Source organism: Bradyrhizobium sp. AC87j1, assembly GCF_002936975.1.
GTDB classification, from domain to species: Bacteria; Pseudomonadota; Alphaproteobacteria; order Rhizobiales; family Xanthobacteraceae; genus Bradyrhizobium; species Bradyrhizobium shewense.
In genome coordinates, this window is record NZ_PTFE01000061.1 from 1 (window position 1) to 50,287 (window position 50,287).

The 50,287-nt window shown below is 59.6% G+C and carries 61 protein-coding genes; 29 read left to right on the forward strand and 32 right to left on the reverse strand.

The annotated features are described in order from the left end of the window. Nucleotides 1–249: hypothetical protein (locus CV770_RS43050; protein WP_210203162.1), on the forward strand; the 249-nt coding region annotated here is incomplete at its 5' end. A gap of 144 nt (nt 250–393) precedes the next feature. Here CV770_RS43050 and CV770_RS41755 read toward each other — a convergent pair. Both CV770_RS41755 and CV770_RS26605 read right to left on the reverse strand, forming a co-directional pair. Continuing rightward, on the reverse strand, nt 394–705 hold the full coding sequence (locus tag CV770_RS41755; RefSeq protein WP_146101354.1) for a hypothetical protein: 312 nt from the start codon (nt 703–705) through the stop codon (nt 394–396). A 50-nt stretch (nt 706–755) separates the two neighbouring features. Continuing rightward, a complete protein-coding gene (locus CV770_RS26605; protein ID WP_104464472.1) occupies nt 756–1,004 on the reverse strand; it encodes a helix-turn-helix domain-containing protein in 249 nt (82 codons plus the stop codon). Between the two features lie 90 nt (nt 1,005–1,094). Between CV770_RS26605 and CV770_RS26610 the strand changes: the two genes are divergently transcribed. Beyond that, complete coding sequence (locus CV770_RS26610; RefSeq protein WP_104464473.1) at nt 1,095–1,424, forward strand: hypothetical protein; 330 nt, start codon at nt 1,095–1,097, stop codon at nt 1,422–1,424. Between the two features lie 541 nt (nt 1,425–1,965). Further along, on the forward strand, nt 1,966–2,814 hold the full coding sequence (locus tag CV770_RS26615) for a hypothetical protein (protein ID WP_104464474.1): 849 nt from the start codon (nt 1,966–1,968) through the stop codon (nt 2,812–2,814). A 65-nt stretch (nt 2,815–2,879) separates the two neighbouring features. On the opposite strand, the gene CV770_RS41760 is transcribed toward CV770_RS26615, so the two are convergent. Together CV770_RS41760 and CV770_RS26620 are read right to left on the reverse strand one after the other, a co-directional pair. Then, the gene (locus CV770_RS41760; RefSeq protein WP_146101355.1) at nt 2,880–3,071 is read right to left on the reverse strand and encodes a hypothetical protein; all 192 of its coding nucleotides are present in this window, start codon (nt 3,069–3,071) and stop codon (nt 2,880–2,882) included. Nucleotides 3,072–3,307: 236 nt separating this feature from the next. Then, nucleotides 3,308–3,592: a hypothetical protein gene (locus tag CV770_RS26620; RefSeq protein ID WP_104464475.1), complete on the reverse strand. Its 285-nt coding sequence runs from the start codon at nt 3,590–3,592 to the stop codon at nt 3,308–3,310. Between the two features lie 537 nt (nt 3,593–4,129). On the opposite strand from CV770_RS26620, the gene CV770_RS42210 reads away from it, so the two are divergent. The 7 genes from CV770_RS42210 to CV770_RS44270 all read left to right on the forward strand — a co-directional run bounded on the left by CV770_RS42210 (nt 4,130) and on the right by CV770_RS44270 (nt 7,587). Continuing rightward, on the forward strand, nt 4,130–4,297 hold the full coding sequence (locus tag CV770_RS42210; RefSeq protein WP_161500033.1) for a hypothetical protein: 168 nt from the start codon (nt 4,130–4,132) through the stop codon (nt 4,295–4,297). Nucleotides 4,298–4,377: 80 nt separating this feature from the next. After that, entirely contained in the window at nt 4,378–4,938 is a 561-nt protein-coding gene (locus CV770_RS26625) for a hypothetical protein (protein WP_104464476.1), read from the forward strand. Nucleotides 4,939–5,527: 589 nt separating this feature from the next. After that, a complete protein-coding gene (locus CV770_RS26630) occupies nt 5,528–6,037 on the forward strand; it encodes a hypothetical protein (RefSeq protein ID WP_104464477.1) in 510 nt (169 codons plus the stop codon). Nucleotides 6,038–6,059: 22 nt separating this feature from the next. Further along, nucleotides 6,060–6,392, forward strand: a complete 333-nt coding sequence (locus tag CV770_RS26635; protein ID WP_104464478.1) for a hypothetical protein — start codon at nt 6,060–6,062, stop codon at nt 6,390–6,392. A 14-nt stretch (nt 6,393–6,406) separates the two neighbouring features. Beyond that, a complete protein-coding gene (locus CV770_RS26640) occupies nt 6,407–6,829 on the forward strand; it encodes a hypothetical protein (protein WP_146101356.1) in 423 nt (140 codons plus the stop codon). A gap of 310 nt (nt 6,830–7,139) precedes the next feature. Continuing rightward, nucleotides 7,140–7,469 carry a hypothetical protein gene (locus CV770_RS44265; protein ID WP_502693615.1) on the forward strand — a complete coding sequence of 110 codons (330 nt, stop codon included), beginning with the start codon at nt 7,140–7,142 and terminating at the stop codon, nt 7,467–7,469. Next, nucleotides 7,447–7,587, forward strand: coding sequence for a hypothetical protein (locus tag CV770_RS44270; protein WP_502693616.1), 141 nt, complete (start codon nt 7,447–7,449; stop codon nt 7,585–7,587). Before CV770_RS44265 ends, CV770_RS44270 begins: the two co-directional genes overlap by 23 nt. A gap of 225 nt (nt 7,588–7,812) precedes the next feature. Here CV770_RS44270 and CV770_RS26650 read toward each other — a convergent pair whose 3' ends face one another. The 15 genes from CV770_RS26650 to CV770_RS44090 form a co-directional block, all read right to left on the reverse strand. Next, nucleotides 7,813–8,031 carry a hypothetical protein gene (locus CV770_RS26650; protein WP_104464480.1) on the reverse strand — a complete coding sequence of 73 codons (219 nt, stop codon included), beginning with the start codon at nt 8,029–8,031 and terminating at the stop codon, nt 7,813–7,815. 626 nt (nt 8,032–8,657) lie between these two features. Next, nucleotides 8,658–9,659, reverse strand: a complete 1,002-nt coding sequence (locus CV770_RS26655) for a hypothetical protein (RefSeq protein WP_104464481.1) — start codon at nt 9,657–9,659, stop codon at nt 8,658–8,660. Continuing rightward, nucleotides 9,660–9,881, reverse strand: coding sequence for an HGGxSTG domain-containing protein (locus CV770_RS44275; protein WP_104464482.1), 222 nt, complete (start codon nt 9,879–9,881; stop codon nt 9,660–9,662). Then, nucleotides 9,850–10,380, reverse strand: coding sequence for a hypothetical protein (locus CV770_RS26665; RefSeq protein ID WP_146101357.1), 531 nt, complete (start codon nt 10,378–10,380; stop codon nt 9,850–9,852). The genes CV770_RS44275 and CV770_RS26665 overlap by 32 nt, the downstream gene beginning before the upstream one ends. A gap of 163 nt (nt 10,381–10,543) precedes the next feature. Further along, nucleotides 10,544–11,065, reverse strand: a complete 522-nt coding sequence (locus CV770_RS26670) for a hypothetical protein (protein ID WP_104464484.1) — start codon at nt 11,063–11,065, stop codon at nt 10,544–10,546. A 311-nt stretch (nt 11,066–11,376) separates the two neighbouring features. Further along, nucleotides 11,377–13,470 (reverse strand): hypothetical protein, encoded by a 2,094-nt coding sequence (locus CV770_RS26675; protein WP_104464485.1) that lies wholly within the window; start codon nt 13,468–13,470, stop codon nt 11,377–11,379. Further along, nucleotides 13,470–13,958 (reverse strand): hypothetical protein, encoded by a 489-nt coding sequence (locus CV770_RS26680; protein WP_104464486.1) that lies wholly within the window; start codon nt 13,956–13,958, stop codon nt 13,470–13,472. The genes CV770_RS26675 and CV770_RS26680 overlap by 1 nt, the downstream gene beginning before the upstream one ends. A gap of 63 nt (nt 13,959–14,021) precedes the next feature. Next, nucleotides 14,022–16,019: a glycosyl hydrolase family 28-related protein gene (locus CV770_RS26685; protein ID WP_161500034.1), complete on the reverse strand. Its 1,998-nt coding sequence runs from the start codon at nt 16,017–16,019 to the stop codon at nt 14,022–14,024. Between the two features lie 196 nt (nt 16,020–16,215). Beyond that, nucleotides 16,216–16,401, reverse strand: coding sequence for a hypothetical protein (locus CV770_RS26690; protein ID WP_104464488.1), 186 nt, complete (start codon nt 16,399–16,401; stop codon nt 16,216–16,218). 374 nt (nt 16,402–16,775) lie between these two features. Then, a complete protein-coding gene (locus CV770_RS26695) occupies nt 16,776–16,976 on the reverse strand; it encodes a hypothetical protein (RefSeq protein ID WP_104464489.1) in 201 nt (66 codons plus the stop codon). After that, nucleotides 16,973–17,683, reverse strand: coding sequence for a ribonuclease H family protein (locus CV770_RS26700; protein ID WP_104464490.1), 711 nt, complete (start codon nt 17,681–17,683; stop codon nt 16,973–16,975). Before CV770_RS26700 ends, CV770_RS26695 begins: the two co-directional genes overlap by 4 nt. Nucleotides 17,684–18,624: 941 nt before the next feature. Further along, on the reverse strand, nt 18,625–18,861 hold the full coding sequence (locus CV770_RS26710) for a hypothetical protein (RefSeq protein ID WP_104464492.1): 237 nt from the start codon (nt 18,859–18,861) through the stop codon (nt 18,625–18,627). A gap of 83 nt (nt 18,862–18,944) precedes the next feature. After that, nucleotides 18,945–19,424 carry a hypothetical protein gene (locus CV770_RS26715; protein ID WP_146101358.1) on the reverse strand — a complete coding sequence of 160 codons (480 nt, stop codon included), beginning with the start codon at nt 19,422–19,424 and terminating at the stop codon, nt 18,945–18,947. 117 nt (nt 19,425–19,541) lie between these two features. Next, complete coding sequence (locus CV770_RS26720; protein ID WP_104464494.1) at nt 19,542–19,970, reverse strand: hypothetical protein; 429 nt, start codon at nt 19,968–19,970, stop codon at nt 19,542–19,544. Nucleotides 19,971–20,083: 113 nt separating this feature from the next. After that, entirely contained in the window at nt 20,084–20,467 is a 384-nt protein-coding gene (locus tag CV770_RS44090; RefSeq protein ID WP_104464521.1) for a transcriptional regulator, read from the reverse strand. Nucleotides 20,468–20,553: 86 nt separating this feature from the next. Here CV770_RS44090 and CV770_RS26730 point away from each other — a divergent pair, with 86 nt between their 5' ends. The 6 genes from CV770_RS26730 to CV770_RS41765 all read left to right on the forward strand — a co-directional run bounded on the left by CV770_RS26730 (nt 20,554) and on the right by CV770_RS41765 (nt 25,405). Further along, complete coding sequence (locus CV770_RS26730; RefSeq protein WP_104464495.1) at nt 20,554–21,336, forward strand: helix-turn-helix domain-containing protein; 783 nt, start codon at nt 20,554–20,556, stop codon at nt 21,334–21,336. A 66-nt stretch (nt 21,337–21,402) separates the two neighbouring features. Further along, nucleotides 21,403–22,062 (forward strand): hypothetical protein, encoded by a 660-nt coding sequence (locus CV770_RS26735; protein WP_146101359.1) that lies wholly within the window; start codon nt 21,403–21,405, stop codon nt 22,060–22,062. Nucleotides 22,063–22,387: 325 nt separating this feature from the next. Next, nucleotides 22,388–22,567 (forward strand): hypothetical protein, encoded by a 180-nt coding sequence (locus CV770_RS26740; RefSeq protein WP_146101360.1) that lies wholly within the window; start codon nt 22,388–22,390, stop codon nt 22,565–22,567. An 89-nt stretch (nt 22,568–22,656) separates the two neighbouring features. Continuing rightward, on the forward strand, nt 22,657–22,944 hold the full coding sequence (locus CV770_RS26745) for a hypothetical protein (protein ID WP_146101361.1): 288 nt from the start codon (nt 22,657–22,659) through the stop codon (nt 22,942–22,944). Between the two features lie 191 nt (nt 22,945–23,135). Next, nucleotides 23,136–24,275, forward strand: coding sequence for a site-specific integrase (locus tag CV770_RS26750; RefSeq protein ID WP_104464499.1), 1,140 nt, complete (start codon nt 23,136–23,138; stop codon nt 24,273–24,275). A 122-nt stretch (nt 24,276–24,397) separates the two neighbouring features. After that, complete coding sequence (locus CV770_RS41765) at nt 24,398–25,405, forward strand: COG3904 family protein (RefSeq protein WP_146101362.1); 1,008 nt, start codon at nt 24,398–24,400, stop codon at nt 25,403–25,405. A 74-nt stretch (nt 25,406–25,479) separates the two neighbouring features. On the opposite strand, the gene CV770_RS26760 is transcribed toward CV770_RS41765, so the two are convergent. Then, nucleotides 25,480–25,899 (reverse strand): hypothetical protein, encoded by a 420-nt coding sequence (locus tag CV770_RS26760; protein ID WP_104464501.1) that lies wholly within the window; start codon nt 25,897–25,899, stop codon nt 25,480–25,482. A gap of 59 nt (nt 25,900–25,958) precedes the next feature. Between CV770_RS26760 and CV770_RS26765 the strand changes: the two genes are divergently transcribed. Continuing rightward, complete coding sequence (locus CV770_RS26765; RefSeq protein WP_104464502.1) at nt 25,959–26,441, forward strand: hypothetical protein; 483 nt, start codon at nt 25,959–25,961, stop codon at nt 26,439–26,441. Nucleotides 26,442–26,447: 6 nt separating this feature from the next. On the opposite strand, the gene CV770_RS26770 is transcribed toward CV770_RS26765, so the two are convergent. Further along, nucleotides 26,448–27,434 carry a DUF2806 domain-containing protein gene (locus CV770_RS26770; protein ID WP_104464503.1) on the reverse strand — a complete coding sequence of 329 codons (987 nt, stop codon included), beginning with the start codon at nt 27,432–27,434 and terminating at the stop codon, nt 26,448–26,450. A gap of 136 nt (nt 27,435–27,570) precedes the next feature. Here CV770_RS26770 and CV770_RS26775 point away from each other — a divergent pair, with 136 nt between their 5' ends. The 3 genes from CV770_RS26775 to CV770_RS26785 all read left to right on the forward strand — a co-directional run bounded on the left by CV770_RS26775 (nt 27,571) and on the right by CV770_RS26785 (nt 28,971). Further along, nucleotides 27,571–27,870, forward strand: coding sequence for a hypothetical protein (locus CV770_RS26775; protein ID WP_146101364.1), 300 nt, complete (start codon nt 27,571–27,573; stop codon nt 27,868–27,870). 214 nt (nt 27,871–28,084) lie between these two features. Further along, nucleotides 28,085–28,492 carry a hypothetical protein gene (locus tag CV770_RS26780; protein WP_104464505.1) on the forward strand — a complete coding sequence of 136 codons (408 nt, stop codon included), beginning with the start codon at nt 28,085–28,087 and terminating at the stop codon, nt 28,490–28,492. Nucleotides 28,493–28,644: 152 nt separating this feature from the next. After that, nucleotides 28,645–28,971, forward strand: a complete 327-nt coding sequence (locus CV770_RS26785; protein ID WP_146101365.1) for a hypothetical protein — start codon at nt 28,645–28,647, stop codon at nt 28,969–28,971. Between the two features lie 230 nt (nt 28,972–29,201). Here CV770_RS26785 and CV770_RS26790 read toward each other — a convergent pair whose 3' ends face one another. The 4 genes from CV770_RS26790 to CV770_RS26810 all read right to left on the reverse strand — a co-directional run bounded on the left by CV770_RS26790 (nt 29,202) and on the right by CV770_RS26810 (nt 35,108). Next, entirely contained in the window at nt 29,202–29,474 is a 273-nt protein-coding gene (locus CV770_RS26790; protein ID WP_104464507.1) for a type II toxin-antitoxin system YafQ family toxin, read from the reverse strand. A gap of 12 nt (nt 29,475–29,486) precedes the next feature. Beyond that, on the reverse strand, nt 29,487–29,753 hold the full coding sequence (locus CV770_RS26795) for a type II toxin-antitoxin system RelB/DinJ family antitoxin (protein WP_104464508.1): 267 nt from the start codon (nt 29,751–29,753) through the stop codon (nt 29,487–29,489). 870 nt (nt 29,754–30,623) lie between these two features. Continuing rightward, nucleotides 30,624–31,460, reverse strand: a complete 837-nt coding sequence (locus tag CV770_RS26805) for a universal stress protein (RefSeq protein WP_104464509.1) — start codon at nt 31,458–31,460, stop codon at nt 30,624–30,626. A gap of 75 nt (nt 31,461–31,535) precedes the next feature. Beyond that, the gene (locus tag CV770_RS26810) at nt 31,536–35,108 is read right to left on the reverse strand and encodes a GAF domain-containing protein (protein WP_245453870.1); all 3,573 of its coding nucleotides are present in this window, start codon (nt 35,106–35,108) and stop codon (nt 31,536–31,538) included. A gap of 358 nt (nt 35,109–35,466) precedes the next feature. Here CV770_RS26810 and CV770_RS26815 point away from each other — a divergent pair, with 358 nt between their 5' ends. After that, complete coding sequence (locus tag CV770_RS26815) at nt 35,467–35,787, forward strand: hypothetical protein (RefSeq protein ID WP_091957879.1); 321 nt, start codon at nt 35,467–35,469, stop codon at nt 35,785–35,787. 157 nt (nt 35,788–35,944) lie between these two features. Continuing rightward, complete coding sequence (locus CV770_RS44280) at nt 35,945–36,313, forward strand: DUF7662 domain-containing protein (RefSeq protein ID WP_430649266.1); 369 nt, start codon at nt 35,945–35,947, stop codon at nt 36,311–36,313. A 2,113-nt stretch (nt 36,314–38,426) separates the two neighbouring features. Here the strand turns inward: CV770_RS44280 and CV770_RS26825 are convergent. After that, nucleotides 38,427–39,104, reverse strand: coding sequence for a hypothetical protein (locus tag CV770_RS26825; RefSeq protein ID WP_104464512.1), 678 nt, complete (start codon nt 39,102–39,104; stop codon nt 38,427–38,429). Nucleotides 39,105–39,321: 217 nt separating this feature from the next. After that, nucleotides 39,322–40,221: a LysR family transcriptional regulator gene (locus CV770_RS26830; protein WP_104464513.1), complete on the reverse strand. Its 900-nt coding sequence runs from the start codon at nt 40,219–40,221 to the stop codon at nt 39,322–39,324. A 99-nt stretch (nt 40,222–40,320) separates the two neighbouring features. Here CV770_RS26830 and CV770_RS26835 point away from each other — a divergent pair, with 99 nt between their 5' ends. The 4 genes from CV770_RS26835 to CV770_RS26850 all read left to right on the forward strand — a co-directional run bounded on the left by CV770_RS26835 (nt 40,321) and on the right by CV770_RS26850 (nt 43,644). Next, the gene (locus tag CV770_RS26835) at nt 40,321–41,526 is read left to right on the forward strand and encodes an arabinose transporter (protein WP_245453871.1); all 1,206 of its coding nucleotides are present in this window, start codon (nt 40,321–40,323) and stop codon (nt 41,524–41,526) included. Next, the gene (locus tag CV770_RS26840; RefSeq protein ID WP_104464515.1) at nt 41,523–42,308 is read left to right on the forward strand and encodes a carboxymuconolactone decarboxylase family protein; all 786 of its coding nucleotides are present in this window, start codon (nt 41,523–41,525) and stop codon (nt 42,306–42,308) included. The genes CV770_RS26835 and CV770_RS26840 overlap by 4 nt, the downstream gene beginning before the upstream one ends. Before the next feature lie 118 nt (nt 42,309–42,426). Then, entirely contained in the window at nt 42,427–42,822 is a 396-nt protein-coding gene (locus CV770_RS26845) for a (R)-mandelonitrile lyase (RefSeq protein ID WP_201760055.1), read from the forward strand. A gap of 48 nt (nt 42,823–42,870) precedes the next feature. Next, nucleotides 42,871–43,644, forward strand: coding sequence for an SDR family NAD(P)-dependent oxidoreductase (locus tag CV770_RS26850; RefSeq protein WP_091957899.1), 774 nt, complete (start codon nt 42,871–42,873; stop codon nt 43,642–43,644). 124 nt (nt 43,645–43,768) lie between these two features. On the opposite strand, the gene greA is transcribed toward CV770_RS26850, so the two are convergent. The 3 genes from greA to CV770_RS26865 all read right to left on the reverse strand — a co-directional run bounded on the left by greA (nt 43,769) and on the right by CV770_RS26865 (nt 45,318). Beyond that, complete coding sequence (gene greA / locus CV770_RS26855; protein WP_091957902.1) at nt 43,769–44,251, reverse strand: transcription elongation factor GreA; 483 nt, start codon at nt 44,249–44,251, stop codon at nt 43,769–43,771. An 88-nt stretch (nt 44,252–44,339) separates the two neighbouring features. Then, nucleotides 44,340–44,825, reverse strand: a complete 486-nt coding sequence (locus CV770_RS26860; RefSeq protein WP_104464522.1) for a hypothetical protein — start codon at nt 44,823–44,825, stop codon at nt 44,340–44,342. Between the two features lie 145 nt (nt 44,826–44,970). Beyond that, nucleotides 44,971–45,318, reverse strand: coding sequence for a hypothetical protein (locus CV770_RS26865; protein ID WP_104464516.1), 348 nt, complete (start codon nt 45,316–45,318; stop codon nt 44,971–44,973). Between the two features lie 258 nt (nt 45,319–45,576). Here CV770_RS26865 and CV770_RS26870 point away from each other — a divergent pair, with 258 nt between their 5' ends. Beyond that, the gene (locus CV770_RS26870; RefSeq protein WP_028140385.1) at nt 45,577–45,810 is read left to right on the forward strand and encodes a DUF3551 domain-containing protein; all 234 of its coding nucleotides are present in this window, start codon (nt 45,577–45,579) and stop codon (nt 45,808–45,810) included. Between the two features lie 67 nt (nt 45,811–45,877). Here the strand turns inward: CV770_RS26870 and CV770_RS26875 are convergent, their stop codons facing one another. Together CV770_RS26875 and CV770_RS26880 are read right to left on the reverse strand one after the other, a co-directional pair. After that, nucleotides 45,878–46,408, reverse strand: coding sequence for a hypothetical protein (locus CV770_RS26875; RefSeq protein ID WP_104464517.1), 531 nt, complete (start codon nt 46,406–46,408; stop codon nt 45,878–45,880). Between the two features lie 191 nt (nt 46,409–46,599). After that, nucleotides 46,600–48,147: an acetolactate synthase large subunit gene (locus CV770_RS26880; RefSeq protein ID WP_104464518.1), complete on the reverse strand. Its 1,548-nt coding sequence runs from the start codon at nt 48,145–48,147 to the stop codon at nt 46,600–46,602. A 262-nt stretch (nt 48,148–48,409) separates the two neighbouring features. Here CV770_RS26880 and CV770_RS26885 point away from each other — a divergent pair, with 262 nt between their 5' ends. Both CV770_RS26885 and CV770_RS26890 read left to right on the forward strand, forming a co-directional pair. Then, entirely contained in the window at nt 48,410–48,988 is a 579-nt protein-coding gene (locus CV770_RS26885) for a L,D-transpeptidase (protein ID WP_104464519.1), read from the forward strand. Between the two features lie 201 nt (nt 48,989–49,189). Next, a complete protein-coding gene (locus tag CV770_RS26890) occupies nt 49,190–50,005 on the forward strand; it encodes a DUF2927 domain-containing protein (RefSeq protein ID WP_104464520.1) in 816 nt (271 codons plus the stop codon). The last annotated feature ends 282 nt before the right edge of the window (nt 50,006–50,287 follow it).

Consider the following 50,287-nt stretch of genomic DNA (forward strand, 5'->3'; position numbering starts at 1 on the left):
AGCACGCCTCACGGTTTCGACAACCTTGGCCGGCAGCGTAGCGTCATGCTGGGCCAGAGCCGCCCTGATAAGCGCCACGGTCTTCTCGCTAGCGTCGCCTTGGATAACAACCGTGCTGCCGGCGTGAACGGTGGTGGCACCACCCACTCCGTTGCGCAGCACATTTCTATCATCGCCTCGAAGATCCTAAATCGTGAGATCAATGTAGTGCTCGTGCTTCCCCGGCAGCTGCTAATATCTAACCGGTAGCTGTCGCAGGCTGCTTGCCCGCGATGGGCATTAGCATTTCCTTTTGGCCAGCTGACGCCTTCTTTGGCTTCCTGGCAGGCTTTGCCTCCTTCGCCGGCGCAGCTTTCCGTGGTTAGTGAGAGATAAATACTGATTCTGAGGGGCCTACCGCAAGACTTTCGCGACATCACACTTACTGCTGCCATTTCCAACAAAAATGATTTCACCAACGGTGTACCCGGCCGGCGCATCGATCTTGAGAATGGCCTCGCTGTAGTAGACGTACTCGTAACAGTAGCGCGTCATCACATAGATGCTCTGACCGACCACTTCGTAGAGATCTTGATTTTTTCGAGTCACTTGGACTTTGTAATAATCTGATGGAAAGGCCAGAGTTGGCCAAATTGACGCGGATACCGCAATTCCTACCGCCACTGCTAATCTACGCATGATCTTGCCCCCAAGATTTGTCGGCATCGAACCGCAACCGGAAGGCGAGCGCAAGTAGAATCGGGGCGAGGGGAGACCTACCGCTTCGCCGCTTTCTTTCTTAGCCGCACCCCAGCACCTCCGCCGTTCTCTGGGATGAACTCGACGCCTCCCATTTCGAGGGCCGAGCGTAGCTTATCGCCCGTTTCGGCCCGCCCACCGACCTCCCCATCTTCTGACTCCAAACGCGCGATCGTTGGCTCCGATACGCCCGACGCTTTCGCCAATTCACCCTGGGACCAAGCAAGAAGAGCTCGGGCGGCCTTCATTTGACGGACCGAAAACATTTCAACCTCTTCGATAGAATTTCTATTGATTGCATAGCGGGCGGGTGGTAATAGAATTTCTATCAAATACAGAGCCTGAGAGCAACCCCAGTGAGCAACAACACCTCCCCGGTGAACGGCGAAGCCATGCCTTCAACCATCCTCACCATTGCCAATCGGACGGGTTCTGCAAAGCCTCGCCACGTCACTCCGCGCTCGCTTCAGGCCGCTGCCCTCCGTTCCAGGATCATGGTTGAGGCTCACGCCCGCGCGAAAGAGGACTACGCCGACGAGCTGTCCTGCCGCGGTCGCGTCCATCACGTGGACCGACCCTATGGCTATTATCTCGCCCTCCAGATGCGCAGCGGCTTCGCTGAGGCTCGCGTTGCGCGCACTGGCATGGCTCCAGCTTTCGAACTTGCCCCGCAGCGTTGGGCATAATGGAGCAGGACATGCTTTCTCCGACCACTAACTCCAATCAAGTTCGCGTTCCTGCCCGCCTGCTTCTCAAGGGGGACGTCACCGGCTCCAACGAAACCGTGCTCGGTGTGAGCGTAGGCGTTGCGACGCCCCGGGGCAAAGTCGAGGTGTTTCTTGAGAGGGCCGGTCGCCAGCGCAAGGCGATTTGGAACGCCTCAACAATCATCGTTATTCGTCGCGTCCAAGGTCGCGAACGACAACGGCCCCAGCCTGGAGCCTTCGTGCGGGGATCTTCACAGGACCTTGCCCGAGACTCATCAGCGACCTCTCTAACTGCGCTTTTCTGATGGCGCGACGTGCCGCGGGCATGCCCCGACTCAGTGCAGTCAATCAGCCGTCGGCGTTTTTGCCGGCATCACCCAATGAGAAAGGCTTGGCTATGAACATCCAACAACAGACAAGCGCTCAGTGTGCGAGTGCTGCACCGTCAAAGACCGGAGAAAAACTGCTCTCCAATGTCTACGCATCTCGCAGGGGCCGCTCTCCGAGCGAGCCAAAGGGAATGGCGAATGCTGATACCGTGATGGCTCGGTTAGAAAGTGGCCTGCCGTTGAAGGACGCCTTGATGCCTGGGGCCTCCTATGAGGGTTGGCACTCTCATTGCAAACTGTTTCCGCAATGGGCGGCGAGGGCCAAAGCGCTGGTTGAGCGCAATGCTTTAGCTGGCAAGCAACGCAAGCTGGAAAAGATGGGCGTGGTGAAGAAGCGCGCCATGACCCACTGCAAGAACGGGCACGAGTTTAATACGACGAATACGCGCTTCCGCCCGAGCCAGGATGGCACCGGCCTATTCTGGCGCCAATGCAAAATCTGCGAACGTGAGCGCCAGCAGTCGACCGGCCCGGTCCTGAAGTCGGCGCTTCAGGAGAAGCTCGTCGATGCGATGAAGCGAGATGTTCCCTGGAGGACGCTCCGCCGCATCTGCCCGAACCTCCTGGGGTTCTACAGGACCGTCCGTCAGGTCGAGAGCTTTCGTCAGGCTCACCATAAATGGGCAATGGGAGGACAGAAGCGCAAGGGACGCGCCATGACGCGATCAAACGCGCAGAGACGGTACCGCCAGCTGATGGAGTTGCTCCCCGAGCGCATGGACGAGCAGCGCAAGATGCGGATCATTGGCGCCATCTACGAGGCGCACGGCTCGCGTCGGTACAAGAGCAAGCCCTTCGGCATCACGAAAGCGGCGAAGTGCATCAGGCAGTTCATTGCCGACGACTACAAGCAGCACCCCGACAAGGCTTATGGGGACATCAAGACGCCTTGGTCACTCGATGCGCCGATCTATGACGATGGCGAGGCAACCCTGGCTGACCGCGCAACCGGCGTTATTTGGGACGAAGTGCCCGTGTAGGGATGATGGGGCGCGCGCAATGAGCGAACAGGCCCGCCGGTTCACGCCGGCGGCCTCCGTCGATTTCAGAAGCGCGGCTTGTCGGCAGGCGAAGCAGTAAGCGAACGTAGCGCTTGTTCAGCTTGCTCCTTGGTCAAACCGGCGGCCCAGCCGGCCCTGATCAGTGCTGGGCCTTTGCGTTCGCGATCGTAGACCATCCAACCTTTGCCTCCCATTCGAACGAAGAATCGGCTGGGCGATGGGATTTCGTCAGTCAATGAAGTTGCTCCCGCTGTGCTATGCACCTTGCTTCATTCAAGCACGTCGGGAAAATATGGCAATGCACCCAAGCTCCCGCGGTAGGTGCCGGTCACGATTGGCGGCCGGCTTCTTCTTAGGAACCAGTGCCAAGCCTCGGGCTTGGTGCTGTGCTCCGGCTCCATGCCCCCCTGCGGGCCGGGGTAAGTCCCAACGGCCCCAGTCGCCGCCAAATGGCTGGGGCCGTTTTTTGGGGCTATCGCGTTCGATGACCCGTGATTGCAAGCCGCGGATCTCCGCGCTCGAAGTCGGGCCGCACGTCGGCGCCTCGACTGCCGCAGCCCTGACATATGAAGCGGGGCTCAATATCCGAAAGTCGCACCTCATCCGGCCAGGGGGCGCCGTCCAACGCGACATGGTGGCCGCAGTGGCAATAGACCAGGATGCCGCGCAAGCCCATCGAGCGCATCTGGCCGAAGGTGATTTTCATCGGCCGTCCGTCGGGGTGCATGGGCGTATGGCGGCGGCCAGGGTGGGGCATGACTACGCAGGGTGAGCGGAAGACATGCTCCAATTGATTCCGCGGAGGGCGGCCGGAGGCAAGCCACTAGGGTTTGTGGCCGCCGGCAGAAGTCCCGCAAGTCCTTCGTCAAGCGACAGGGGTTGGGATTGGGATGGTACGTGCCGGAGAGCATACGGCGCAATTCGCGGCAATTGAGGCGGAAAGCCCTCCCCAGGAATGAACCATCACGTCAAACCTACGACAAATTGACGTGCTATGTGTTGTTCCAAGGCCATGGACCGTGTCAAATTGCACGGTAGCAGGAACGCAGCGGTTGTATTACCGTTGACAAGGCGTCGTGAGTCATGCGCAATAGCCATATCAACAATCATCACTTGTTGACGTGGGGAAAGAACATACATCTGGCCGCAGGATGTTTGGTCGCTTAAGAAGTGATTAACTAATTGTAATCACTGGAATTAATCGCCCGTTCATCTGGAACGTTGTAAGGCATATACCTTGCAACGTTTTGCTGTGTCCAGAAGGTTAACAAAGTCTTAAAGCCGGAGGGCTGCGATGGATAGGACTGACAAGAAGGCGCTGCCGAAGGCGGGCGACAAGGTCGTCCGCATGTACCCGAATAATGGGTTGAAGCAGCCTGTGCGCAAGTACGAAGACACGTTCAGCGCGGTTGCTGTCGTGAAGGAAATGTTTTTTGCTAAGGAAGAGGTGGCGGAAGCCTGATTCTCCTTCTTTTTTTGGGAAAAGGCCTTGCTTATCGCAGGGCCTTTTTTTATGCCTAAAAGTTCCGCTTGAGGCAACCTATGGCTGAATTTGAACGATTTGAACAACTCGACGCCAAGGACTTCTTTGTCGAGTTCGTCACACAGCATTTTTCTACCGCATGGGTAGAGGTCACCGCTCCTGTCGGGCTGTCACCCGTCGTGGACCAGGAGCGTGTCGAATTTGCTTATGAAACGTACATCAATAACCTGAACGAAATTCGGGTGCGTTTGCACTCCCAGAACCCGGATCACTACAAGCGCGCGGCCGCTCTTTTGGACGCCTTGAACCGCGCAGAGGTTATCCAGGATTTGGAATATGACGGCGTCCTAAAGTCCGCGCTTGAGGACAATACCGCCATCGGGCTCAGCTACCATGATTGCCAGTATAGATTGAAGTTCATCGACTTCTACGAAGCTAGCGCCAATCAGGTCATGGCTTTCGATTTGGCGTTCCGGTGCTGCCAAGCTTACGAAGCGGCAGAGGTGAAATATTCACCCAACTACTTGGAGAACATGGTCCACTATCTTTGCGAGAACACAGACCAAAACGTCCAATCGCTCTACATGATCTTTAAGTCGTACTGGTTCGAGCACCTTTAGAGGGGCGGTCAATCCCAGCATTTGCCACCCTTCCGCCTTCCTAGAGACCTCATCTCAACCACGATGGCGTGTCAGCGATGGCCGGCGGCAGGTCCTGGCCTCGTTCGTAAACCAGGCCCCAAAGCTCTCGCGCCACAACATCATTGACGTCCGCGATTTTGGCTGAAGCTAAGCAAGACCAACTCTCGCCGATCAGAGGTCTTCGCTGTCGTCGATAATGCGCAGCCTATTCGGTATCGCCAGGTACAGCCCCTCGACGCCATGGCAAGACTTTCGGGATCTGCAGATCCTGTTTACGGCCAGCATGCAGCTGTATTCCGCGACGGTCATGCGGCCAACAGAAGTGGGCCGCGGGACTGGCGGAATGCTCTGAAATGCTTTGATTGACAACACGCCAGAAAGTGACACCCGGGAGCATCCCGGGTTTCGAAATGCGCAAAGTGGTCCAGGAGGATATCGAGGAGCGGCGGAAGCTCGTCCGACGTGAGTTGAATTGAGGCGGCTTGCTTTCTCTCGCTGGTTGCGCTTCGATCGGCTATAGCCGGGGGGCGAGCGTATGAGGTTATGGGGCGTCTTGGCGCTTTGCGCCGTGTTGACTGGTTGCGCGTCGGCGCCGCCGCCGACGCCACCGGCGCCAATCGCGCTGATCGGCACGCTCGACCTGAGCAAGCCAGGCGTCGACTTCCTCATCACCGATGCCCCCGAGACGCTGCGGTGCTCAGCTCACTCCGTCTCCGGCAAGATCCCGGAGGCGGTCAGCCTGCCCCTCACCTGCGAGAACGGCCAGGCCGGCACCCTGAGCCTCACCAAGGCTCCAGCGCTCCGCGGGATTGTGGCGTTCGACAACGGCACCACCGGCGACGTCACGTTCACGATCCCGGCCGCGGCACTCCAGCCTCCTCCGCCGGTCGCGACGGCCGCACCGGGCTATCCAAGCACCGTCTCGCGCACTTACTCTCGCTCGCACTACTCGACCGGCTACGTGCGACCGCACTATCGGAGCGGCGGCTATGTCCGGCCACATTTACGGAATGGCCACTACGTCAGCGGGCACTATCGCCGCGGATCCTATGTCCGCGGGCACTACCGGCGTCGTTAGGCAGCACTACCAAGGGAAGCGCATGGCGATCGAGGATCTTGTCGACGACTTCTGGCGCGATGCTCTGACATCGAACGCCAGCGGCCCCGAGGCTCAAGCGAAATGGAACGCCTTCATCTACGGCCTGAAGGACCGCGTCGCCAACTTCCCTCAGGAAGCCCAGGACGAAGTGTTCTTGCGCGCGGCCAAACATAATGCTGGCCGGATCGCGATCGCGCGGCGGAGCCTTGACGCGTTGAGGATCGAACTTGGCCTTCCGCCTGCACACAATCCATTGGTCGACGCGGCCGCCGAGACATTGGTTCGCGCGACTGTCTGGCACGGCGTCGGCGCGCTCTTCCGATGGTTTCGATAGGGAGCGATCAAGCCTTGACGGACCAGGTTTCTTGGAAAGGCCCACCGCTGCCAGCGATCCCGCTCAACCTCACACTCGCTGAAGCAGCGGGTCGCCAAGTCGATGCGGCTATCGACGCTTTGCAGCGTGGCGACTTCGACATCGCGCTGACGCTCGCCGGCGCCGCGGAAGGCATGATTAAACGAGACGGTCCACACATGTTCGCGTGGCTAAGGGACAACCAGAAAGCGGCCGAGCTCTTTCCCGATAAAAGGCAGTGGATCAACACCCTCAATCGCGAGCTCTACTGGCTGAAGCATGGCGGTGAAGAAACGATGGAAATAGATTGCGCAACGGCCGTCTTCATGATCGCACGCGCAATGACCAAGCTCGACGCCTGGACGCCGAAGATGGACGCCTTCAAGCCATGGCTTCTCGACAATTTGGACAACGTTTAGAGGAGAGCGTGGAATGAAACGGCTTCAAAAATTCGAAGAGCGCGGCGCCTTCGGTGAGGGCCCCGGCCGCGTCGCCTATGCGCTCGATCCGGCAAAGCTGCCACAAGCGATGAGCGGCTTTCGAATGGCGTGAGGTGACCGGCTTCAAGCCAGGCGCTGCGATTCTGGATGACAAGAGTTTGAAGCCACTCTTCGAGGAAGCATTGAAGGCGGGCTTCGCGATCGTGAGACGCGACGGATAGGGACAGTGGCGAGTTGCTGAACGAATATCACTTTCAAGTTCGACCCCTGGGAAGGGCGCACTAGTCGCATGCCTCAAGCCCTGATCACCGAGCTTGAGAAAAAGATCAAAATTTCTTCTTTGAAGGAAAATAAGCCTGTCGCGCCAAGCATTTACGCTCGTCGCGATCGTGGCAGCACTGGCGGTGCAGTCAATGCGGACGAATACAGCATGTTTTCATTTGTTTTCATCCGCGCCCCCCCCGAAAAGCCGTGCAGAATGTTCACATTTATTGAGCTTTGCAGCGCGACATGGACAGCAACCGCCACTATTTTGCTGACCCTGCGGGACATTCATTTGCGTTCATTTGCGCATCAACCATCAGGACGCCTATTCGATGGACGGCCCCTGCACCAATGAGGCCGAAGAATACTTCTCCCGCTTGCGCCGTGGCGAGATGACATCCATCACCAACGGCGCATCGATTAATCGATCTGCAAACCACGCGCCAAGCGATCAAAAAGCACAGGCGCTGTGACGCCGTAATAAAAAGCTGCCCAAAGACCTTGGGCATCCATCATAACCGGCAATGGGCCTGCTGCCAGCAATGCGAAGCCTGTACGCAGGAAGATGAAAAACGGCTCTTTATAGATTGGAGGACATCCGCCCCCAGTCTTGGTAGATAGCCTAAGAGCAGCTGCTAGTTCGATTGCTACGCTCCCGAGTACCCCGGAGCCGTAAGCCTCATAAATACCGAGTGACATTATCCCTTTAAATGATGCCCATTTATGTTCTTGGCACCACCCCCAAAGCGCAATACCCCAATATAGAACGCGGCGCGCTTGACCATGCGCTCGACAATGCCAGTACGATGGGACATTTTATCAGCAATTACAAGTAGATTAACGACAGCCAACACAACCATCAAGGCGACGGTCACGTAGCCAAAGTAATCGAGTATCTGATTAACAGTTGCTTGCATGGCACGCTCCAAGTGAAGGGTTCAGCGAACGCTCTTCCAGTTGTCTTTTGGAGATTGCTCGTAGTTCAGTTGTAGGAACCTTAATATTCGCGCGCAAAACGTAGAAATCAAGGCGCTTTTTGAGTTTTTTTCTCAATTCCTCTCTTGAGTTAACGCGTAATCGTGATCCACAGAAGCAAGCTGCCACCTGACCGGCCTGTCCCTATTGATCTGGATCACGCCCTTTCCGACGTGGTTTGAGGCTATGCTGGATGCCCAGCGCCACGTTCTGCACGTCCTCCCTGGAGGCGTCCTGTACGCCATGGGCGGCGAGGATGGCAGCGGCTAGCTCCTGAGCCGTCATCGGCGCGGCGCCGTCCTGCGTTTGCGCCACGTTTGCATTTTGCCGTTTGTTTAACGAGATTGGCACCCTATTCGGCCCTACTTTAGGAGCTGCCAACTTGTAAAACTTGCCTACTTGATTGTTTTTCAAGATGGGGAGGCCGGTCTATATTGTGCTACCGGAGTGCTAACCCGTCCCTCTAGATCCCGGATGAGGTTCGCCGCGGCCCTGAGGAGCGTCCCGGTTTTGGGGTCTACTTCCTGCGCTCGCTCCTGGAGCGCCTTAACGACGGATGCATATTCGGTCATTCCCGGGCTCCAGTCTGTGTCTCTGATTTGCTCGAGCCGCCCCGGGACCACAGCTCTAGGAAGCCGTTAAATGGCCGCTTAGAGGCCTCCCGCCACGCTGCCCGTTCTCCGGCAGACGCACGCATTCGTCCTGCTGGCCGTTTGGCGGCGGCTTTCGCGCGGATGGCGGGCTTTGCCTTTGCGGCTTCCTCGATCTGCGCCACTCCGATACGCTCGTCCGAAAGAACGCGCTTTTCGAGACTCCGCCTAGTTGGCGCCGATAGCACCGAGCCCGACAGCATCACCAACGCCCGCCATGACAGCCTCGAGGTGATATCCGCTCGGTCGCCGTAGACGCGTGCCACCCGCATCAGATCAGAGACGACCTGAGCTTCCAGGTCGTACTTCCCCCGCACCAGCTCGCCGAATTTGCGGTTGTTCGGGGTCTGCTCCCTGATCGCCGCCAGCTCGCGGCCCAACGCCACCTTGGCCATGATTGCGGGAATGCGGGCCTCCGAAAGCGGTATCTTGGCCGGCCGTGGAGCTTCTGGCACTGGTGCTTCCGTGAATAGCCTGGCGAGCCTGCTTTCGAGCGAAATGGCCAGATAGTTGCCGAGCGACTCTTCCCGGAAAATCTCTAGCCCCCGCATGGTGTCGACCAGCTGAAGCAAGGGGATCCGGTCGAATGAGGCAATCCAAACAAGCCCCTTATCGGGCCACTCCGGCCGCCGCGTCATGACCTGCGAAACAGCGCTGATCACCGGCTCGGTTAGGGCGAGCTCGTTTCCTTCAGATTCGATGATCGTTCGGATGACGAGAGTCGCGTGAGCTTCTCCGTGATACCGGATCAGCTTCTGAAGCCGCTCCAAGGCTTCAGGCAAGACCGGTGGAGCTTCTAGCGCGATCAAGAGCCGCTTGGCCGCTTCCAGCGCCGCACCCCACTCGACGAGCCCGAGGGACCTGATAAAGGCTCGGGTTTCGAGGTCGCCAGCGGGTGCGCTCTTCTTGCTATTTCCCATTCAACTCACGCTGCCTCGGAGCAACTCTCTCGCCGCCCGCATCAGGGCAGATACCTCTCGCCGTCTTGCGATTGCCTCTGCCGAGTAGTGCCCGTGTTTGAAGTTGTTCTTGTTGCCCTTAGGGGCTCCAGGAGACGGACCGCCATGCATTCGGCAGCGCCCGTTCGGCATACCAAACGCTTGGCAGGGACTACCGCTCCGTGTCTTCGCCCCGCACCGCATAGGGTTGTTCCTCCAATTTCCTGAGCCCCCCGGCCCCCTGGGGCTCCACAACTCCAACTACGGCCTGCCCGCCCGCGTGAACGTGCACATGCTCGACTGTGACTTTCTGCTGACCCTTGCCTCGGTGACGGTTGAGAGCCTCGAGCAGCGTGGCGAATGTCCGGGAGAGCTTGTTGGCTTGAGTCAGAGCCTCCGACCTCCCGATAAAAGGTTGCTCCGGGAGCATCGCCCGACGGTGGCACTCCATTGCGGCGTTGTGCGTCCCGATCATTTGCGCCATGAGCATGCCCTCGAACTCGTCATGAGGCTTCATGCAGATCATGCCGACCAAGATGCCCTGTTCCCGCTTGGCGTTGTCCGCCGGGTTGCTGGTCTTCCAAAGGGTGGAGATTGCCTGACTGGCGACGATTTCATTCCAGTCGTCGGCTTTCGACCCGCCAATGGGCTGAAGTGCGCCCCGGAGCGCCTTGTGCAGATCGAGAAGCAACGTCTTCGGCATGGCCGCGATAGGATCCTGATCCTCTTGCGGCTCCAGCTCCGCCGGAGAGGCTGGCTTGATCGCCTTCGCCTGGTGCGCTCGGCCAGTCTTGGACCCGACTGCACCTTCCTTAAGCTTCCGCGGCGACTGGGTGCGGCTCGACTTGCTCACCTATGGCAGCCCCTCAGACGCCGAGACGGTCAGCGAGCGCCAGAATGAGCGCCCGATTCTGTTGGTCCGGTGTGTACTGCTCCCACTGGGATGCAGCGCTATTGATCTTCCGCGCCTTGCTTTCGAGCGCGGTTGCAATCTGAGACATTTCGGCCGTCGCCTCGTCGTACCCTTCGACTGACCTCACCGAGGGCTCGACCGCCGACGGCGGGGCGGTGATGGGCTCAAGGAGGGCCATATCAAAGCCGAGGATTTGATGCGCGCGCTTGTTGTCGGCGATACGCGCCTGGCCCGTGCCAATCTGCTGCCAAGCAGTCACCGCTCGCGAATGCTCTCGGCTGTGCTGCTTGATTGCCTCGTTAAGCGGCTGAGCGGCCTTTGCTTCCGCCTCTGCGGCTTCCCGCTTGGCATCGAGCTGGCGAAGCCGGAGCAGGTCATTGTGGCTGTAGCCGCCGACCTCAAGGCCATTGCCGTAGAATTTGCGCAGCCGCCCTACAAGGGCCTCGTATTCGTTGCGTTCGGGGTTGGCGTACATCAGTTCCTCGTTCCGTTAAGCGCTGTCCGCGCGATCATCGTGATGGCGGCACCGACATGCTCTGTCGGATATTTCCGCTGAGTTTCAGAGGCCGGGGAATTGACCTGCAGCGATCTGCGCTACATCTTCAATCAAGACCACCGCCATACAGGGCTTCAGCACTCTCATGCCTCGAGAACCGATCCTCACCAAAACCGGCTACGTGGTCCTTCCGGCAATTGCTCTCTCCTTTACGGTCCTCGTTTCTGCCCGGGTGCTGGGTTACGAAAACAGCGTTCTCGGTACGCTAGGCGTATTGATCGTCACCCACGTCATCTCTGGGGTCGCGAACGCGATCCTCGAGTATCGCCATCGTCAAGAAGCTTATTTCGCAGAGCTGGACCGGATACGGCGCTGGCAAGAGTCGCAACCCGACCCATTTGGTCCAGACGCTTCTGAAGACCAGACAACCTTAGACGATCGGATAAAAGCTCTCCTGTCAGAGCGTTGAAATTGTGGTCGCCAATCTTGCGGGTTAGAAGCGGCGCTATCTGGCTGTACGCATCTGAATGACGTTGCGCCCTCGCCCCCTCTAAGATCGTCTGGGGTTTCATCCAATCAGGAATGAACGAAGCCGGCCTGGTAAAATCCAGGTTCGACACGTAGCCCATCTCGCTGGGTGCAGGCAGTATCGCGCCGACCCGCTCTCGCTTCGGCGTCGTTTGGCTTCCTCCGATTACGTTCTCGACCTTGCTTTTGCCGAGCACCTCCGCTTCTAGGTCGGCAACCAGCTGGTCGGAGCGCTTCTTTCCGAAGAGCAACTCAAGCTTCTGTCGGCCGGCCCGGGTGAGCAACATATTGCGCGCGGTGGTATCGCCCCGGACACTGTTCTCAATCACCTGCTGAATCGCATCTCGCGCTCCCTGAAGGCGCGCGGCGCGTTCTGGCGTCGAGAGGTTGACCAGCTCATGAGCTAGTTCGTCGTGTCTTGTGTTCCTGGCGAAGGTTTTCTGGCCCTCCTCGATCTGGTGAAGCAGCTCAGAGTGCTCAGCATAGGTATCCCTCGCCTTGCGCCAAACCTTACCGGCGGGTGTCTTATCGATTTCCGAGATAAGCTCGCCTTTCAGATTCAGCAGCTCCCTCGCCAGCTCTTTGTCGGGCTTACTTTTATCGAGCGCCTGTGAAACACGACGGTCTAACCCGCGCTTCACATAGTCCCAGGTCTCCGCCGTCGGAAATTCCTTCTGCGGCCCACCGGTGAAGAAGGCTCGATTAATTGGCCTGCCTGAAATGCCAGACAGCTCCTCGGCCAAATCAAACGCTCCCGCCTTTTCGAGGCGCGGGATCAGCGCCTTGATCTCTTTGGTGGGTTGCACCGCCATGGTACGGAATTGATTGTAGAGCGGATCAGCGCCGGTAGCGCGCGCCTTCTCGATGCCCTTCGTCATGTCGGCAACCGAGACGTACGGTACCGTGTTTTGGTCCAAGGACTGCAAGATACGGCTCCCCTGGCCTGCAGCGCGCTGCCGGTAGGCTTCGCGGACAACCTGCTTGTGAGGACCGGGGATGTCGGCGAGACCGCCAGCGAGGTCGGTAGTCGACTGATTGACATCCGCCAGCATGCCGGAGCTGCCAAACCTGCGGCGCGCCTCCGCGATTGAGGCTGGCGTTTCCCCTTCCAGCGCGTTCACAAGCATGTTTCGACCGACGGAATTGACACCGGCGAGCTCACCGCTTCGGCGAGGTAGCCACTGCATCAGCGCATTGGCACCAGACGAGATCGCCTCACCGAGGACGGGGCCCGCCGCCCCGCCGGCCATGGAGAGCGGCACCGGGCCCAAAAATCCTTGATCAAGCGGATTGTTGCCTTTGAGAAGTTGGTTGGCCGTCTCGAGCGCCGCCATGCCGCCGGCGCCCTGATACACACGCGCACCAAGAGAATTGCCCTTGAGCCCCATCATGCGAGCGCCGAGTGCGGTCCTTCCCATAGGCCCCAGAAGCATAGCTGTCCCGGTCACGTCAGCGGCGGTCGACGCCAGCGGATGCTCCTCCGCATATCGCTCGTTGATCGCGCCCTGGGATTCCAGATTCTCGCTGTATCGCTGACTGAAGGTCTTTTTACGCGACTCTTCGTTCAAAAGCGGCTGCACGACGGCTCCTGCTGCAGCGGTTGCCTTGTCTAGCAGAGGCCCGAGTATCGGAACGCTACTTGCCATGCGGTTGTTGAAGCCCGACATATCGGCCATATCGCCGCGCGGACGTGGACGCTCGGGCGACCTTGTGCCCGATTTTACTGGCGCGGAAGTCTCGACCCCTCGTGCGTATCGGTCGAAAATGTCATCGCCGCTCGCGGTTAAGGTCGAAGTCCGGATTGACCCTCTGGAATACCGATCAAAGATATCATCGCTCGACATCTGCTGGGGCATTAGCGCATTCCCCCCCGCCGCTGATCACGAGCCCGTCTCTCTCTGATCTCTTCCTTCCGATTCCACTCCTCATCGGAGTCGCGGTCAGAAGGCCGTTCGCTGCCGCTGTTCGCATCTACAATCGGAACCGGTGAGCGCGGCCGGCGATGATCGCGAACAGCCGGGGGTGCGAGTCGATTGATTGCAATCGCCCGCTGGATTGGCGACAGCGCCATAAGTTGATCTGCCCTTTCGAGGTCCTTGCTCAGCTCAAGCAGAGTTCTAGCCGGCTCTTCGACTTCGAGAGCGGCCTGCAGGATCTCTCTCGGGATGCTAGTGCCATCATTCAGCATCGAGAGATCGCGCACCGCCTGGTCCCACCTGTCACCAAACTCCGTTACTGCGGCAGTCTCGACGGCAAGGAACCTCGCATTCAGCTCCTGACTCTCACTCTCGCGTGCAGCTTGGGCGCGCACAGTTATCTCGCTTGGACTTGCTATGTCTCTCATCGTTCCTCTCAAAACAAGTCAGCTTCGCGATCGGCGCCGCGGGGCCGGAGTGCCGGCTGTCTGCTAGTAAGTTGCCAAACCAAGCTGGTTGCCCGTCTTTGCGCAGGACGCCGTGGCCTGCATGTAGACGGTACAGGCGGCGCCACTAGGCCGGGCGTTGATCACAGTTGTGAAGTTTGCAGGCGTGCCCGTTTCGACATGGATCAAGTTCGTCGCAGGTCCGAGCGCGCCTATGATCGTAGTCATTGGCGGGGACGAGCCAGCACCGTTGATAGAGATGCAGTTTGTGACGCCGCCCTCACAATGCAGGCCGTTGACGAAGTTCGTACCCCCGTCCCCAAACCTCACGCCAGATCCGCCGGCGGATGCGCCGGCGATGTGTGACTGACCATCGATCACGAAGCCAAAATTGCCGGACAGATCGAAGGCTGGGCCGCCACTCGTGAAGTAGGTCGGGTTGATGACGCAGAGCCAGCCACGCATGCCGAACATTGACTGACCGCCATATCCGGTATCGTATTTGACGCACCCGCGACTGAGGCCATAGATCGCCACTCGAGCGATAGCATCGCCGCTCTGCGCGTTGTTCGAGTAGATCATGTAGGCCGAGCCGGAGAGGAAGCCCCCGAACAGAGTGATGTCCCAGACCTTGTTCTCGAAATTGCCGACGTGCGAACTGGAATCTCCCAGCGTCACGAAGTTCGTTCCGGCGCTATCGCTATTGCATTGCTTGATCTGGGATGCACCCCATCCGGCCCCACGGAATAGCGTATATTCATAGACCACAAGACCGCCGCAGACCTTATACGCGCCCTGCGGAACATAAACGGTTGTTCCGTTATATCCGCCGGTCGAGTCGGCGGGACCGTTGCCAATCGATGCATACTGCAACGCCGCGCGCATGGCTGGACCGTTGTCGGTTGCATCGCCATCTGTCTGCCCCGCAACAAAGTCGGCGACGGCACCGAAGTGCTTGACGCTCACAGAGGACTCGGGAGCATACTGCAAGGCATTTCCGACGCTATCCGTGAAGCTGCCCAGCGGGCTCGAGAGGGTCGCAACTTGAATGACGGGGTTGGTCGCGCATCCCGTGATGCCGGTCAGGGTCAGCTGGTCACCGACCTTGTAAGCTCCGCCAGGCGTCGACTGCGTGAACGAGGAAAGCACATTGCCGGCAATGACAGCCACGCCCATCAGGCGCGAGCCGTTGCCGCCGGTCGGCGCCACCCCGTAATAGGTGCCATTGGTGCAGGTCGAGCCTCCCGATACGGTCGTGAAGGTTGAGGTGAAGGCATCGGTGAAGGGAGCATTGCCGATGGTCGCAACTGTGATCTGCGGAGCTGGGCCGCAGCCGCCAATCTGGTTGCACGATGCCGTGAGCACGTCTCCGGCCGTGTAGCCGTTGCCGCGCGAGCCAGCGCCAATTGGCGTGACCGCGGTGGCCACGCCGCCAGAGCATGTCACCGTGCCGGCAAACCCGGCGCCAGTACCGCCGCTGAATTTCACTCCCGCCCATGTGCCGTTGGTGCAGGTCCCGGCCGTGGTGATCGTGTAGGTGTTTACGGCGCTGTTCTTGTTGACATATGTCGTGCCGCCGCCATCTCCCGGGGTCGTGTAGCCCTGAGTCGTGACGGCCCGAAACGCTGACAAGTTCAGGGTCGCGGCAATAGCGCGCGACGGCACCACGGGGTTGATGCCGCACTGCCAGCCGGTGCCGGCGACCCATTTCGTGATCTGATAGGTCAGCGAGCAAGCCGTCAGGGCAATGTCGGACGTTGCCAAGCCGTCAGTCGTGCCCTTGAACGTGTTGGCCGGGCCCGGGATGATGTTCGCATTGGCGACAAACTGGCTGCTCGATGAGATGCCGCTATCCTTCAGCAGTCCAGTGGCGCCGTCGAAGCTGGCGAAGTTGTTATTCACCACCGGCGCCGTCGGCATGATCGAGTTGATCACATCGTTTTGGAACGCGCGGACGCCAGAGGGCGTGATCTGGCCGGTCGTCTGGTCGGGGAAGGTCGTGCCGACCTCGGTATTGAGCTGGGCTTTCGTCTTCTGGGCCATGGCCGGAGTGGCCAAGGTCACCGTGAGCAAAACCCACATGGCAACATTGAGGACCCTCCACATCACCGGCCCCCTTCAAAATCGCGGGAGAACGATGAGGCCTCGAAACCGCTCGGCTTTTCGCCGCCGAGATGCCAGAGCGCCGCTGCAATGAGGGAGAGACCCAGCGCGAAAGCGCATGCAAATTTAGCCATCATCAGGCAGCCCCAGCGATACTGTTGGGGTCGATGCCGTCAGCTCGCAGACGATCGGCCAAAGTCGCCCGCACAAAATCGCTACGCGACATCAGGCGCGAGTTTGCTGCGGCATCGAGCGCGTTTGCGAATGATTTTGGGGTCTTTATCTGCACCAGCGTGTCATAGGCTGGTCGATCTGATTTCATGAGGTCCACCGGCGAGAAGCGTGGACGCGCGATCAGAGCGCGGCGGGCCGCGTTCCATCAGCGAGCGCCAACGCGCTGTGTGAGAGGCTTGGTTTCTCGCTCGCCAGAGCACGATCGGATTTGACGGAGCATTCCGTCCAGGCGAAGGCCACTTGACGCAGGTATCCGCTTGCGCGGCGCGGGCAGCGTTTTTGAACACTGCCAGGAACGAATGGGCTTACCCCACCAGCAGAGGCGCTTTGCCTCAGAGCACCGACAGGTCCCTTATCCTGATCGGAAGTTTGAGCCCAAGCTGTGCGCAAGGGTTAGGGATTTTACGAGGCACTCCCGACAGCTTGAGCGGCGGAACGACCTACCAACTCAATATAGAAGCACTACCCATCGCCGTCAGTTTCCGTTTCGGAAACTTCGTAGATCCACTTCTCGCGGATTTGTTTCACCACGGCTCTCACGGCTTTTCCGTACCCTTCGTTGGTGCTCCATTCCTCGAGTTTGCGGATTAAGGACTCAACGGCTTGCCGTGCAGCGTCCGCCCGTTCGAGCTCGATCAGCCGCCCATGATCGGCATCGTTCATGCCCGGCCTCCAGTGCGGCCGAGCGCGGCCAGCCGATCGGCCAGCTCGTTCATCGCGTCGCCTTTGTGACCGCGGATCCATTTCCAGGCGATTGCACGTTCCGACGCGAGCGCGTCCAGCTTGCGCCAGCGATCAGCATTCGGAATGTCGCCGCCGTTTTTCTTAAAGTCGCGAGTCCGCCAGCTGTGCCGCCACTTCTGCATGCCGAGGATCAGATATTGCGAGTCCGCAATTACCGTAGCGCGACATCCATCGGGCAAGGCTTCAATCGCCATGATCGCCGCCTCCAGCTCGGCCATGTTGTTTGTCCCGCGCCAACCGCCACGGTGCAGCTCGATCCGGATATCATCGGTCACGATGACCGCACCGGCGCCGACGATGCCGGGATTTGTCGGCGCTGCCGAGCCGTCGCAATGGACCGTGGCTTCCGCCGCGCCGGAAAGGGCCGCTCGCGCTCTCACAAGATCGCCGGTACGAAGGGCGTACTTGGGAGCGAGCGCACCAGCGGATACCGAGGGCCGCTCCAGCGGCATCTTGACGGGTGCCTTGTTCGGCTTGGCCTGTTTCGGCTTGTTTGCCCGCTTAACGGAACGCAGGACGCCATGCCGGGCAAGGTTTGTGGCCTCGCGCTCGAAGGGACTGCGGTCTAACCGGCTGTACCACGCTTCGTACACGGGTCGGCGCTTATTCCAGTCAAGCCTGCTCATGCCCAGGCCTCCGCTGGAATTGCCTTTCCTTCCCCGTAATAATCAACCGACCTTTCCGCTTGCTCGGGATGGCGAAGGCCGTCAGGCCTCGGCGCCCTGGCGCCGGCGCGAAGCGCCTCTCGCAAGCTACAGATGCTCGATGGCACCGATTCGTGCGCATTACTATTAGAAGAGAAAACACCGCACGAATTAGTGCCATCCTCCGCAGCCCTCCGTCGAAACCAAGTGCGGCGCGATATCCCCTCGGCCTCCCACGGACGCGTTCGGTCCAAACTCTCCGTATGGGACTTGGCGCCCCGCGCTCTGCGACGGTCGCTCTCCCGCTGCTTGTGCTTCGCCTTTTGAATGGCGGAGCGCTGACGTTTATTCAGGCCGACCGCGCCAATTGTGCGCACCTTGAGACTTTCGCGCTCAATGAAAGTAAGTCCAATGCGCCACGCCAGCTCATCGGCCGACTGCCAATGCGCAGGGGCAGAGCCGGCAACGATGGCATCAATGTCTTTGTAGGCCCAGGGCGCGCGTGCGCGGATGTAGCCCGCCAACTTGGTGACGGGATCTCCTCCTTTGGAGAAGTGGTAAGCCTCAGCAATGACTTGCAGAGCCTGCCTGCCATCCACGCCCTCCGGGATGAACTTCCCAAACCGATGCCGGAAGACTCTCTCCAGCTCCCAAACCCGCAGGTTAGCTGCCGGGGGGCGTTTTCCCTGTCGTTTGGTGCGGGCATCCGAATTGTAGCGCACAGCAATTAGCCTGTGCTGTGCCTCCTGCGAAAGAGCTCGGACGATAGAAGACGTCATTGAACGCCTCCTTGCCGGGCACGAAGGCTTAACATCTGTAGTTCGCGGTTGAAATTCCGCGGAAACGTGATACTCAACATCTGCTTACTTTCTCTTTGGCCCGGCGGCGTTGCGAGCGCTTAGCCGGGCTTTTCGTTTTCGGGATTAGGCGACGAGTTTTCCGCGCGAGCTTCCGCAGCGCGATTCGGCCCAAGCAAGTGCGTCCTCGATCTTGTACAGAGGGCGCCGACCAAACCACTTGGCCACGGGCGGGCCAGCATTGACTGAGGGCAGATTGAGCTTTGACCAGTAGCTAGCGGTAATTGGAAAGCCGCGTTCGTTGAGCTGCAGTCTAAGCTGCTCGCGGGTGAGGAAGATATCCGCAGTGCGGGAATCGTTCATAGTAGCCGTCCTCTGTCGATTGAAATGGACGGCTATGTATAGATACCGATATTGAGATGCGTTCCATCTCAATAATTGTCATTTTATCGCACGGCCTTCCTGGCGGATTTCTTCGGCGTCGTTTTCTGTCTCCGCTCCTTGATGACCTTGAGGAGGTTTTTATAGATCTCGTCGGCCGACGTGCCGTGATAGAGCGGATCCAGGCTGTGCCTCTCCTTGAGCAATTTGGCATGAGCCCGCAGCTGTCCGGACACATCCTCTGTCTTCACGAGCTTTAGCCCTCGCTGCTCGCGTCCGAGCATGATCCAATCCAGAAACAATCGGCTTTTCGCTTCGACAGTCCACTTTTTAGGGCGCCCCCTGCCCTTGCCGAAATACATCTTTGCAAATTGCCCCAGCAACCACCGCCAATGCTGCGGATTCTTGATGTCGTATTTGAAGGCGCGAAATAGCTCGACGAGCTCATGATCTGCCTCGAGCTCGCCTGGCGCGAAGTACCAGACGCCCATATCGACTTTGAAAACGTAGTCTTCCCGCCGTCTAGATCGAGGTCGAGAAACCATTCAGCACCTCCGCAGGCGCATCCGCAATGTTGCCACCGCGGCAGGCCGGTGCGGTACCGGCTCTTCGACCCGTCGGTCTAGCCGCGGCGATTCCTTAGGTGCTCTTCCAATTCAGGGTCATACTCGAGAGCGGCCCTTTCCCAAAAGCCGGCGCGCTTCCCCAAGCTGATCGCTCGCCGCAGAAATTTGCGGGCCATAAAATTCCTCATCGAGGCGCTCCAAAAGCGCTTCGTACCGCGCAAGGCGAGCGACAGTAGCTCGCAGTTCTTCCAAGTCATGGATGCTCTCAGTCTTCCGTTTCGGTTCGACAAGCGCCCTGAGCTGACTGACTTCGTCCGCGCGGATCTTGATCCTGGGATCGCGGTGCCAGACGTCCCGAATGCGGTTTTCGCTCCAATCGGACAGTTTGCGGCTTAGTCTGCGAAAAACGGCCTTCAGTGACTCGTCTGCCCGCCGCTCACCAGCAACCTGGCGAAGAAGGTCTGCCGCCTCGTTGAGTGAAGTTGCCCGCATCTCCAGCACCTTATGGGAAAATTCCGACGTCATGTGTGGTTCTCCTGTTGGGGAGAAGCCTCACACGTGCGGCCTACTCAGTTTCCTGCGGGTCCATCAGTTTGGCGACCGGTGTGGCCCCGCGACTACGATTTCGTTCAGGCGCCCTAGCGGCGGTCCTGTTCAAGGGAGGCTTGAGATGAAGATGGTGCGATACCGGGCGAACCCAACGCCGAAGACTGAGCGGAAGACCCAGTTGGCAGCTGCGATAAACCGGTATCGTGAATGGGATGCACAAATGACCCGTCAATTTGGGCCTTCGTATCATTTGGCGCTGGGTTTCCCGGTGCACTGAATGTGGGGGCGCTAGGACCGAACAAATCCGGGCGCAGCTCTTCACGGGAAATGCCGCTAATGCGCTCTACCGGAATCACCCTTTCCGCCGGAATCCGAGACCACTGATAAATGGCCTGCCGATTGATCTTTAATGCCCCGGCGAGGGCGGTAATGCCACCAGAGAGGCGAGCTGCTCTTTTGACGATCTCATGCATGAGGGCTATGTCTAGCATACTAGACAAGCCGCTGTCCAGCAGAACTAGACAATGCTCTTTGACTCTAGACGTGGCATCTCATCCCAATGAAAACAATTGGGAAAAGAATTGCCTTCGCCCTGGAGCACCGCAAGCGATCCGCTTCGGCGCTAGCGCGCGCCCTCCATGTCAGCAGGGGCGCAGTCGACAATTGGCTCAAAGAGCGAAATGACCCCTCGACGGAAAACCTTATTGAGGCTGCCATGGACCTTCAGATGAGCTTCGAGTGGCTCTCCACTGGCAGGGGGGACCCCTTCGATTTTCGACCTCCCTCAGCAATGAAGCACCTCCAGGAAATCTTAGAGCACAGACCAGTTGCTGCCCAAGTTATCCGCGCGCCCTTCTATGGTGACAAATTTGCAACCGTCCCTCTCGTCCCAGCAAGAGCTGATTGGGCGATCTCGGACGAATGGATCCTACACAATCCATGGCGCGATATGGAGACAATCCTCGTCGCGAACGATAAACGAGCACCCAAGGCCGACCTCCGCGCTTTCAGGTGCGACGGGGATTATATGGTAGGCGTAGGAATTGCGGCTAATGACATCGCTGTGGGCGTTGTCCCGTCGAGCGCCAGCATCGAGCTGAGAAGCGGGCAACTGGTGGCGGCGAGTCGCCGCATCACCGACGATGAGGTTGAAATCTCGTTGCGCGAAGTCAGCATGGAGGGAGCTATTGCAAGCCTCCAAACACGCCCCATGAAAGGGAAGCCTGACATTTTGCGCATGCGCGAACCCTTTTCCTCGGAGTGGGAGGCGGACGACAACGACGGACGCATGATTACGATTCTAGCATTCATCGTCCGCATTATGAGGGACGTAACAATTTAGTCTAGCCAACTAGACACAATGTCTAGTTTGCTATACATTATTGAAGTCAGCCTTGGAGGACTTCAAATGGTATCACTCCCATCATCTAGCCTCGCGCCGGCCCTGATCCAGGCAAGCGCTTCACCCGTCATCAATTTCGCCTGCCCCGCCACTTCAACAACGCTGAGTATGCTTATCGCCAACCTCGAGGCAGCGGCTGAAGACGCTAACCGATGTGGCCATATCGAGATCGACTTGGAAGAGGAATTCCGTCGATCGCTGCCGCCACCGCCGAAGGTCTTCGCCGGCAGAGTGAGCGAAATGAGGGTCATCCAAGAGGGGGAGCCTGACATCGTGTCTCCGCCCCGCGATCGGTTCTATCAAAGCCGTGAGCGAATCGTGGAAGATTATTTAAATGCCCTCTCCAAGGCGGTGGACGATCAGGGCCGTCACGCGATCAAATCGAGATTTGATGCTCTGCTCGCCGAGTTCGATCGACAGAAGGAATCCCTGCCGCAGCCTAAGCCGTCAAAGGCGCTGCGAGACGCGCGGCGGAAGGCTAGGAGAGCCTACAGCAATTTGAACGCCGCCGAGCTGGCAGTCCTAAATTACCGGCCGCTGAGCCTCCGGGAGATTGCGGACCTACTCTCCTACTGCTCTGGCACTGAGTACCTTTCAGACGAGTCCGACCTTAAGCAGATGATGCAGCACGCCGCCGAGGCTCTCGCCGAATATTCACACATCTGACGCCCCCTCATGCGACAGATGACGCTGGCCGACCTGGTAACCTTGGCTGACACCAATAGCAGCCTCATGGATGGCACCATGGGGCCTCTTCGCTCCGTCATCGCAAGCTATGACGTCGTGGTCGGCATCTGGCCGGACCGAGCTCAGCCGGGGGGCTGGGGCACAAGGGTTCTTAAAGGGGTTCCCGTGGTCCAAGAAGCGGCCCGCAGCGTGGCGGACTATCAGTGCAGGCTCGCGGCGATCAGGTGTGAAAGCGCCTCTCAGGCCCACGGCTTGGCGCTCGTTTTCGGCGATCAGAATGATCATAGTGCAGGAGTACCAGTCGATGACGGACGATCCGGTCGAAGCGAAGCTTGATGTCTTAGTCCATTCAGCGATGGAAGCCCGTGGAGAGACTGGAAAGTCTCTCAGGGCAATACTCAGAACCCAATGGCTAACCTGCGCGATCTGCGTTTTTGCCATCGTCGCCGCCGCAGTCGCCATCTTCAAGTCCATGCCGGCCTGAGCGCAACTGCGATAGTCCGAAGGTCTTTCGCTGGCGCAGCGGTGATCGTTGCAGAACAATCATTGTCAATCGAAATGAGGAGCAAACAGATGGGCAAACCTGGATCGGATCTCGCCGGCCGTGAGAGGGTCATCGCACTTGCAAAAGTCCTTTCTCCGATAGTTCATCAAGGTTCGGAGCAGAAGCCATTCCAAAACCGGGGATTCTCGGAGCGCACGATAAAGGCGCTCGTTGACTGCTCGATTGATGCTCCTGAACGGCTGCTCTTCATGACCGAGCGTCAGCTCCAAACGATACCTGGAGTCGGGAAAGCTTGCATGACTGAAATCCGGAGCTATCGCCAGAAGTACCTCGGATCCGTTCAAGGTGCCGAGTGAAGTGGGCCGAGCTTGGAGGTGCGCTTGAGCAACCAGCCAAAGACCCTCGCTGAGGCCGCGGCCTTCTTCCGGGTCAGCCGTCGTTGTTTCCAGGACTTCTTGCGGGACCACCCGTTTTACCGCACGCTGGGGCGCCGTAAGCTGATCTTCCCCGAGGACCTCGCCCGCCTCAAGGAGGCGCTGTCAAAACCATGCCTCTCAGCCTCCGCCCCCCGCGCAAAGGGAAAACGCCCAACTACGAGATCCGGGGAACGTACCTCGGAGTCTACGTTGAACGAACTGCGGGCACTCCTGAACTTCGGATCGCCAAGCGAGTCCTCAAAGGCATCAAGGAGGCAATCGAACGTGGTGAATATCGGAAGCGCGAGGAGGTAGCCCCCGAGGCGCCCAAACCACCGACTTTCGCCGACGCCACCCTCGCCTATCTTAAGGCCGGGGGCGAGGCCAAGTTTCTCGGCAAGATCATCGAGGCGACGGGCGACCATGCGTTGCGGGACAAGCCTCTGGCCGAGATCGACCAGCTAGCCATCGACAACGCGGCCCGCGGCGTCTACCCGCTCGCCCCCGCAACCACCCTCAACCGCCAGTTCTATACGCCGGTCTCAGCGGTGCTGAAGCACGCCGGGATCGAGCTCAAGATCAAGCGGCCAAAGGGATGGCGCGGCAGCAAGGCGACCGAGTGGCTCGAGCCTGACCAGGCGTTCGCCGTGATCCGCGAGGCCTATGGGATCGAGCCGGAGTTCGGCCTGTTCTGCCTGACCTTGACCTACACTGGCATGCGGCTGGGAGATGCCACGGAGGAAGCCATCCTCCGCGGACTGAGGCTCGATCAGGCCCTGCTCTACCTCGGGGCCACCAAGAACAGCGAGCCCCGTCCAGTGCATCTGCCGCCGATCGTGGTGGAAGCCTTCCGCAAGCAGCCCCCGCGCCCTGCGAGGCCCCGCAAGGCCACAGGGGTGGTCTTGGCCAACGGTGCCGCTGGCCGTGACAGAGCTGGCGCTGGAGTACCCTTCCTTGAGCGCCACGCCGACGAGAAGCTCTTCCGGTTCTGCAAGGGCGGGCGGTTGTACAAGATGCTCTACCTGGCGCTGGACCGCGCCGGCGTCGTGCTACCGCGCCGCATGCGCGGCTTCCACATCTTCTGCCACACCTACGGGACTTGGATGCACCGCTATGGCGGGCTGGACACCTACGGGCTTACCCGGACCGGGCGCTGGAAAGACCCGGACTCAGCCGATCGGTACAAACACACCATGGCCAGCGCTGAGGCGCGGCGGGCAGATCTGCTGCCGGTACCAACGGCTCGGTCCCGTGCACTGAAACAGCTTTAGTTTAGGTCCGCGCTACGCTCCGCCTCTATTGTTGGCCCATCTGCGCCAAGAATCCATTCTCTTCTAGAAGAGCTTGTGCACGCGTGCAGGTTGCGGAAGAATAGCCCGCAGGGGGTTCATCCATGGTCATTTCCCAGGCAAGAGCGTCAGTCGCCTTCATACTGCTCGCTGCAGTTTTGAACCAAGCTGAAGCTGCCGAGATCAAAGTTGGCGTAGGCAGATCTGGTCAGGCGACCATCTGGGTCACCGGAGAAATCGTTCCAGGCGACGCGGATAAGTTTTCGCAATCAGTTCGCCAGGCAAATGATTCCGGTAAGTTTGTTGCGAACGTGAGACTAGATTCTCCGGGCGGCAACTTGCTTGAGGGAGTGAAGATCGCAGATGCAATAAGATTTGGCAAAACATCCACGAACGTGGGCAGGACAGCAGTGTGCGCATCAGCATGCTTTCTGATGTTCGCTGCCGGTTCGACCAAGAATGCGAGCTATGGAGCTCAAATCGGCGTTCACGGAGCTTCAGGGGAAAACGGGGAGGAGACGGTCGTTTCAGGGGCTGCGACAGTGTCGATGGCAAAAATCGCAAAAGAGCTCGGTGTCCCCTCAGCGATCATTGGTCGAATGGTCGTTACATCTCCCCAAGATATGGTTTGGCTAAGTCCTCAAGAGCTTCAGTCAATGGGTGTCACTATGATGGGACGACCAGCTCAATCTGGTCCGCCGGTTGCCAACCTGCAGCAAACCCCTCCTAATGCGCCTATGTCGCTGTCGCCGTCAGGCAGTGGTGTCACTGCTTCGCGGTCCTCCAAGCCTGATGCTGCCCCTACGTGGGCGGAAATCGTGAACAAGGCAATGGACCGATCGGCGAGTCAGAACAACGGAAAGCCACTCTTTCATCGCTCCTGCCAGCCTGAGCTAAAGGTGTGCAACATCGGTTTGAGCTACGTCGATAATCAAGGCAAAGTCGCCTTCCTGAAAACGGTCGAGGACATGAATGGCAAGGTCATGGTGCGTGAAGCATGCACCCTGAATGATTTCAAAGATGTCCGGATTTGCGTCGACTGGGACACTGGTGCCTCTCATCGCGACATGAAAGACAGCAGCGGGACTTGGTCGAAGGTCGCGGATCAATAGATTTTCTTGATGAGCCTTGAGCTGAGAGCTGGTGTTCCGGCCAGGACGAGCATGTTACGTCGAAAAATCCCAGGTCACTCCAGGCTTCGCTTCCGGAATGGGAGCACCCTGCCCAGGTTCAACGGCCTCTTCGTGACCGGCTCCGTTCGCGTTGGCCGGGGGATGCCCTCGAAGAGCGTCCACTCGACCTCCTCCATTCCATAGGCAATGTACCACCAGCGCTCAGTGAGCGAGGCGCCTGCCCATGGAAATTCCTCCGGTTCGGATTCCATGTCCTCGGGGTCGCCGGTCTTGAGCGGGACCGGCTTGGCCGGGCTCTCCCACATGATGCCGCCCATGGGCAGTTCGACGTATTCGCACCCCGGCGCATCGGTGCACTCGTCCATGATGAACGCAAGATCGTCCTCGTCATCAGCGACGAAGATGCCGACGAAGTCGCGGGTCTCAATGATGCGAACTAGGTAAGTGCATTGCGCCAAGGGCGCGTTGACCACCTTGCGGCTATATCTCTAATACGAGAAATCAACCGTGTTGTCTGGTACGGCTGGGGACAATGGGCATTTCCGAACAAATCGAGAGGGTCGTCGAGGGCTTCCCGACCACCCGAGGTGGCCTAAAGTGGACATTGTTTGTGGCGACGGTTGCGGCCGGAATCGGATTCGGCGTCGCCTCTTTTTATCACAGCGGTCGTATCTCGGTGCTCGAGGAGCGGCTTCGTCTCGCCCAAGATGGTCGCTCGCCCTACCAAATCCGGATTGCCGAGGTCACGACGGAAAATCCGTATCGAGTGCAGCCCTCCGATGATCTTGTCCAAGTCAATCTTATAACCGACGTTTCGCCCGTCATCCTTCTCCCCTCAGGTCTACTCAAGGGAAAGACAGTTTCTGTAAAAGACAAGAAGGGAAATTCATCCAAGTACGAGGTTAAGATTCGAGCTGATGGCGGTCTAATTGATGGCTTTCCCGAATGGACGTTATCGGGAGACCACGGCTCGGTGAGCTTCGTTTGGGACGGGAAAACATGGTCAGTCTACTAAACCGGTTTACAGCTTTGAAGACTTTGCAGCTTTGAAATCGGGTGTTATGCCTTCAGCCCCCCGCAGAGGTCCCGCAAAAACGCTGATGGTACCGAGTTCAATCTCATCAGCGTAACCTGCCTCGCCTATTTTGTCGAACAAGGTCTGCGCGACGGAATTGATGTAGGCGGCGTCTGTCGGCTGAGGGTTGGCAATCGTTAGCAACTCTTGCCCTGTCTTGGTTAGTATCTGGCAGTTCAATGCGAGCTGGATTGGCTTTGCGCTCTCATTGATAACTATCACTCCCGAGCCAGCTGCTGTTAGCAGCGTGGTTGTTTTTGGACGGAAGAAAAACTTCCATGCCAGACCACCTATCGTTGATGCTTGGCTCGCGATGCCGAGCTCTTCCATGAGAACGCGCTGCACGAATGCCGCCTTTACGGTTCCGTCTGAGGGGACCAACCGATCGTCAATCACAAAGGAAAGGAAGGCGGATATTTCGTGAGCGTCTGACTTTGACAGCGTAGAAAGGAACTGAACCGTTCGAAGTGAGAATGAGCCAGGCTTCCGAATCTCGCCCGCTAGGATGCGCCCAAACAGGCTCTTCAACTCGTCCGAAGTTTTATCCTCGGCAACCCGTGCAAACAAATTAAGCCAATCGTCCTCAATCTCGTCGGTCGCATCATGCGGCTGATTCTCCGAAGTGCGGTTCAACTCCTCTACAGCTATCGCGACGACGTCAGCGCGGTTTTGAAGCTTTCTCTTTTCGTCTTCAGTTCGATACATGCCCTCTACGGCCAGTCTGCCAGCTGCCTTGACTCTCCCGGTGTTCGCTTTGAGTCGTGCTTCAACATTCTCGCCAGCAGCTAGAAAGACTTTGCTCGCGGCCTTGTCGAAATTTTTGCGGGTTTGAGGCATCGGAATCGCTGGTAAATGAAAGCCCAGCAGATTAGCAAGCCAATCTCCGAACGATGGAAGATTTCCGCTGTTCGAGGCATCTGGCAAGTCCTCCATCACCTATCACCCCCTCTTTGAAGGGACAAAGTAGCGCGCGCTTCGCTGGCCTGCAATCTCGGCTTCCGCCCCTTGCACTCACCCTTTGGTTGAGCTTCAATGTTTGCATTTCAGAATGGATTTCAGGAGATCTGAGATGCCGACCTTCGTTGCGAGCTATGATCTGGAAAAAACCAACCCTGACCCACACGGCGAATTCTTGAAGCAGGCTCAGCAGTATGGCTGGAAGACCTGGATATTGAGCAATGGAAACATTTGGCATCACTTGCCCAACACAACGCTGGAAGGCACTTTTGACAATATTACGATCGCTAGGAATGCGTTCAATGCAGCGATGGTAGCAACGGCAAAAGTGAAGCCGATAGTTGTGGAAAAATGGATAATCGTTGAATACGGCAACAACCTCTTCGACTCGGACGTGAGGCGTCCCAGATAGCGCAGCGTGTCGCCTGCCGCGTGGTTGAGAAACCGACCTGATGTGCAAACCAGTTTCTCTCAGACGTCTTTGCGTGGCTTGCGGTGATCGCGCCAGCTATCGTTGGTGCGGTCAATGCAATCCGGTAAGCACCTCGCCTGGCGATCTTGGCGCCGGTGATTCTTGCACTCGTCGTGGCGGTTAACGGGGCTTAAAAAGCGCATTGGAGGCGTTGATGAGCGAAACAGCGTTGGAGCAGCACATGGCTGTTGTTGGGCGTGTGACTGCCAAGTTTGTTTCAACGGGTTTAATGACGCATAACATAGACTCACGCGCCATCGAACGTTTCCTTGGCGTCGCGGAAGACAAACAAGTTTTTGAGGCCGTGCTGCGGTGGATGCTGGACGAAGGCATCATTCGCGCGAAAAACGTCAGCCAGACGATGGACGGTACGATTTTTGTAGCCGCAGCTCAGCTTACGGCGAAGGGCCTATCAATCGTGAAGCAGCCGCTCCCTGGAGGTGACTCCGTCGAGAAGCAAATCAGTAAAGTCGATATCGGAGGCGGTTCGAGCTGGTCCAGCATCGGCGATCTGATCGGAGGAATCGCAGGCGGGCTTATCAAGTCCGTATCTTCAGGCTGATCGAGATCAACTTTATCGTGGATCCTCTCATTCAAGAGCTTTCTAAGCTTGCCCTTCAATTTTGTGGGACTCTCCTGATCGCGTGGCTAACTGTGCGATGGGCGCTCGCTAGGTTCAAAAGTGAGAAGGCCTGGGAGCGCAGGATCGGCGCGATGGCTGATGTTTTGTCGGCCCTTCGCGTGATGCTTCGCGTGTTAGCAATCTGGGAAGACCTCGAACTCCGTGGGGCGGACCCCGCTGAAGATTACAAAGAAGGCTTGTTCAGGCGTTGGGCCGACGCCCAGGCCAAATTCAAGGAAGTGTCCGCCGTCGCGATTTTGATACTCCCTCGGGAGGCCGCGGATCGGATTGAGGTGCTAGAGCAAAGCCTCGCAAATGACGATTACGACAATTGGTTCGAGCAAATCCAGGGAAACAGCGCCGCGGTCACGACTGCTATGACATGGCTTGTGGATCACGCGAAAGAATATCGATCTTGAGCCGGGTCAGGCCATTGATTTCCTTACGAGAGTACTGGCGCGGCGTGAGAACGAACGTCAGCCTGAGGTGCTGTCCTAACTAGGACACCCGTAGAGGGGAATTAGGACAGTCTTTGATATGGGTACGGCGCCCCGCGCCGGATGCCGCTAAAAGGCGTGAATCCACTAAGTGTAAATGGGCGACAATGACAACATTATCCGCCCTGTCCCTTGTGTAAGTCACACAAGACCTATCTCTCAAAAAGATCGGAATGAGTCCCAGTTCGCACAAGCGCCAAGACTTCGCCTTCCTGACGATAAATGAGACACCAATCGCCCTGCACATGGCAACCGCGATAGCTGTCCCAAGGCCCTTTTAGTGGATGGTCATCGTCAATCGGTGAGAGAGGAATTCCGGACCGAAGCTTGTTTACAATGATAACAAGCTTATCGATCCGGTACCCCCGGCTCTTAATCCGCTTCAGGTCTTTCTTGTACTGGGTTGTGAGTCGGAGGGGCTTCATCCCCTCCTAGTATCACTTTTCGTTCAGGATATCCTCAAACAGCTCCTCAGTTGTCCCCTGAACAACTTCGCCGCCGCCTGACTCTGCTTCCTGTAGGGCCGCCAATGTGACCGCGTTAGGAACGCAGACGTCAAAGGGGAGCCCCTTCCGAAAGACAACTTGACGATAAAACATACCAATGGCGTCAGTAGCACTTAGCCCAATGGCGGCGAACACTTTCTCTGCCTTCGCCTTAATGGTGGGTTCAATCCGAGCGTTGATTGTTGCTGTCTTTGCCATATGTCACCTATCCAGGTGGTGCGATCCAAGCGATGTTCATCGCTATGGTCGTACATTCTCCGTTGTACGTTCAATGTAATCACGAACGCAGTACACGTGCAATAAGTTCGTATGGAACAACGAAAATTTAATTAACGAACATTTCTGTAGATCAATCAAAAACATATCACGTCTTCCATCCCGTGAAAAAAGGGCCATTTCGGTCCCTTTTCCCTATTGGTTCGTGCGCGTGTGGAAAATGTCACTCAGTCTTTCCACCCCTAATTACCCTAAAATTTCGCTTCACCCGGGCCGGCCGGTTCGGTTCCAGCGGCAGCACAGAATCAATCAAATCCCCAATCGTCCAGACACGATCAGCGACGCCCAGCGCGATGCCGGGAGTGGTCCGCAGAACCTCGTGCACACGGCAGAATTGTAGTGGGCAACCTGCAGGCTGACCGCCGCAGAGTGGTTGGTGAGATTCTTTGAGAAGCCGTTGGTGAGGCGGGCGAACCGGCGCTGGTGAGGTTCTGGCGGTCGCCAAGCGACCTGTTGATAAGGTCCATGATGGCCTCTTTATCGTGCTGCCCACCAAGACTAGGGGAAAGGACGGGGAACAAGACGGCGCCCGGAAATTAGCCAATTGCAACAATGGTAGGACCGGCCTTCACACGGGAGAGGTCCAAGGTTCGATCCCTTGTGCGCCCACCATTCATTTTCCTGACCGCTGCCGGTTGCGGACGACGCCCTGGCCTCACGGCGGCGGGACCGCCCGTATCAAAAATGTCGAAAACAACCCCATGCACAGTAGCCGGCACCAGCCATATCAATGGGTTACGCCTTTTCCGAATCCTGGTTTGGGTTGCATGATCTGAAGAAAGGCGAGCGGCTCTAATGAGCCATCAGAACAGGCAGATCCGCATGCTCCATGATATAGCTGGTCGCCCCGCCGAATATCATTTGCCGCAACCGGGTACGGGTGAAGGCTCCCTTGATCAAGAGGTCGCAGCCCTCAGCTCTAACGGCATCGAGGACTGCCTCTCCGGTGTCGCGATCCTCCAGTTCAACCGTTCTCGCCTGCGCTGCAATGTCATTGTACCGCAGTTGCTGGACGATCTGATCGGCAGACGGTCCTGGTACCGCTTGGCCGCCAACGACGGTTAGGACCGACACCTTTTCGGCCAGACGAAGCAACGGCATGGCAAATGCGTTTGCCCGAGCTTGCTCGGTACTACCGTTCCAATGGATCATAATGTTTGTTGCGACGCTTCTTGGTGCATTCGATGGCACAAGTAGAACGGGCCTGCCGCTCTCAAACAGCGCGGACTCAATCGCGCGACGGTGAGGGCCCGCAGCATCAATGTCAGACCGTGCCATCACGATCAGATCGAAAGCGCGCCCATAGCTTCCGACAAAATCTTCGCCCTCAGGGGCGGTCTCCAGCCAGCCGAAACATGGTCGACCCAATCCAGCGGATCGAGGAACATCGTGCTTCAGCATGAATGCTTCGAAAAAGTCGCGCATGTCGTTCAATTCGGCTTCGCTCTTCACTTCATACGAATCTAACAGAATGCCGGTGGCCAATTCCGCGGCCAGATATTGAGGGATGCCGAACCGGAGCGGAAAGCCTTCGATATAGGCGCCGGTACGATGCGCGAGGCGTACGGCGACATCGAGCGTGGATGTCATCATCGGAATATTTTGAAGCGGGACCAAGAGCGTCTTCATTTTCGACCTCCGGTGTTTGCAGTGAATATCGACGCAGGATTCCTAGTTTCGCTTGAATTGATGCCTACGATAATTTCACGTCGCGTCGTTCCGGTGTGCCGCCAGCCTACGCGGCAGCCTGATGATGAATTCCGTATAATCGCCGGGCTCGGTATCGACTTCGATGCTGCCGCCGTGCTGTTTCACGATGATGTCGTGGCAGATTGAAAGGCCAAGGCCAGTTCCTTCGCCTGCGGGCTTGGTTGTGAAGAATGGGTTGAATATTTTCTCTCTCACGTCGGCCGGGATGCCGGCGCCATTGTCGCGAATCCGGATCTCGACGGCGCCGCCGAGATTCGTCGTCGTCGCGCGCAGCCTTGGCTCGAAGCCGTCGCCGGCGGCGTCCTTTTGTTTGCTCGCCGCGTAGAAGCCATTTGAAACGAGATTGAGGAACACCCGCGTGATTTCCTGCGGATACAGATCGAGCGCCCCCGCAGACGGATCGAGGTTCCTTTCGAGCGTGATATTGAAGCCTGCTTTCTCGGCGCGCGCTCCGTGATAAGCAAGGTTGAGGCTTTCCTCGAGGATGGCGTTGATATCGGCCGCGCGGCGTTCGCCAGACCCTTCGCGGGAGTGCAGAAGCATATTCTTGACAATGGAATCGGCGCGCGTTCCGTGCTGCACGATCTTTTCCAAATTGCCTTGTAGCATGTGTATCAGCACGTCGATGTCCAGCCTTGCTGCCTCGCCGAGTCCGGCTGAGCGCAGCGCGTCGCCGAGTTCTTCGATGAGTTCGGAGGAAAGCGCAGCAAAATTGTTGACGAAATTGAGCGGATTCTTGATCTCATGCGCAATGCCGGCGGTGAGTTGCCCGAGCGAGGCAAGCTTCTCGGTCTGGATCAACCGATCCTGCGCATTTCGCAATTCCTCGAGCGATTGGGACAGTTCCATAGTGCGCTCGCGCAGCTCGTTCAGCAGGCGTGCATTCTCGATTGCGATCACGCCCTGGTGTGCGAAATTGGACACGAGCTCGATCTGCTTGTCAGTGAAGGGTCTAACTTCCTGGCGAAAGATCGTGATGGTGCCAATCAGCTCATCTTCCTTGAGCATGGGCACGATGACGAGGGTCCGTGCGCCGGCAAGGTCGGCAAGCGCGCGAACGTTCGGGTTGCCTTCGACGTAGGGCGGCTGAGTCCTGATATCGTCGATATGAACCGTCTGATGAGTTTTCTCGACGGTGCCTAGCCCGCTGGCCGGATGTGGGCGGATGCTCTGGTATAGCCGGGTATCAACATAAGCTTGCGGCGCGTTGTGCAGTGCGACCGTGCGAAAGCCGCCATCCTCGTAGAGATTCATGGTGCCGAAGCCGGCCCCGCAAATTCGCGTCGCGTTCTCCAGCATCTTGTGGAAGACCGGAGTCAATGCGCCCGATGAAGCGCTTATGATTTCCAGCACCTCCGACGTTGCCGTCTGCCGCTCCAACGATTCATTCAATTGTTCGAACAGACGCACGTTGCCGATGGCGATGACAGCTTGATCTACGAAAGTCTGAAGCAGGGTGATCTGCTTCTCGCCAAATGGACGAACCTCCGTGCGACGAAGCACGATCGCACCCATGCTCTCGTCATCGCGCAACAGCGGCACGCTCAGAACGGTCCGAACGTTTGAGCGAAGCGCATATTCGCGTCCGGTCGGGAACTCCTCGCCTTCGGGCCCGAGCAGGTCGTGCACATGAACGGTGCGACGGTCGATAATCGCCCGGCCGGTGGGCGATTTGACACTGATCGCCCGCCGGCTCCACACCACGGGAACTTGTCCATGATGGGCCTGGATGACGATGTCGTCGCCGTCCCTCAGAACCACCAGCGCATCATATGCCTCGCAAAGTCCGCATGCGCTTTCCACGATCGCCTTGAGCACCGGACCGACCTCGGTCGGCGAGGAAGCGATAACCCGCAAGATATTGGCGCCGCCGGTCTGGTACGTCAGCGCCTCAGACAGATCTCGCGTTCTGGTCTGCAATTGTTCGAACAGCCGTACATTCTCGATGGCGATCACGGCCTGGTCGGCAAATGTGGCGACCAGCTCGATCTGTTTTTCCGTGAAGGGCTGCACGCGCTTGCGAGCGATTACGAGCGCGCCGATCGGCTCATTCTCACGCAGCAGGGGAACACCGAGCGCCGTGCGCTGACCAGCCATGGTGATGGACTCGTGCAGGCCGTATTCGGGATCAGCAGCGACGTCGAGGATCTGCACTGGACGGCGCTCGAGTACGGCCCGACCTGTAACCGTGCTCCGGCCGGGCGTAATCGGGTGACCCTGCAGAAACTCGATGTATTCCTCGGAAAACCCCACCGCTGCGCCGGCTTGGTATTCATCGCCCTCGCGACGCATGATGAATGCCATCTCCGCTTCGCACAGCCGTGCCGCCGAATCGACCAGCGTGTTGAGCACCGTCTGCAGATCGAAGGTCGAGCGGCTGATCACCTTCAGCACATCGGCAGTCGCGGTTTGCTGCTGGAGCGATTCGGCGAGATCGCGCGTCTTCGCTTGGACCTCATCGAACAGCCGGACATTCTCAATCGCGATCACGGCCTGATCGGCGAAAGTGGAGACCAGGTCGATCTGCTTGTCCGTGAACGAGTTCACGGCCTTGCGGCCCAGGAACAGCACGCCGATCGTTTCTCCGGATCGAAGCAAAGGTACGCCCAGGAGGGTCCGGTAGCCGCCGGCCCTCTGCTGCTCGGGATAAGCGTATTCGGGATCGGCCAGGACATCCTGGATCTGGACAGCCTTGCCGGACAGCAGGACGCGCCCAACGACGCTGCCGCGTCCAGCATTGAGTCGAATGCCCGCCGAGACCTCGGCCCACTCGGGCGAGAAATTGTACCGAGTTGCATGATAGTAGGCGCCGTCAGTGTCCTGCCGGACGATTGCCGCCATGTCGGCGCCACACAGCCACGCCGCCGATTCCGTGAGCGTGTCGAGAACCGTTTGCAAATCAAACGCGGAGCGGCTGATGACCTTCAACACATCGGCGGTCGCCGTCTGCTGCTGCAGCGATTCCCGCAAGTCGTCAGTGCGCGCCTGCACCTCATCGAACAGCCGCGCATTCTCGATGGCGATAACGGCCTGATCGGCGAAAGTCTGCAGAAGTTGCACATGATGCGGAGCGAAGGCGCCCGGCTCGACCCGCGTGACGCTGATCATGCCGATCACCACGCCGCCGGTCGCGAGCGGAACGAACAACATGCTGCGAAAGCCGCGGGCGCGCGCGATGAATTTGATGTCGTTTGTCAGCGCTTCGGTATCGGGGGTCGGCACCACCTTACCGGCCCGCGTCCTTTCAAAAATCTCGAAATCGGCAATCGGCCGCGGAAACATCTGCTGCAAAGCTCGGTCGGCGGCAGAATTCGTCGGCGTGAAGGCCGCCAAATGGGCAGTGCCGTCGATGAAGCGGAATACGGTCGTCGAAAAGCCGCCGAGCAGGGCATTGGCGCGCCTCGCGATTGCATCGAATACCGGCTTCACCTCCGATGGCGAACTGGCAATGATTTTGAGGATGTCCGCGGTGGCGGTCTCGCGATCTTGTGCGGCGCGCAATTCGGCCAGGAGCCGCGCGTTCTCCTGCTGCAAGTCCGCCACAACGTCCTGAGGAAGCGCGGCCATGATGAAAATCCAGGTCGCCAGCCGGTTCGCGGCCGACGTCAAAATCCAATCAAGAAAGCGTCGGGAACTATTCCACCATCGGGTGCTTCCGACCAGACGTATCGCTAGTTGATTTTCGATCGGCTACGCGTCAATTCGCCTCCGCGATCTGCCGAAGCAGCGAGCTCCATGAGTCGCGCTGCTGTGGTTCAAATGATGGCAGATCGCTGGATCCAAGTGCGGCTATTGAGGCGGCTGATTTTGCACTCCTCCGATCTCTTAATGCGAGATACGGGTGATTTAATTTTGCTAGCTTTTTCCGCACCAATGCTTCAGACTTGCTTTTTATTAGGTATTTGATTTCTTAAAGGACGCTCCGATGGGAAAACCTGCCGTTTCCCGCGATGCTTTCCGTGGGCTGTTTGCTTTTTATACAGCGAAGGCACATCACCACCATAAGGCCGAGGGCGAACATTGGCTCGTAAAGCTGTTCGGATCCGCAGAAGATATACCCGATGCCTTACTGCTGCAGTGGTCGGACAGAGTTGAGCTACTCGGCCCTGAAACTGTTGGTCGCGTGGTGAGCCCGTGCGTCCGTCAAATCACGAACGGCAATGCTCAATATGACCATGCCAGATATGACCATGCCAGCGACTTTCTGCACTCGCTACTGAGAGACCTCGAGCAAAAAGTGCACTAATCGACACTCGCTGCGCTATCGTCGCTGATCCAGGAGCAATTGAATCTGGTGATGCGAGCCAGCTCGTGCTCGAGCGAAGCGGAGCGATTAATCAGCTGCACCAGATACCCGGAGCATGGCAGGGACGCCTACGGGCCAACGCGACGAGCCGAATGTTATGTCCGTTTACGATCCATTACGGGAAGAGCTACAGCGCAGAGGGGCGCAAACGATTCGGCTCACGTTCCCGGAAATTGAAGCAATTCTCGGCAGACCGTTGCCGCCGTCAGCGTACAAGTTCAATGCCTGGTGGGGAAACAGTTTGCGCAAAGCTGGTCACACGCAATCTATGGCTTGGCTTCATGCCGGCTTTGCGGCCAGGGTTTCACTAAGACAGCGAGCTGTGGAGTTCATCGACCTTGAAGAACTTCACCGCGTTGGGCTGCGCCCCGCCCGTACCGGCAAGGTCCATCAGAGACCATCACCAAGAGCGCACGTCAGGAACGCATCGCGTCAATCGCGTGGGCTATCAGGACCGCAACGCTGACGCCGATAAGGATAACGAGGACCCAGTTCAAAAACACGTTCGCCTCCAACCTTTGGAATTGAACGCGAGCAACTGTGCACAGTCAAAAACAACCGGCCAAAATTATTAATTTCGGCTTGGGTTGAGGATTCAATGTAACTGTTGCGTCCGTTGTCGACCCTATCGATGGAATGCCAAGAATAGAAGAACCCCGACAACGCACGCCGCAAGCGAGAGCAAGTAAATACCCACGGCAAATCCCGACTCATCTCGAACTGGAGATTTAAATGGGAACTCGCATTATGCGCCGGTCAAGCCCAAAGCTTACCGGAAACGGTTGATATGACCTTTAACCTTCCTGCTGCGGTAATCATGGCACGGGAGCCGGACGTCTCTGCCGCGACATTCAGCTTTAAATGACTGAATTAAAAGCACTTTGCCATAGAAATCAGGTCTCTATTTAATTCCGCTCTTACGCGACTGCAACCAGCGCATTCAAAGTGAACCGCAAGAAGCGCGCGATGTGCGTTACCCGCACACGCCTTGCCGACGCCTTTTTCCACGCTTACGACAAACGACCTCGGTTTGGGGGCCGAGGTCGCCAACCTTGGGGAAGGTTTGCTCCCGACGGGGGCTTTTGATCTGGGGACTTGTCGGGAGCTTGGATTCGACTCGGAATTGGGAAAGTCGTTCCGCTTACCGAGCAAATAAAAGCGGCCTCAGCGAACGGGTGCCGGGGCCGCTGCATTTCCGGCCGTTCGTTCAGCTCACCTGTCCTATCGATCATCGTCGGGCTCGTCCGCATAGTCATCGGGCTTGTGAGCGCTCTCGGTCCACTGACGGGTTTGTCCCATCCCGATGCGGAAGGCGTTAAGGCTCATCGAACTGTCCTCGAAGAGCAGCCGTGGGCCTGACTGAGATCGAGCGCGCGTTCTCAGAGCAGTCTGGGCGGCTGAGGCCGGCTGGGCTCTGCTTCGGCTTAGAGAGACTTTGGGCCAGAGCAAAACAGCAATCCACGCTTCACGGTCGTGTGCACGAAGCCATTTTGGCGGCCAAACGAAGCGGTGCTGAAACAACGCGGTCCGATGCTGAGATAATTGAGGGAGATTTAAATGCGCAGCCTAGTTTTCGGGGTAGTGCTCGTAGCGCTAGCAACGATCGGATCTTCATCGTTAGTTTCGGCCGCTCTTTCGGCAACGCGGGATGCGAAGTCCGCAACGTTCTCGACGCGGTTCGCGCCAGCAACGAATGGTCCCATCTGCACTTTGGCCCCGGGCCCCGGGCCGCGGATAGGTTCGAGGGTGCGTTCTTAAGCGGCTGCTTTCCTAACCATGGATCGGCACTCCGCTGTTCGGTCGGAGCCTGATACAATCTCGCGACTGGAAGGGATAGCAACTGCAACCAAGGTTAATTGCGCATTCGTGCATACCTGGGGATACCCTGCTGATAGGTCAATGCATCTGCATTTTCCGAATCGACGTTCCGTGGTCGCTCGCTCATGCGTCGCATTCAGGGGTGTAGGCGTGAGCCAGTTTCTATCGATACTGCTGCTAACAACAGCCGTGGTTCTAACCATCTGCTTCGGAGTGGCGGCTTGGCGCCTCTCTGACGAAAAGGACGCCGACATCACTGGCCAGATCGCACACCAGTCGTATGGATGGAAAGGGGCACCGGCCAGATAACCTTTTCGCTTGCCTCCTGCACGCTCTCTTGCCTGAAATGCCGGTTTGCGCTTCGCTGGCACGGTCCTTGCCAATCCCGGCCTATCTTCACCGGACCTGGCAGGGAGCCGTTTCGCGATGAAACAGAAATCTCGAACCTCAAAACCGCAAAGGCCTACTCTGGCACACATAGTTTCCGAGTTGGTGAGATTGCTTAAGGCAATAGAGGATCTCGAGGGCCTCAGAGAGAAAGTCCGGCTAGCAGAAGCCGCTCGCGTATTGCACTAAGCTTGGCGGGTAGAGGCGCATTAGTAAGGTGTGGCTAGATCAGCGCCGTCGCCCTGAAGCTGTCGATCGCAGGCGATCACGGCGCCCGCCAGCGGTCCTTCGAGCTGCCTCAAAATGTCGAAAACAACCCCATGCACACAAGTTGACGGGTGTTGAGCTGCAGGAGGTGTAAGACGGAGCAAGCTTCAGGCGACCCGCTCCGGCCGCCAGGCCGCGTAGAGACCAACAAGCGTCCCCATGGCGGCCAGCGCTGCCGAGAGCAGCAGCTGCAATTCCCCATCATCAGTGGGGCCTACCGACGACACCAATCTGGTCACGATCACGAACAGGATGCCCACGGCGGCGGCTGCACCCACGCAGAGATAGGCGAGCTCTCGCGTCAGGCTGCGGCCGAGAAGTCCGAGCGCCGTGAAATACATCGCGCAGGCGTTGGGATGAACGAACAAGGCAATGCGCGCGTAAGCGCCATAGGCGTCGAACAGGGACTCGCATCGGCGCAGGGCCGCCTTCGAAGCCACCCGCTGCAGGAACGGCCTGAAGAAACGAGCCTGTCCGTAACTCAAGACGGCGCCCAGGATGATGGCGAGCCACGCCACCACAAAGACGGAAGTATCCGCCGACTTTGGATTGAGCGCCACGGACATCAGAATGAGGGCGGTTCCGGGAAAATAGCCGAAATACGGGAAGACCGCCTCCAGCAGCACGCAGACGAACATGAAGACCAGAAACCATGACGACCCGGTCGCGCCATGGACGATGGCGTTCAGATCGAAAAGGTTCGTCCTGTACAGGACGAGGTACATGCACATGGCCAGTACAGCCAGCGCGTAGAACGGCAACGCTCCCGACAGAAACCGTCTCATCCAACCATCGGGCTTTGTTTCGCGGACACGGCGGAGATCATCGATATCAGGACAAGACAACGGAAACGCATGGCTCATGCTTTAGGCGAATGGGATTGCTCCTGCAATCCTCGCCTCACCCTGCACACCCCATGCAATCGATCAAATCTCCATGTTCTGCGCGCCTGAAGTGCCGGACGCGGTCATTCCGTTCGACTTGCCGATTCGACTTGCCGTTCTACTTGCCGCGGTATCGCAGCGCCTCCACCAGTAGCGAGAAGGCCGGGGAAGGCTGGCGCCGGCTGGCATAGTAGAGATGGTATCCCGAGAACGGCGGACACCAATCCGAGAGCACGCGGACAAGACGTCCCTCTGACAAATACGGCTGCACATGTCCCTCGGTGAGGTAGGCAAGGCCGAGGCCCTTCAACGCTCCGTTCAAGAGAAGCCCCGCGCTGTTGAACACGAGCTGGCCCTCCACCCGCACATTGAGCTCCCGCCCGTTCTTCTCGAATTCCCAGGCATACAGGCTGCCGCCGTGCGTGGGCAGACGCAGATTGAGGCAATTATGCTGGGTCAGATCCTGCGGCGTCTTCGGCCGCTTGCGGTCGGCGAAATAGGACGGAGAGCCGACGACGGCCATCCGGAGATCGGGGCTGACGCGCACGGCGATCATGTCCTTGGCGACAAGCTCGCCGGGACGGATGCCCGCATCGACCTGCTGCGCGACGATGTTGGTGAGCCCGTAGTCGATGATGATCTCGACGTGGATGTCGGGGTATTTCGGCAGGAGCTTTCCCAGCGCCGGCAGCAGGATTTCGCTGGCGGCATATTCCGTCGCGGTCAGCCGAACGGTTCCGGCAGGCTTTTCGCGAAACTCGCCGAGGGCAGCGAGATCGTTGTCCATCTCGGTGAACTTGGGGCCGATGCTCTGGAACAGCCGCTCGCCGGCCTGGGTCGGCGTGACGCTCCGCGTCGTTCGATTGAGCAGCCTGACACCCAGCCGCTCCTCCAGATTCCGGATGATCTGGCTCAGCGCGGACTGAGTCATGCCAAGCTTCGCCGCCGCGCGCGTGAAGTTGCGCTCCCGCGCCACGGCCAGGAAGGCAAGAAGGTCGCTCGCGTCGTCCCGATGCATTGATTAGTCACCCTAATAACTTCATTCGAAATCTATCACCTAATCAAGGCACGGCGAAGGTCCTAGGTTCGGAGCAGCCACCAGGAGCCCTGAATCAGCATGCCAGTGACAGCCATGCAGCCCGTCGCCTCGCTTCGCGTCACGGCGAATTTGCTGCCGATCATGGCGGTTGTCTTCGCAGCCTTCCTCGTCATCGGCATGGCGATGCCCGTGCTTCCGCTTCATGTGCACGACGAATTGGGGTTCGGCACGTTCGTGGTCGGCCTGGTCGCCGGCAGCCAGTTCGCGGCATCCCTGGTCTCGCGGCCATGGGCCGGCCAAGTCTCGGACAGGAGCGGGGCGAAGCGCGGTGTCATCGCCGGCCTCATCGCGGCCGCAGCGTCCGGGCTGTTCTACCTACTCTCGCTCGGCTTCACTGAGGCTCCACTGGCCTCGGTGACCATTCTGCTGCTGGGCCGCGGCCTGCTCGGCGCCGCCGAGAGCTTCATCATCACGGCCGCGGTCAGTTGGGGGCTGGTCCTCGTCGAGAGCGGCAACACCGGCAAGGTCATCGCCTGGGTCGGTTCGGCGATGTTCGCTGCCTTCGCTATTGGCGCCCCCGCAGGCTCAGCGCTTTACGCCGCCTACGGCTTTGCCGCGATCGCGCTCGCGACCACGGCAGCGCCGCTGCTGGCTCTGCTGTTCGTGATGCAGCTTCCCGCGGCGGCGCCGGTGCAGCAAGTGCGCTTGTCGTTCGCCAAAGTGCTCGGCGCGGTATGGGTGCCGGGCCTCGGATCGGCCCTCGGCAGCGTCGGCTTCGGCGCGGTGACGACGTTCGTCGCCTTGCTGTTTGCCAGCCGGGGATGGGCCAATGGATGGCTTGCTTACACGGCCTATGCCCTCGCCTTCATCCTGGCGCGCGTCTTGTTCAGTCATCTGGCCGATGCGATCGGCGGCGCCTGGATTGCGCTTCTCTGTGCCCTGGTCGAAGCCGCCGGGCAGGCCCTGATCTGGCTTGCGGCACGACCCGAGATGGCACTGGCCGGTGCCGCGCTCACCGGGTTCGGCTTCTCGCTGATCTATCCCGGCTTCGGCGTCGAGGCCGTGCGCCGCGTTCCCGTGCAGAATCGCGGCCTGGCCATGGGCGCCTACACCGCCTTTCTCGACCTGGCGCAGGGGATCGCCAGCCCCGCGCTTGGATTGATCGCAACCGGAGCAAGGCTGAACGTTTTGTTTCTCGCAAGCGCCGTCACCGTGCTCTGCGCCGCGCTGGTCGCCTGGTGGCTGCTGGCGCACCCGTTCACCGTCGAAGGACATCCGCAATGAGAACGCTCGCAACCACCTTGTTGTCATTCTGGCTAATCGCCGGCGGCCTGGCCGCCGCGGACACGGCAGCCGTCAAAGGAGCAAATCCCATGTCGACATCGGAAGACATCCGCGCCGTTGCGCCGGCGCTCGAAGCCTACGCGCAAAAGTTCGTCATCGGCGATCTCTGGAAGCGCCCGGGTCTTTCGCCGCGAGACCGCAGCATCGTCACGGTCGCGGCGCTGATCGCGCGCAACCAGACCGTGGAGCTGCCGGACTATCTCGCACGCGCGCTCGACAACGGGGTGAAGCCGGCGGAGATATCGGAGATCATCACGCACCTCGCCTTCTACACCGGCTGGGCGAACGCGGTGGATGCGATCCCGGCGGCGCGCGACGTCTTCAAGAGCCGCAACATCGGGGCCGATCAGCTCCCGCCGGCCTCTGGGCCGCAACTGCCGCTCGACGAAGCCGCGGAGAAGCAGCGGGCGACCCGCGTCGGCGAGCAGTTCGGGCAGATCACGCCAAGCCTCGTCCAGTACACGACCGACGTGCTGTTCCGCGATCTCTGGCTGAGGCCGGCGCTGGCACCGCGCGACCGCAGCGTCGTGACTGTGAGCGCTCTCATCGCGACCGGTCAGGTCGCGCAGATCACCTATCATTTGAACCGCGCGATGGATAACGGGTTGACGCGGGAGGAAGCCGGCGAGGTGCTCGGCCATCTCGCCTTCTACGCCGGCTGGCCCAACGCATTCTCCGCGGCGCCGGTGATCAAGGACGTCGTCGAAAAGCGGCCGCGCTGAGCGGAGACATGCCGTGATCAGGCGCAGGGACGTGCTCATTGGCGGCAGCGCCGCCGTTGTCATCGGAATTCGCCGCGCGCAGGCGCGCGCGTCGGAAGCACAGGAGACGCACATGGACATCGACATCAAGCGAAACGGATCGCGCCCGTCCCAGAAGGGACCGCAGGACTGGTTCACCGGCACGGTACGCATCGACCCGCTGTTCCAGGCCCCTGATCCGGCTCGGGTGGGCGCAGGCCAGGTTACCTTCGAGCCGGGTGCCCGCACCGCCTGGCACACGCATCCGCTCGGACAGACGCTCATCGTCACCGCGGGACTGGGTTGGGTTCAGCGCGAAGGTGGAGACATCGAGGAGATCCGGCCGGGCGACGTCGTGTGGTTTCCGCCGGGACTGAAGCATTGGCATGGCGCCTCGCCGACGACGGCGATGACCCATATTGCCATCCAGGAATCCTCCGGCGGCAGGAACGTGGACTGGATGGAGAAAGTGAGCGACGAACAATATCGGAAGTAACGGACGGGCGCTGTAGAGTGCGTTCTGAGACATCGGGAGAAGCAGCGCATGGCGATCATCTTCATCACCGGCAGCACGGACGGCCTCGGCCGGGCGGCGGCGCAATCGCTCGTTGATCAAGGTCACCGCGTGGTGCTGCACGCGCGGGCGGCGGATCGCGCCGCCGATATCGGCGAGTTCGCGTCGCGTTGCGCCGGGATCGTGGTCGGCGATCTCCGCAGTGCCGCAGATGCAAGAAGCATCGCCGACCAAGTCAACGCGATCGGTCGCATGGACACGATCATCCACAACGCCGGCGTCTACACGCGGCCGGACCGTGGCGCGACGCCGGAGGGCCATGCCGAAACCCTGGCCATCAACACGCTTGCGCCGTACATGCTGACCGCCCTGATCGAGCGGCCCGACCGATTGGTGTATCTCAGCAGCGGATTGCACCGCGGTGGAGAGGGCTCGCTCGACGACCTCGATTGGACACAGCGGGACTGGGATTCGGCCAAGGCCTATGCCGAGAGCAAGCTGCACGTTGTCGCGCTGGCGTTCGGTCTGGCACGACGCTGGCCCAAAGTCCTGAGCAACGCCGTCGATCCCGGATGGGTACGCACCAAGATGGGTGGTTCGGGCGCCCCGGTCGATCTCCACACCGGACAACAGACCCAAGCCTGGCTCGCGGTGAGCGAGGAGCCCGCCGCCCTGGTCAGCGGGCGCTACTGGCATCATCTCCGGCGGGAGGAGCCGGCCAGGGAGGCGACCGATCCGGATTTTCAGGACGCACTCATCGAAAGATTGGGCAGGCTGACCGGAGTTCCGCTTCCGCAGACTTAAAGCGCGATGCGATTTGGATGAATCATCTTCGCGCTTTAGGTTGTTGTTTGCGCATGATCTTTCCGGAAAACCGCTTCGCACTTTTCCGGATCATGCTTTCGGCAGACCAATACGGGCTCCGCCCCTACCCGATCGACAGAATCTCGATCTCCTGCGCGCCCGCGCCCACGACGTCACCCACCGCTTTCCCCATCAGCGACCGCGCGACCGGCGCGACGAACGAGATCGAGCCGGCCTTGGGGTCGGCTTCGTCCTCGCCGACGATGCGATAGGTCTGCACGCGGCCGTCGGTGCGGCTGAAGGTCACGGTGCTGCCGAAGGCGACCGTTTCGGTCGAGGTCGGGTTGGGAACGAGCTGCGCGGTGCGCAAGCGTTCGGTCAGGTAGCGGGTGTCGCGCAACGGCACCGCCGACTGCCGGCGCTTTTCGTTGACGTCCTCGATGGCTTGCGCGGCTTCATAGGCCTCGCGGGCTTGCTGAAGCTGCGTCTGCAACGCAAGCAGGCCTGCTTCCGTCACGAGGTTGGGATGCGGCGAGATCGGGCGATCCGGCAACAGCGTCTCGGACGCGGTTTCGGCGCTTTCTTCCTTGGTAAAGGCGACGCTCAATTCAAATATCCTGTCGAGCTCTCGCGTCTTTATTTTGACGCGTTTTCTTCACGCGAACCGGTGTCCACTTCGCTTGATAACGCTTTATCTATATCTCAAGTTCGACGAAACGACGGAGCTTGAAGACGAGGTCCGGCATGGCCTGGCGGAACCGCGTCGCATTCTGGAAATTGGTCGAGAACGGCGCGAAAGTGATCATGGCGTTCCAGTGCCTGTAACCGTAGACCGTGACCGAGGCGCCGGTCGCCGGGAAATTCTCCAGCTTGCGCAGCTCGCCTAGCACGAGATCGGCGATCGCCTCCGCCGGCAACAACTGCTTGCCATCCCGCGTGGTGACGATCTTCGCAGGCTGCTCGACCGGTTCCACGGCGGCCGGCGCCGCGGCGGGCGCATCCTCCTGCTTGGTCGACGTCGCCTCAGCGACCGGCGCCGCGACCGCGTCCGCTCCGTTCGACGGCACTGTCGGCGGACCCTCGGTGAGCGGCGGCGGTGCAACACTGTCTGCGCGCTTGTTGCCTCCAAGGATGCTGCTGATCATGGCCACAAGGCCAGCATCCTTCACGTCGTCACTCATCATTCCCCCCAAGCTTCGGCCCACTCTAGCACTGCTCTCTCAGACCGCCACCGGGGATGTGAGGTCGGCAGCCGCCCGGCCAGCGCCCGTCTGGGCAGACACCGGCGGCGCGACGGCTGATCACGTCGCGCCGCTGTGCGATCCGTCACCGCTTATCGAACGGAATATATTGCTGGTACTGCTTGGGCACCGAACTGCGATAGCGCGCGGGCACGGTGCCGCTATCGACGGAGTGGTCGATTTCCTGCTGCCGCGTCATCTTCTTCTTCACCGGCTTCTTCGACGCGCTCTTCTTGGAGTCGGTCGGCTGGCTGGACGTGTCGGTGGTTGCGCTCGGCGCCGCCGTCGTGGCCGGCGCAGTGGTTGTCGCCGCAGGCGCCGCGGTTCCGCCGGCCGCCGGCGCGCTTTGGGCCAGGGATTGGGCCAAGGCATGCGGCGTTTGCGTCATGAGCGCCAGCGCTGCCACTGCAGCCAGCAAATATGTTTTCTGCATCAGAACCTCCAAATGCCTTGATCCGTATGAGGCAAGCCTAGTCCCACGGGATCGAGGCGTGCAAGTTCGCCGAGGATAGGTCGGAACCCGTGCGCGAACTGTGGCCGAGATCACAGTGCAAGCCGCTGGCTGCGTCACGATGTACCTCGCTTCGAACGCATCCGGCGTCGCGGACACCAACACAGCATGACCCCGCGTCAGACAGGCCACGGGAACGCCAAGGCTCGGTCGTTCCACCTACCATTGAAGGAGATCGAAATGCGTCGCACCATCCTCACGCTTGCATCGTTCGCAACGCTGATCGCCGCATCGTTGTCGGCGGCCCCGGCCCAGGCCGGAAGCGACAGATACTGCCTGCAGGGCCGCAACTGGGGCTATCCCGGCAACTGCCAGTTCGCGAGCTATCAGCAATGTGCGGCGACCGCTTCCGGCACATCGGCCTATTGCGGCATCAACCCGCGCTACGCGTACTCGCAGCCGTATCATTACTGATGACGTAGGTGGTGAGATTCCCTCTCCCGCAAGTGGGAGAGGGAGAGCACCTATTATGTGGCAACGATTAGCCTGACCTCTGCGTGCCGGCTCCCAATCCGCTTTCCTCGAGCCGCGTGGCGAACCAGAGCGAGAGCGGCTGATCGATTGCGGCGCTGACATACACCTCTGACATCGTCACATGATGCTTGTCCAGCACGAGCAGCACGCCGATCCAGTAGGGAAACCAGACATGCACGTCGGTCAGCGCCCGCAGCTTTTGCTGGTCGTGCTCAAGCGGGGTGTGATTGCTCGCCTTGCGGATCTCCGCCGTGAGCAGATTGTTCGGGATCTCGCGCTGATGCACGACGACATCGGGGTAGATCGACTTGCCCAGATGGTCGTCGGTCGAGATGATGGTGCCGTGCGGCAGATGTAGCGTGCGCTCGCCGAGCCGGTCGTAATTGCAGTCGACCGACCAGCCGGAGAACTGCTTCTCCAGATGCACGGCGAAGCGGTGCGTGACCGCGCGCTCGCCGATGTCCTTCTCGAACAGGAAGCCCTCGTGGGCGTAGAAGTCCCGGAGCGCCGCGATCACCTTGTTCAGCTCGGTCTGCATGTTGCCCCCGGCCCATCACGCGCACTGCAAAGTGAGTAGCCCGGATGGAGCGTAGCGCAATCCGGGGTTCTCGCAAAACACACGGAGCCCCGGATTACGCGGAGCCTGTCATCGGGCGGCGCTTTGCGCCGACCCGTTGGCTCCATCCGGGCTACAACAGGGCCTGAACTCGCGGCGCGATCAGCCAGACCTTACATCTGGACTTCGATCAGCCGCGGCCCCGGCTCGGCGACGGCTTCGGCCAGCGCCTTGTTGAACTCGTCGGCATTGGTGACGGCGCGGCCGGGCACGCCCATGCCTTTGGCCAGCGCGACGAAATCCAGCGTCGGACGGTCGAGCCGGAGCATGTCGTTGGCGCGCTGGCCGGGCTCGCCGGCGCCGACATTGTCGAACTCGCCGCGCAGGATCTGGTAGATGCGGTTGGCGAACACGATGGTAACGATGTTGAGGTTCTCGCGCGCCTGGGTCCACAGCGACTGGATCGTGTACATCGCGCTGCCGTCACCGACCATGGTGATGACCTTGCGGTCCGGGCAGGCGATCGCTGCGCCGATCGACAGCGGCGTCGAGAAGCCGATCGAACCGCCCATGTTCTGCAGCCAGTCATGCGGCGCTGCGGACGCCGTCGGCGGGAAGAAGCCGCGGCCTGTGGTGAGGGATTCGTCGACCATGATCGCGTTCTCGGGGATCGCACAGGCGATCGCCTGCGCGATCGAGGCGAAGGTGAGCTCGCCGGTCGGCTTGATCAGCTCCTGCACCGCATGCGGCTTGACGTCCTTGGCGCTGGCCTTGACGGCGCCGGCGAGCGCTTCGAGGGCTGCGACCGAATTCTCGCCCCACGCAGTCATGCGATGCACCTCGCAGCCCTCAGGCTTGAGCATGCTCGGCTTGTTCGGATAGGCGAAGAACGCCACGGGATCGTCGGACTCGACCAGCACGATGTGACGGAACTTGGCCAGCATCGGCAGCGCGTGCTCGATGACGTAGTGGATGCGGTCGATCGAGAAGCGGCCGCGGCCGCGCGCCATCTTCGGGCGGAAGGTCGGGCCCATCACGGTGCAGCCAGTCTTGGCGGCGATGCGCTCGGCCAGCGCCAGGCCCTGCTCGCTCAAGGCGCTGCCGGTCATCAGCAGCAGCGTGCCCTCGCCGTCACCGTGCAGGATCTTCGCGGCCCGCTCGACCGCCTGCGGCGAATAGCTGGCGCGCTGCTGCTCGTCTGGGACTTCGGCGATGCCGTCGGCCTCGTTCCAGGCGGTGTCGGCGGGCAGGATCAGGGTTGCGATCTGCCCCGGCGCGCTCTTGGCGGCGGCGATCGCGGCGGCGCCGTCGGCGGCCACCGATTTGGAGTTCGGCGAGGTCTGGACCCAGGACGACATCGGCCGGGCCAACCCCTCGATGTCGGAGGTCAGCGGCGCGTTGTAGTCGATGTGATAGACGGCATGCTGGCCGACGATGTTGACGATGCCGGAATTGGCCTTCTTGGCGTTGTGCAGGTTGGCAAGACCGTTGGCGAGGCCAGGGCCGAGATGCAGCAGCGTCGAGGCCGGCGTACCCTTCATGCGATAGTATCCGTCGGCCGCGCCCGTCACCACGCCCTCGAACAGGCCGAGCACGCAGCGCATGCCCGGGACGCGGTCGAGCGCTGCGACAAAATGCATCTCGGAGGTGCCTGGGTTGGTGAAGCAGACATCCACCCCACCCTTGACCATCGTCCGCACCAGGCTTTCCGCACCGTTCATCCCAAGCTCCCGCAACCGGCCATGTCCAAAGATCCGTCCGATCAATCATTGTTCGCTCGTCCCGTCAAAGCAATAGCCGGCATCGCGGCCCTGCCCCGCGCGGCGATGCGCCGGTTTGGCTAACGGTTTTCGGCAAGCCGGCATGGTTGCCGATTTGATAACGCCTCGGCTGGATGATGTCCCTCACGGGGCCGTGGCTTGCGAAAAGCCCGCAAATATGGCCTGTGGCCTTTGTTGAATCGATTTTTTGCTGGGGGAAACAATGATCCGGTTTTTTGCCGCGCCGATTGCCGCCGTCGCACTGCTGTCGGCCATGGCGGGCGGCGCGTTCGCCGAAGAGTTCGACTCGCGCGACATCATGGGCGGCGGCCCGAACTTCTTCCGTTCCGGCGCCAATCCGGTCCCCCGCACCACCGTCATGTATAACGGCAATTACGCCCCCGGCACGATCGTGGTGAACACCAGCGAGCGGCGGCTGTATCTGGTGCTGCAGAACGGCCAGGCGCTGCGCTACGGCATCGGCGTCGGCCGCGACGGCTTCCGCTGGGGCGGGGTCCACAGGATCACCGCCAAGAAGGAATGGCCGGACTGGACGCCGCCATCGCAGATGCTGGCTCGCCGGCCGGATCTGCCGCGCCACATGAAGGGCGGCGTCGAGAATCCGCTCGGCGCACGCGCGATGTATCTGGGCTCGACGCTCTACCGCATCCACGGCTCCAACGAGCCTGAGACGATCGGCCAGGCCGTCTCGTCGGGCTGCTTCCGCATGACCAATGACGACGTCAGCGATCTCTACGGCCGCGTCTCGGTCGGTACCACGGTGGTGGTGCTGAACAACTGACCAGACTCAAACTCTCGTAGGGTGGGCAAAGCCGGAGGCGTGCCCACCACTGACCGTGATTGCGGCGCGATGGTGGGCACGGCGCTTTCGCGCCTTTGCCCACCCTACGCCGCTGACCCAACAGCCACAGCCGGGAACCCGCAGGCCGCGTGAATCTGCGGTCTTGTGCGCGCGACGTGAATACGGCAGCGTCGCACGACGATGAGCGCATTGAATCCGTCCTCGGCTGCCCTTCGCATCGCCCTGCTGGCGCTCGCCGCGCTCACATGCGCGCCTGACCCCGCGACCACGGCGGTGGCCAGCGAATTGCCCGCTATCTCCTCGCGCCAGCGCTCCGAGAAGAAGAATTTTACGGACGGCGAGATCGTCGAGGGCTTCCTGAAGACGGCGTTCGGCGCCGAATATCACCTCGCCGGCCGCGTCGACCGCATCCGCAAATTCGACGGGCCGGTGCGCGTATACGCCGAGAGCGACCGCACCGACCGCAAGACACAGCTCGGCAAGGTCGTGGCCGACATCGCCCATCGCGTGCAGCATCTCGACATCGCCATGATCGCGACCGCCGAAGCGGCCAATGTGCGGGTGAAGCTAGTGCGCGACCGCGACCTCTTCCGCACCATCTCCAGCTTCTACGGCGCCGAGAAGGCGCGCGAGATCCGCACCTCGCTCGACCCGCAATGCCTGTCCGGCTTCCGCAAGAACGACAATTACGAGATCGAGCATTCCGACGTCATCCTCACCGTCGACAACGGCGATTTCGTCTTCCTCGACTGCGCCTATGAGGAGCTGCTGCAATCGCTCGGGCCCATCAACGACACAGCGAGCGTGCCTTGGACCATGTTCAACGACAATGTCTCGATGGGCTATTTCGACGTCTACGACCAGTACATCCTCAATCTGCTGTACGATCCCCGCATCAAGCCCGGCATGACCGTGGCCGAGGTCAAGGCGGTGCTGCCCGCCGTGCTCGCCGACGTGCGCACCTGGGTCAAGCAGGTGAATGATCTGAAGGAGTGAAGGCGCTTGCTCACTGCACCCTCTCCCCTTGTGGGAGAGGGTGGCTCGCCGCATAGCGGCGAGACGGGTGAGGGTCTCTCTCCGCAAGTTCAATTTCATTGAGTACGCGGAGAGAGACCCCTCATCCGGCGCTTCGCGCCACCTTCTCCCACAAGGGGCCTGTTGCGTTATCGGCTTTTGAAGTTGAGGACGGCAGGAGAAGGGCCGTGGTTACGGCAATTGCCAGCCAAGTCTGTAGTGGTCGCCCTCGGCGGGCGGCTCAGGCCGCGATCGTGGCCCACC

What these genes read in the sequence shown, in the direction of transcription:
- CV770_RS41755 (WP_146101354.1), bottom strand. Translation starts at nt 705, where the DNA reads ATGCCGACAAATCTTGGGGGCAAGATCATGCGTAGATTAGCAGTGGCG.
- CV770_RS26605 (WP_104464472.1), bottom strand. Translation starts at nt 1,004, where the DNA reads ATGTTTTCGGTCCGTCAAATGAAGGCCGCCCGAGCTCTTCTTGCTTGG.
- CV770_RS26615 (WP_104464474.1), top strand. Translation starts at nt 1,966, where the DNA reads ATGGCGAATGCTGATACCGTGATGGCTCGGTTAGAAAGTGGCCTGCCG.
- CV770_RS26620 (WP_104464475.1), bottom strand. Translation starts at nt 3,592, where the DNA reads ATGCCCCACCCTGGCCGCCGCCATACGCCCATGCACCCCGACGGACGG.
- CV770_RS42210 (WP_161500033.1), top strand. Translation starts at nt 4,130, where the DNA reads ATGGATAGGACTGACAAGAAGGCGCTGCCGAAGGCGGGCGACAAGGTC.
- CV770_RS26625 (WP_104464476.1), top strand. Translation starts at nt 4,378, where the DNA reads ATGGCTGAATTTGAACGATTTGAACAACTCGACGCCAAGGACTTCTTT.
- CV770_RS26635 (WP_104464478.1), top strand. Translation starts at nt 6,060, where the DNA reads ATGGCGATCGAGGATCTTGTCGACGACTTCTGGCGCGATGCTCTGACA.
- CV770_RS44265 (WP_502693615.1), top strand. Translation starts at nt 7,140, where the DNA reads ATGCCTCAAGCCCTGATCACCGAGCTTGAGAAAAAGATCAAAATTTCT.
- CV770_RS44270 (WP_502693616.1), top strand. Translation starts at nt 7,447, where the DNA reads ATGGACGGCCCCTGCACCAATGAGGCCGAAGAATACTTCTCCCGCTTG.
- CV770_RS26650 (WP_104464480.1), bottom strand. Translation starts at nt 8,031, where the DNA reads ATGCAAGCAACTGTTAATCAGATACTCGATTACTTTGGCTACGTGACC.
- CV770_RS26655 (WP_104464481.1), bottom strand. Translation starts at nt 9,659, where the DNA reads ATGGGAAATAGCAAGAAGAGCGCACCCGCTGGCGACCTCGAAACCCGA.
- CV770_RS44275 (WP_104464482.1), bottom strand. Translation starts at nt 9,881, where the DNA reads ATGCGGTGCGGGGCGAAGACACGGAGCGGTAGTCCCTGCCAAGCGTTT.
- CV770_RS26665 (WP_146101357.1), bottom strand. Translation starts at nt 10,380, where the DNA reads ATGCCGAAGACGTTGCTTCTCGATCTGCACAAGGCGCTCCGGGGCGCA.
- CV770_RS26670 (WP_104464484.1), bottom strand. Translation starts at nt 11,065, where the DNA reads ATGTACGCCAACCCCGAACGCAACGAATACGAGGCCCTTGTAGGGCGG.
- CV770_RS26675 (WP_104464485.1), bottom strand. Translation starts at nt 13,470, where the DNA reads ATGCCCCAGCAGATGTCGAGCGATGATATCTTTGATCGGTATTCCAGA.
- CV770_RS26680 (WP_104464486.1), bottom strand. Translation starts at nt 13,958, where the DNA reads ATGAGAGACATAGCAAGTCCAAGCGAGATAACTGTGCGCGCCCAAGCT.
- CV770_RS26685 (WP_161500034.1), bottom strand. Translation starts at nt 16,019, where the DNA reads ATGGCCCAGAAGACGAAAGCCCAGCTCAATACCGAGGTCGGCACGACC.
- CV770_RS26690 (WP_104464488.1), bottom strand. Translation starts at nt 16,401, where the DNA reads ATGAAATCAGATCGACCAGCCTATGACACGCTGGTGCAGATAAAGACC.
- CV770_RS26695 (WP_104464489.1), bottom strand. Translation starts at nt 16,976, where the DNA reads ATGAACGATGCCGATCATGGGCGGCTGATCGAGCTCGAACGGGCGGAC.
- CV770_RS26700 (WP_104464490.1), bottom strand. Translation starts at nt 17,683, where the DNA reads ATGAGCAGGCTTGACTGGAATAAGCGCCGACCCGTGTACGAAGCGTGG.
- CV770_RS26710 (WP_104464492.1), bottom strand. Translation starts at nt 18,861, where the DNA reads ATGAACGATTCCCGCACTGCGGATATCTTCCTCACCCGCGAGCAGCTT.
- CV770_RS26715 (WP_146101358.1), bottom strand. Translation starts at nt 19,424, where the DNA reads ATGGTTTCTCGACCTCGATCTAGACGGCGGGAAGACTACGTTTTCAAA.
- CV770_RS26720 (WP_104464494.1), bottom strand. Translation starts at nt 19,970, where the DNA reads ATGACGTCGGAATTTTCCCATAAGGTGCTGGAGATGCGGGCAACTTCA.
- CV770_RS44090 (WP_104464521.1), bottom strand. Translation starts at nt 20,467, where the DNA reads ATGCATGAGATCGTCAAAAGAGCAGCTCGCCTCTCTGGTGGCATTACC.
- CV770_RS26730 (WP_104464495.1), top strand. Translation starts at nt 20,554, where the DNA reads ATGAAAACAATTGGGAAAAGAATTGCCTTCGCCCTGGAGCACCGCAAG.
- CV770_RS26735 (WP_146101359.1), top strand. Translation starts at nt 21,403, where the DNA reads ATGGTATCACTCCCATCATCTAGCCTCGCGCCGGCCCTGATCCAGGCA.
- CV770_RS26740 (WP_146101360.1), top strand. Translation starts at nt 22,388, where the DNA reads ATGACGGACGATCCGGTCGAAGCGAAGCTTGATGTCTTAGTCCATTCA.
- CV770_RS26745 (WP_146101361.1), top strand. Translation starts at nt 22,657, where the DNA reads ATGGGCAAACCTGGATCGGATCTCGCCGGCCGTGAGAGGGTCATCGCA.
- CV770_RS26750 (WP_104464499.1), top strand. Translation starts at nt 23,136, where the DNA reads ATGCCTCTCAGCCTCCGCCCCCCGCGCAAAGGGAAAACGCCCAACTAC.
- CV770_RS41765 (WP_146101362.1), top strand. Translation starts at nt 24,398, where the DNA reads ATGGTCATTTCCCAGGCAAGAGCGTCAGTCGCCTTCATACTGCTCGCT.
- CV770_RS26765 (WP_104464502.1), top strand. Translation starts at nt 25,959, where the DNA reads ATGGGCATTTCCGAACAAATCGAGAGGGTCGTCGAGGGCTTCCCGACC.
- CV770_RS26770 (WP_104464503.1), bottom strand. Translation starts at nt 27,434, where the DNA reads ATGGAGGACTTGCCAGATGCCTCGAACAGCGGAAATCTTCCATCGTTC.
- CV770_RS26775 (WP_146101364.1), top strand. Translation starts at nt 27,571, where the DNA reads ATGCCGACCTTCGTTGCGAGCTATGATCTGGAAAAAACCAACCCTGAC.
- CV770_RS26780 (WP_104464505.1), top strand. Translation starts at nt 28,085, where the DNA reads ATGAGCGAAACAGCGTTGGAGCAGCACATGGCTGTTGTTGGGCGTGTG.
- CV770_RS26785 (WP_146101365.1), top strand. Translation starts at nt 28,645, where the DNA reads ATGGCTGATGTTTTGTCGGCCCTTCGCGTGATGCTTCGCGTGTTAGCA.
- CV770_RS26790 (WP_104464507.1), bottom strand. Translation starts at nt 29,474, where the DNA reads ATGAAGCCCCTCCGACTCACAACCCAGTACAAGAAAGACCTGAAGCGG.
- CV770_RS26795 (WP_104464508.1), bottom strand. Translation starts at nt 29,753, where the DNA reads ATGGCAAAGACAGCAACAATCAACGCTCGGATTGAACCCACCATTAAG.
- CV770_RS26805 (WP_104464509.1), bottom strand. Translation starts at nt 31,460, where the DNA reads ATGAAGACGCTCTTGGTCCCGCTTCAAAATATTCCGATGATGACATCC.
- CV770_RS26810 (WP_245453870.1), bottom strand. Translation starts at nt 35,108, where the DNA reads ATGGCCGCGCTTCCTCAGGACGTTGTGGCGGACTTGCAGCAGGAGAAC.
- CV770_RS26815 (WP_091957879.1), top strand. Translation starts at nt 35,467, where the DNA reads ATGGGAAAACCTGCCGTTTCCCGCGATGCTTTCCGTGGGCTGTTTGCT.
- CV770_RS44280 (WP_430649266.1), top strand. Translation starts at nt 35,945, where the DNA reads ATGTCCGTTTACGATCCATTACGGGAAGAGCTACAGCGCAGAGGGGCG.
- CV770_RS26825 (WP_104464512.1), bottom strand. Translation starts at nt 39,104, where the DNA reads ATGAGACGGTTTCTGTCGGGAGCGTTGCCGTTCTACGCGCTGGCTGTA.
- CV770_RS26830 (WP_104464513.1), bottom strand. Translation starts at nt 40,221, where the DNA reads ATGCATCGGGACGACGCGAGCGACCTTCTTGCCTTCCTGGCCGTGGCG.
- CV770_RS26835 (WP_245453871.1), top strand. Translation starts at nt 40,321, where the DNA reads ATGCCAGTGACAGCCATGCAGCCCGTCGCCTCGCTTCGCGTCACGGCG.
- CV770_RS26840 (WP_104464515.1), top strand. Translation starts at nt 41,523, where the DNA reads ATGAGAACGCTCGCAACCACCTTGTTGTCATTCTGGCTAATCGCCGGC.
- CV770_RS26850 (WP_091957899.1), top strand. Translation starts at nt 42,871, where the DNA reads ATGGCGATCATCTTCATCACCGGCAGCACGGACGGCCTCGGCCGGGCG.
- CV770_RS26860 (WP_104464522.1), bottom strand. Translation starts at nt 44,825, where the DNA reads ATGAGTGACGACGTGAAGGATGCTGGCCTTGTGGCCATGATCAGCAGC.
- CV770_RS26865 (WP_104464516.1), bottom strand. Translation starts at nt 45,318, where the DNA reads ATGCAGAAAACATATTTGCTGGCTGCAGTGGCAGCGCTGGCGCTCATG.
- CV770_RS26870 (WP_028140385.1), top strand. Translation starts at nt 45,577, where the DNA reads ATGCGTCGCACCATCCTCACGCTTGCATCGTTCGCAACGCTGATCGCC.
- CV770_RS26875 (WP_104464517.1), bottom strand. Translation starts at nt 46,408, where the DNA reads ATGCAGACCGAGCTGAACAAGGTGATCGCGGCGCTCCGGGACTTCTAC.
- CV770_RS26880 (WP_104464518.1), bottom strand. Translation starts at nt 48,147, where the DNA reads ATGAACGGTGCGGAAAGCCTGGTGCGGACGATGGTCAAGGGTGGGGTG.
- CV770_RS26885 (WP_104464519.1), top strand. Translation starts at nt 48,410, where the DNA reads ATGATCCGGTTTTTTGCCGCGCCGATTGCCGCCGTCGCACTGCTGTCG.
- CV770_RS26890 (WP_104464520.1), top strand. Translation starts at nt 49,190, where the DNA reads ATGAGCGCATTGAATCCGTCCTCGGCTGCCCTTCGCATCGCCCTGCTG.